This window comes from Sporosarcina sp. NCCP-2222 (assembly GCF_023168145.1).
GTDB lineage: Bacteria > Bacillota > Bacilli > Bacillales_A > Planococcaceae > Sporosarcina.
This window is the reverse complement of record NZ_BQYK01000001.1, coordinates 115,534-163,797: the sequence shown is the minus strand read 5'-3', so window position 1 is coordinate 163,797 and position 48,264 is coordinate 115,534. Positions and strand designations below refer to the sequence as shown.

Below are 48,264 nucleotides of genomic sequence, written 5' to 3'. Positions count from 1 at the left end.
AAAATAAATTCTGGCACCATTAATGGTGATTGTATTGTAGAAAGTGTGTCTAGAAATACACAGACACGAATGATGACTTTGAAGTTAAGGGGGAGATAAGATGGCGAAATATTCATTTGTTACTGAACTGGCTGGGCTTATGGCAGGAACATCTGAAAAAGCCACGAATGAAGCCATCCGATATCCCGTACTCGGTACATTGGATAGTAATTTAAATTTGCATGTCGATGGATTTAGCAGACCAATACCGGAAACGGAATATGAGGTATTGGAGCCAATCGTCAACATGTTTCAGCAACCAGACGAGGAATATGATACGTTCGTGGAGGACTATCGCTTGGAGCTCCTTTTACGTCCAGGAGATCGCGTCCTATGTATTCCGATTGAAGACGGTCATACATTTGTGGTTGTAGGGCAGGTGATGTAAATGGTAAATCAACTTTATCCATCGTTTGATGCACCGGATTTAATGGCAGACGAGGAAGTGGAAACACTTCAAGATGTGTATGCCTATAAATTTGATTACGACCAAGAACGTCTGGTTGTTACAGGAACCGGCAAGGCAGTGAAAGGCGGTCCTATTGATGCATACAGGTTTTGGGCGGTCAAATGTTGTCTGACAGAGCGTTACAAATATGTTTCGTATACAGATGATTTTGGGGTTGAATTCGAGCGAATCATGGCAGCTGATTATCCTAGGCCGATCGCTGAGAGCGAAATTAAACGAACCATCACAGAAGCGCTCATGGTTGATGAAAGAACAGTCTCGGTAGGTGGTTTCTCCTTTGAATGGGAAGGTGATTCCTGTTGGATTCATTTTGATTTAGAAAGCGTGTACGGTACTGATTACGTAGAAATTAGAAGGGGCGGTGAATTGAGTGGAAGAATTCGTGCTGCCTGAGTTTTTACAAGAAACAGAAGAGGAAACCCATCAGAAAATGATACGGTGGGCGCCAGAAAATATTGATACAGCAGAAGGAGGAATGTATTGGGATCACACTCGTCCGACTGCTCGTATTAAGGATAAACTGGTTGGGTATGAACTTTCTTTGACATTGATGATGAAATTCCCGCAGTTTGCCGTGGGGCCATTTCTTGATTTGCACGGTGATCCTGTTGGCGTTTATAGAAGGCCGGCCGTATCTGCTACAGGGGAAGTTACCTTTGAAGGAGCGATAGGAACCACCATTCCAATTGGAACGATCGTTACAACAATCGGTGATGATAACGAAGATAGTTTGTTGTTTGAAGTTGTTCAAAGTGGGGTCGTTAATGATACGGGCTCAATAACATTACAAGTCAAGGCTGTTGAGCCGGGTTCTTCTGGAAACATTCCGGCAGGATCAATTCAAGGAGTTGCAAAATCAATTTCTGGTCTTTCTGCCCTTACTAACGTCTTGCCCATAGAAGGAGGAGCGGATGAAGAAGATGATGATTCTTTCCGAGAAAGAATTTTGGATAGGCATCGAAACAAGCCTTTAAGTGGTGCGAAACGAGATTATGAGAAATGGGCAAAGGAAGTACCTGGTGTTGGGGATGTTATTGTCATACCTCTTTGGGCTGGGCCAAAGACAGTGAAAGTACTAATCACTGATAATAACCGTCAATTGGCAACGCCAGAACTTATTGCTGCAGTTCAAGAGCATATCGCACCCGATGGTGATCAAGGTGGTGGCCTTGCGCCAATCGGTGCATTAGTGACCGTTGATACTATAACAACTGTCCCAATTAATTTGAGCGTATCTGTAACCTTGTCAGAGGGATATGATTTGTTAGGTGTAATTGAAAACATCAAGACGGTTTTGAATAATTACTTCGCTGATAAGTCGGTTGTTAAATGGACCGAAGTTGTCGCTGTTCTTGTAGGAACGGAAGGAATAACGGATCATAGTGGACTTCTTTTAAACGGCTCGGTTCAAAACATCGAATTAGGCATAGGAGAGCGTGCGGTTGTTGGGGAGGTCATTGCAACATGAATATAACTACGGAAACAGGACGGGCCATGTTGGAGTCTGTGACCCCGGTTTATGATAAAGACGAGCTTGCTCTTGCTGTATTTGAAGCGAATGGGCGTGTGATGGATGAGATAACAAAAGTTATAAAAAATCTCAAACATGAAATGTATCCTCAGCATGCTACTTGGACAGTTGGCTATTGGGAAAGCATGTTGGGAATAAAGACAAATAAGAACCTTTCAGATGCTGAGCGTATCCAGAAGGTTCTTTTTGAACTCAATAAATATTTCCCGATAACCAGAAACCGGATGGAGCAGATTGTTAATGTCCATGTGCAAAATCGAAATGCCAAGGTAATTGAAGACCGGGGCGAATATTCATTCACAATAGAAATTCCTTCAGAGAATGTCATCATAACTGCAGATATCCATCGAGACGTGGAAGAGGCTAAGCCTGCCCATCTTGCTTATATGATATCTATTTTGGCTGAAAGAGTAACAGGGATAATCAAGACCAAACAATACACCTTCAACGTCCCATACCCAGTCACCGGCACATTCCGCACGGCCCCAATCAACGGCATCGCATCCAAAGCAACAGCGGCAGCCGAATCCAAAACCTACGCCAATCCCGTCCCTTATCCGGTGACGGGGACGTTTGTGGCACGGGATGAGCCGTTTGTGCGGTTGGAGGGCAAAGCGGAGGATTTGAGGCTTGAGCGGGTGGATTTGTGGGAGAATCGGAATTTGTTGCTTAATAGCGGCTTTCACTCAGATTTGGTTTACTGGGCTAACTGGGGAGGGGATACAGTCAACCGTGGAGTTGTGGACGGGAAGCTAGGTAAAAAGTGGGTAAGATTGACGTCAAGTGGAGTAGGGTCTTTTAGGGGTGTCTCACAAGTAATAAACTCATTCGAGCCAAATACTGAGTATACTATTAGTTTTCTGGCATATGCAGTCACGGGTCCATCGGTGAATTTTTTGATACACCAAGCGGGCGGTGGAAACAACAATCCACAGATAGGGACAATCATAACCCCCATATCAACGGAGCCGAAAGAAATTTCATATACGTTTCGTAGTGTCGATGACACATCAAAAGGGCGATTCAACTTTATGATTGGTGGCTCATATACATCACCATTCGATATATATATAGCAGACATAAAATTCGAAAAGGGTAGTAGTTCAACGCAATGGCAACCAGCCCCCCAAGACGGCATTGTCTGGTACCATCCAGAAACCATCAAGCTCTTGGAAATCGATCTATATAAATCCGGCACCTACCTCAACAGCAAATTCACCTGGACGGAAGAAACGCCCCCAGGAACATCAGCCATCGTTGAATATAGCTTTGACAAAGTGAACTGGTCGAAGCTAACAAACGGTGGTTCTTTGCCGTTGAAAAAATACTCATCATTAGTCGGCAAGCAGCTATACATTCGGCAAGTACTCACGACTACCGATCAGCGGATCACGCCGGCCATCCGCAATTTTAAATATGTCATTAACGACAAGGAGGCGATTGTATGACACTGTCGCTACTCGAAGAAGAAACACTGAAATTTTGGGACCGGCTTATCGTCGGTGCCAAGGTCACGATAGATGGGGTTGAACGAGATTTTCCCATTCATGAATCATCCTACATCGAAGGGAATCAATTAAAAAAATTTGTCTATCTGGATACGGACAAAGGCAATGTGACGAAGGCGCGGCTGATTGATATGCATGGCCGGTCCATACAGGAAAAGAACATGGCGATTAATAAGGGGGAGCATGGCATCATGATTACCTTCTTCCTTGCCATTGAGATAAAGGAGGGTGTTGTCGGTGGCTGAACCATATGTATACGTGCCTCAGAAATGGCTAGATACAATCATCGAAATGGACGAGCAAGGAAACATCGTTTACGAGAAGGATGAGGACGGAAACATCAAGTATCTGAAGGATCACCTAGGACGTTACATTCTGGATCCATTCACGAACAAGCCGATTCCAAAACCGAAGTATTCCCAGGAGGGGACAACGCATTCAGCTGCTCGTGAAAATTACCAAGAGCAGGGAATCGAAATGGCCCATAAGCGACTGGACAGTCATGAAAATCGCATGCTACGTCTGGAAATTAATGCAGAGATTGACGGTAAGGCCCCGGGCAACTCCGGTACGTTTGCGGATCCGTTTGATGGCGATCCGGTTAAGCTGCAGCGTATAAATACATCAGCTACTATCACGACAGCCGTTTCAATCGGAGCTACTTCCTTGCCAGTCGATAACGTGACCGGGTTATTACCGTTTACACAGGTAACGGTATTCGACGGCACAAACAGCGAGGACGTTATGATTACAGCAGTTGGTTCCAATTCTATTACAGTCGAAGCTCTGAAAAAAGCATATGTAAAAGGGGCGAAGGTTGCCCGAAGCACGACACAAATTATTGATGGAAAGGTTAGCTCCGGTAAGTGGGGTACTTCTTCTATCGGTCCGGTGGAGGTGATATAACATGGCATATGAATATATAGGTAAGTGGACGGTTGGGGAGGCAAGACAGTATACGAGTGTAACCGTAACGAAATATGATATCTACAATTTCCAGATAAGTTTCGGTGGTATGTATCCTAGCATATATAATATCGGGTCTGTTCGTAACCTGGACACGCATCGTATTAGAATCACAATAAAAGCTTATGGCGTAACATTAGCCACAATTTATGCGCTAGGTGGTGGGGCGCTACCTATATCATCAGCGGGACCGTTCGAGGTAACTGTTGAGCAGGAGGCGATAAATACCGCACCATCCAAGCCAGGAGCATTCACACAACCGACTGGTGATTTAGAAATCGGTGATTCCAAAGTATTCGCGGTTGGCGCATCATCCGATGCAGAGGGCAACCTTTCAAAATACATTTGGGAGGCATCTATTAACGGTGGAGCATTCGCGAAGGTCGGAGAGTCTACAGTTCCTAGTTTCACCTATGTAATTCCGACAGCAACCTCGCTAAAAATGCGTGTTAAGGCAGTGGATGCCGGGGCGTTGGAATCGCCATATACAGAGAGTGTGGCTTATACGGTTGCGAAACCTAAGTATTATTACAACAAGTACACTACAAAAGTTACTAATACTTACAGCGAACCATCGTGGGTGGTACAAGACAGAGATATATATTATTGGCACGACTACTGGTCTTCGTATACTTTTGATAAAGCAACAGGACAATACGCCAACGCGGGCACATCATGGTATGGCAAAGTTATTGCATCCGGAAACATCGGGTACATGGTAAATGGGTCTACGTTGAATAGAATTGTTGCAACTAAAAACGGTAAACTCCACGAATCGGAGGCTGATCGATCCACTAAGTCCGGTGCGACATTAAACCAAAGTTTTTCAGCCGGTACTTTAGTTCAATCAGGCATTGTAGCTGATGATGGGGCTTATCCGGGCAATGGAAGATACTCAGATGGATATTGGTATGTGCGCGGTAGCCGTGTAAACGCATCAATTGCGCCACCGGCACCCTTTACAGTACCAGAAGCCGGCGCCATCTTGGAGCCGAAGCAAGCCCTAACCCTTACATTTGGCGCATCGACTGCTCCATCAATCAGCACATATGAAGTCCAATATCGTTACAACGAAAATCCATGGGCAGACGTAGGAACGCATACCAACGGTTTAACACGTGCCTTTACAGTGACAGAGGACAAGAGCCTCAAAACAGTCGAATTCAGGGTCCGGGCCAAGAATACGAGCAGCGTCTATTCGGATTACATTTACTCCGATGTGTATACTGTTCAGCACAATAAAATCCCGACAATTACTCTTTATACTGATAACAACAAAACGCTCTATGAAAACGATTCATTTATCATTGATGGATCTGCTCTGGAGCCTGACATTGGGGATGTGCTCATTGTCTATTACAAGTTAATAGGCGGAGTTGCAAGGGGGATTGAAACGAAGCTATCTGACGGAACGGCCATCCCATACAAGGAAACGCTAACCTTCAAATCTGGTAAATTGCATCGAGGCGACACGGCCATCACAGAAACTCTCAAAGAGGGCACGCCGTATACTTTGGAAGTGTGGGCGGAAGACAACCAAGGTGGAAAATCAGCGGTCGAGACTCGAACGTTTTTTGTCGTTCCTAACCGACCCCCTGTAGTGTCCATCGACCCGATCACAGAAGCATCCGGCCTCATTGATAGCGACAAGGTTACTATTAAAGGAATGTCAGCGGATCCGGATGGAAACGATGTGAGAGTTCAATACCGTATCAATGAAGGTACTGCCGTTCAAATTCATAGCGGCCCAGCTGGACCTTTCACATTTGACGTACCGTTGTCGAAACTCAAATTTGGCATGAACACTATTGTTGTTGAAGCTATTGATACACATGATTTTAAAGTGTCGAGAACTATACAGATTCCAAGAATCGCAAATCTAACGCCATTGGCTAAGACCACGCAGCGGTATAAAATTTACCCTCCTGCCGGTACAGCTCATGGCGTTTTAATGTGGATTTTGCGGGACTTGGCACAAGAAGTCACCGTGGAGATCAGCATGACAAATGGGGCCGAACAAGAGAAGTTTGTTCCACTTACTCTTGATACAACGGCACCGGACGGCACCGGATTAACGGAAGACTTCTTCACGTTCCGAAACGCCATGCCTGCTGAAAACATCGTCATCAAACTGACGTGGACAGGCGACAAGCCAATCATCAAATTGACGGGAGCGTTGACACAATGAGCGGACAATTAGTAAGACGTAGATTGACAGATGGGACGCATGGCCCTTTGGAGCCGGCTTTCCCCGATGTGGTGGAGGTTGAACCAGAAACGCTGATGTTTTCGGAAGCCATTGCAGGCCAGCAGGAGCAAATCGAGCAGTTGGCCACGGAAATCGAAGCATTGAAAGGGGGTGCTAAGTAATGGTATATCCTTACATGATTCCTGTTTACGCATTGTTGGTTAAGGCTGGATCACGGGAGATTGAGAGCTTGCCTGAGAGATATCAGGTTCCTGTTGCCGAGTACATGGCGGAACAGGTCGAAGCGGAGAAGTAAAACATCGTACGACATCGTTAAACCAATTATCAGTTGTTTTCTCTTAATTATTATCTAATATAAAGGGAGAAAAGGAGGTGATTATTGGTATGTCATACGATGTATTAGCCGACGATGAAGTACTTGCAACTTACAATGAAATAACGGCTCGCATTTCTGAGCATAAAACTCTATTGTATTCAGGAATAGGAGAATTTCAGAGAAATCAAGTGAAGGATAATCTGGAACAACTAAGAAACAACCGAGACAAATTAGTATCCCAAATTACAAAGCGAGATTTGGTCCATCAGGTAATTAACCCGTAGAAGAACGTCCAGCTAATAGCTGGGCGTTTTCTTGATGCGGAGTTTAAAATGTTCAGATAAACAAAAGGTTTTCCTACTTCTATGTCGAATGATGGAGATAGAGGAGGAGGAGAACTGTGGACAAAAAAGATTTAGCGACAACGAAGTCACAATTATCGATTCAGGTGATTAGAGATATATTAATTGATAATGGCTTGGTCACATACCATGAGTTTCAAGAGAGGCTACTAAAGAAGGTACAAACGAGTCCTCTATCTGAGAAAGATAAACAGACATTACGAGAAAATATTTAATTATGCAGACGTCCTTCGGGGCGTTCTTTTTATTTACCAAATTAGATGAAGGGTGAGATATATGCAAATGATTGAATGGCTATCGAGGTTTTTGGAGACGGATAATACAAAGTTGATTTACATTCTAGCACTGATCATGGGAGCGAATATCATTGATTTTACAATTGGCTGGCTCAATGCCAAGCTGAATCCGAAAATGAAGTTTTCAAGCGCAAAAGCGATTTACGGTATTGCCCGTAAGTTGCTTTTATTTATTTTGCTTGTTTATTCAATCCCTGTTGCTCTGCTAATGCCAGACCCATTGGGTATTAGTGCATTGTATGTCCTGTACATTGGATATTTGGCCAGTGAGATCAATTCGATTCTAAACCATTTTAAACTGGCCGAAGATGACAAGACGATGGATCCGTTTATTGATTTCTTTAAGGCTTTCTTAGCCAAGAAAGGTGGGAAGTGAGGTGGTTGCCCTTAACTATGAAACGAAGCATATTGCTAAGAATAAATTTAGCCGGCCAGGCTATAAGCTGCTTCCCGTTAAAGCATTCGTTCTGCATTACACGGCAAATCATGGAGGTTCAGCAGAAAATCATTTTTCCTATTTTAACAATCTGAAAGGGCGTTATGCATCAGCTCATATTTTTGTGGATCGAACCAAGTCACTAGAAATCATTCCGCTCACAGAAGTCGCTTTCCATGCCAATGAGCGTAAAGAAGGTCCATTAATTCCTTCACTGAAAGCGACAGCTGGGTATTATCCAGGAGGTAATGCTAACCTCAACACGATTGGCATTGAGATGTGTATGGAGAAAGACGGTACGATTCATCCAGATACGATAGCACGGACAATCCTGGTCATTCAAAAGCTGCAGAAGCAATTCGGCGTGCTGCCGATCTATCGTCATTACGATATTACTGGCAAGAGATGCCCGGCACCTTTTGTATCGGATGAAAAGCTATGGAAGAAGTTTTTGGTTGATGTGAAAAAGGAGGATAACGAATTGAAATTCTCTAGTGGTACACTAAAAAAGGAATGGGAAACTTTTCTCGGTAGCAAGGCGCAGCGCGAAATTGCAGTGAAAGCCGCAGTCGAAGCAGGGTACTCTGCAAATTGGATTAAAAATTTCGAAGAGGGTAAAGCAGAAAATGGGGATGTAGCTGCCCTTGCTATTGGCGCCCTAATTAGAGCTAATAAGTAATAATTTGATGCACTGCATTTAATTTAATAAGATGAACCCACATCGAAAGATGACTGTAAAAGGCGCTATGTCTTTGGTGTAGCGCCTTTTTTAACTAATTATTTTTACTAATTCACTTTTCTAGCATTGATAAAACACAATCAACATCACACCATTCGTAAGTCAACTCATTTAATACCACTCCACCAATTTTTATTTGTTTTGTTCTATGCAACGTAGCTCCATAATGCTCATAAAAATAACGTGTGTTATTCTCTTCAAGAACATCTACATATGCATTTTTTATCCCCAATTGCTTGAAATGAATAAAAAGCTGTTTTAGTAATCTCTTACCAATACCTTTTCCTTGATAGTGATCAAGTAAGTAAATAGACGTTATGTCGCTAGAAAAAGGAACAGAATTGGTCTCTCTTTTCCAACAATCTGCAAAACCAACAATCTCCCCATCAGCATTTTCTGCTACAGTAATATAATTATCTTTCCTTATCACATTTTGAGTCCACAATTTTGTCCTTTGTTCATATGAAAGCTTGTTCAAAAAGTCATCTGGGATAATGTCTTTGTATGTTGTTTTCCAACTATCGACATGAACTTTTGCTATGCCCTTCACATCACTTATAACTGCTTTTCTTATTCTCATAAAATCCGTATCCTCCTTATTGCTTTAAATATAAGTTCAACAAATAGTTCGGTTACACCTTTAATAATTGTGTTTATTTTTAATTATCTTTGATGCAACAGCGGTTAAGTCATCAGCTACATATAACGGAACAGTCTGTCCTTCAACAGATTGGGTATTATTTCCATTTACATACGAACAAACATTCCCTATAATGGTTGCAAGGAGGGAACAAGTGTGCGTAAAACATTAGATAAATCGGTAAGATATGGCGAGGAACTGTATATGATGTATATGGCAGCGGATGGAACGATCAGCAGGCGGCGAATAAAAGTACTACAAGTAGGAGAGGTGTCGTTTCGAGCGTATTGTTATTTGAGAAAATCTAAGCGAACGTTCTCCATAGAGAGTGTTCTTGCACTGGTTCCTGTAATCGACAGAGAGAGAAGGGCAATTTAATGAAGATAAAAGGAGATATTAGGGACCGCGGAAACATAAAATGGACTGCTATGATGTTGCCGGAACACATTGCTCAATTGCGTGACTGGCAGGCAGAGGACGGTCGTAAAGAACGGCCGGAGTTGAATGAATGGGATCTAGCAGCTTTGCAAGAGGAACTCGAACTGGCATTCAAACGTAAGTGCCAAGCGCGAATCCATACTTGGAAAGACGGCCGAATTATTCCTCACCGTGGTATAGTAGAGCAAATTGACATACATAATCAAGCAATCATTCTGGCTGATCCATTTGGGGATGTGAATATTTCCATTGAAGAGATTATATCAGTCCAGTCAGTGGATTAACTATTTCATATATCTTAATCTTGTGGACATCCAATCCTTTCCATACTATGATTGTAGTCAAATAGGTATAGGAGGTAAGGATTTGAAAAGACTTTTTTTATATTTACTAGCCATTGCATTGGTAGTCGGATTGGTTCCAGTATCAACAGATGCTGCTCCCAAGGAAATGAAAGTTCATTTTATTAATGTCGGCCAAGGAGATTCTATACTAATCCAAGCACCTGACGGCAAAAATATTCTTGTAGATGGTGGTCCTAAATCGGCAGGTAAACATGTTGTAGACTTCCTGAAATCAAAAGGTGTTAAAAAAATTGATTATGTAGTAGCGACACATCCGGATGCTGATCACATCGGCGGCCTGATAGAAGTCTTAAACAAGTTAACTGTTACAAACTTTGTTAACAGCGGTAGAGAGCATACTACTCAAACATATTTTGAATTGTTAACGTTAGTCGACAATAAAAATATTAACTATGTCGAACCGGAAAAAGCCGAAATCTTATTAGGAGACTTCACTTCTGATTTTTATCTGCAAGTACTATATGTAGATCCATTAGCGAAAGATAGCAATGATGCTTCTATTGTTATTAGAACCGGATATAAAAAAGTGGATTTCATGTTAATGGCTGATGCAAGCGTAGAAATCGAGAATTATCTTATGGATTCGTATGATAATATCACTGCAGACGTTTTGAAAATGGGGCATCATGGTTCAAATACAAGTAGTTCAGCAAGGTTTATAAGCAATGTTAAACCAAGTATTGGGATCTTGTCCTACGGCAGAAATAACAGTTATGGTCATCCCCACGCTGCAATTGAAGCTCGTTTGAAAAAAGTTGGTGCAAAAACATATAAAACCGCAGTTGACTGTGATATTACTGTAACTACTGATGGAGTGAAAAAATCTGTCTCCAATAGTTGTACAAAGCCAGCTGCTAAGCCTGTATCTCCTAAGCCGGCAAAGCCAGCACCTAAACCTGTGACAAAACCTTCACCAGCTCCGGTGCTTCAAACAAACTTTAAAAATTGTACGGAACTTAGAAAGGTGTATCCAGGTGGAGTTGAAATTGGACATCCAGCATATCAGTCTAAAATGGATCGCGATAAAGACGGGTGGGCGTGCGAGTAATGACAAAAAAATATACGCTTGATCGTATTGAAGAATCGGTTTATGTGTTTGTAGAATCCCCGGAAGAAGAGAAACAACTATTAATTCCTGTTAATAAATATAATGGCTCTCTAACAGAAGGGGACATCGTATTGATTGAAGACGATATAATTATTGAAGTGCTAGATCAGGAAACGAAAGAAATGAAAACTAAAGTCAATAGTCTTATGGAGAAGCTCAGAAATAAAAACAAATAACAAACAGCCGCAGACTCGAGTGAGTAGGCGGCTGTTTTCTTATCTACAATACACGGTTATATTATAGAAAGTTTTTTTGCAATGTGGTTTTTTATTCAGGAATCACAATTTTAATGAATCAGTCGTGATTTTTTTAGAGGTCAACCACATAGAAAATCACAGAAACGGAATTCCACTGAAAGGCACAGCAAATAAATCAATCTTCAAACCGCGTAAGTCAGCTCTTTGGAAATGAAATTTGATGGTCTGAAAATGACGGAAAAAGGTGTTTTAAATGATGATCGTTCTATTAATCATCTCTGTTTTAGTGCTTATCGCCCTTCCAAACGTTACGAAACACTCGCGTTCCATCGATGAAAAAGGATGCGATGCGTATGTCAAAATGGTACAGGGACAAGTACAAGCCTATAAGATGGACAAGAAGGAGTTTCCAACCTTGGACTCCTTGAAGGAACAAGGGTATGTAACCGGAGACCTCCAATGCCCGGACGGCAGGAAATTGAACATTTCTTCTGAAGGCGAAGTAAAGCCAGATCCTCTGCCCGGACACGCAGGGGATGCAGATGCAGAGTAAGGAAGCGGGCTTCACTTTTTTGGAACTTCTGCTGGTGCTGAGCATCGTCGGTATTCTGACGGTGCTCGCCCTTCCTTTTAGTGAAAAGTGGTTGTCTGGCCGGGCCGAGGAAGAGGCTCTGCAGGCGTTCATTGCCTCGGTTTATAAGATGCAGGCGCATTCCTTGGCGAGTGGATATCCGACTGAATTGACTTTGAAAAATAATGGTGCCACTTACATTATCTCATCCAACATCGAAGGGGAGATGGATCGGATCGATTTTCCCCCTGGCATGCGCATTAGCAGTACGGGGGCCATGCGGCGTCTTGAATTCAATGGGAATGGGCAAATTCGGGAGACGGGAACGATAACATTGAATTTGTCGAAGCGAACGGTTGAGCTGCGCTTCCAATTACAGTATGGGAGGATCATATTATATGAACGATAAAGGATATTCTTGGCCGGAAGCGTTGCTTGTTCTGCTTCTAACAACAATCATCTTCGGGTCACTGCTGCCGTTCGCAACGAACATGACGGTGGAATTAGGGGAGAAGAAGAAATCCATGCTGGCGGCCAGGACGGCATTCCAGGGAGCAATCATCCATTCTGCCTATGGCACATTGTCGGGAGTTGAGGAAGTAGAAAAAACGCCTTTTGAGTGGAGCATCCATGGCACGTCTATATGTGTCAGCTATTTGAGTAAGGGTGAGGATATCATCTCATGTTACGGCTCCTAAAGAGGGAATCGGGTTATACCTTATTGGATTCTTTATTTCAATTGATCATAGCATTCACTTTTTTGCATTTGCTCGTCCTGTTCTTTTATTGGAAGCAGACGATTGAGCAGCATTATGGGACTGCTGCGTCGACGGAATGGGAACTTTTCACAGCGGAACTGCAAACATCGCTCGCTCACGTTGAATCAATCAGTTTGTCTGCTGACGGTCAGGCTTTGATGTATGTAAACGAAAGAGGCGTGCAAACGATTAGCCTAAGCGGGACGGTCATCCGTAGAACAGTAGACTTCCAAGGCCATATCCCGCTTTTCACCAACATTCGTTCCCTCCAATTTAGCCTTGAAGAGGAGATGGTCCGGTTGACGATTGTTACGTTGGATGAAAAAATAAAGGAAAGGAGATTTGCGATTGGGCTATTTCCGGAATGAGAAAGGCTCCCTGTTCGCGGCTGCATTAATTTTATTATTTTTTGTCAGCCTCTTTCTTTTTACCCTCGTTTCGTGGCATAGTAATTTATATAAAACTTACGATTCTCTTGAACAATACTACGAAAAGGAATTGATCAAGACATTAAATAGGGTGGATGAATATGAAGAAAGTCTACTTGGTCGGATACATGGGTAGTGGTAAAAGTGCCATTGGCAAACGATTAAGCAATATGGTTGATATGCCTTTTTTCGACATGGATGCGGAAATCGTCAACGATACAGGGATGACGATTCCGCAAATATTTGAGACTTATGGTGAAGAGCGATTCCGAGAGATGGAGACAGACTTCTTGCGGCGCTTTCCGGATCAGTATTGCATTATTGCAACAGGCGGAGGTGTAGCGATGAGAGAGGAGAACCGGCGTATTATGAGGGACACAGGACTGGTCTTCTTCCTAAATGCGCCGTTCTATGAAATATGGCGACGTATCTCAACGGATAAAAATCGTCCCATCGTCCAGCGCTCAACCCGTCAAGAACTGGAAAGCCTGTATTTCAAGCGCAAGCCGCATTATTTAAAGAGCGCTCATTTTAGAGTGGAGACAGCGGGCCGCTCCATTTATGAAATAGCCGACTACATAGCGTTTCAGATTGGCAGACTGAAGGAACACGAGGAATGAGCGGGAAATATTGATAGGCAATTTAAATTCTTTTTTGTGTTGGTTTCGATGGGGAGTCTTTAAAACACGAACGTTTATAAAAGAAATATATTAAACGTTCGTGAAAAATACGTGATGCTAAAAATGATTGCGTATGCAGATGTGAAATGTTAAGATATAAGGCAATAGGGTACTGATTCGTCGGAATCTTACACATTTTGTGCAAGCAATTGAATATCGCGGATGACTGAGCGGGGAGAGCACGTATTAGGCGTCGCCGAAGGAGCAAATAACGAAAGTTATGAATCTCTCAGGTAAAAAGACCCGTTCATGACGCATCTCTGGAGAGCGCCGATTCGATCGGCCACCAACGAGGAAAGCCGCAAGGTCAAACTTTCAGGTACACGGACAGAGGTTCCTTTTCCATAGGGGACTTCTGTCTTTTTTCGTGGGCAGCGGGCTGGCAATTGTCAGCGCGATCGCCTTGCTGCATATTGCTTGCACAACCGAACATCGGGAGAACCGATTTGTTCGGAGCTCTACTTTACTATTAGACTAGGGGGAAATTGGCATGGTTGAATCGTTGAAACGCACGGCCCTTTTCGATGCGTATTCGGAATATGGAGGCAAAACGATTGATTTTGGAGGCTGGGAGCTGCCAGTTCAATTCTCTGGAATCAAAGCCGAACATGAAGCGGTGCGAACGCAAGCCGGTCTGTTTGATGTGTCCCATATGGGAGAGGTTTTTGTCTCGGGAGAAGGGGCGCTTGCATTTCTGCAGAAACTTGTAACAAATGATGTCTCCAAGTTGAAGGACGGGCAAGCCCAGTATACAGCGATGTGTTATGAAAATGGCGGTACAGTGGATGATCTCCTAATTTATAAAAGAGGAGAGAACGATTATCTTTTAGTCGTCAATGCGTCCAATATCGATAAAGATGTGGAATGGATGAAAAAGCATGCCACAGAGGATGTCCTAATAGAGGATAAATCAAATGAGTTTGGTTTGTTGGCTCTTCAAGGACCAAAAGCACAAGAGGTCCTTCAGAAGTTGACTGACCAGCCATTGGAAGAAATTAAGTTTTTCCGCTTCAAGGAAGGGGTAAACGTGGCGGGACATGAGGTGCTCGTCTCGAGAACCGGTTATACAGGGGAAGATGGATTTGAACTGTACGGTTCGCCAGACACAGTAGTCGCGTTATGGTCGGCTGTTCTTGAAGCAGGAAAAGAGGAAGGGGTTCTCCCGGCAGGTTTAGGAGCTCGTGATACATTGCGTTTTGAAGCCGGACTTCCTCTCTATGGACAAGAGTTATCCAAAGATATTTCTCCACTCGAAGCGGGACTTGGGTTTGTCGTCAAACTCAATAAAGAATCCGACTTCCTTGGCAAAGAGGCGTTAGCTTCCCAGAAGGAACAAGGTGTTCCTAGAAAACTAGTCGGCATTGAAATGATTGACAAAGGGATTCCGCGCACTGGTTACAAAGTGTTTGTTGGAGACGAGGAAATTGGAGAAGTGACGACTGGCACACAGTCACCGACTTTAAAAAAGAACATCGGGTTCGCCCTTGTTCAATCGTCACAGGCAGAAGTCGGAAATGAAGTCGAAGTCGAAATCCGTTCGAAACGTCTGAAAGCGGTTGTCATCGCAACACCATTTTATAAACGATAATGAAATGAAGAGGGGATTTGTGGATATGAAGCATCGTTATATTCCGATGACGGAAACGGACCGCGATGAAATGCTAGCGGCCATCGGCATCGCAACTGTGGATGAATTGTTTGAAGATATTCCAGAAAAAGTACGATTTAAAGGTGAATTAGACATTAAACCGGCAAAATCGGAAACGGCTCTGATGAAAGAACTGTCACATTTGGCAAGCAAAAATGCTGATTCCCGCCACTATACATCGTTTCTTGGTGCCGGTGTCTATGATCATTATAAACCGATCATTGTCGACCATGTAATTTCCCGTTCTGAGTTCTATACTGCCTATACGCCGTATCAGCCGGAGATTTCTCAAGGTGAGCTACAGGCGATCTTTGAATTCCAGACAATGATCTGTGAATTGACAGGCATGGATCTCGCTAACTCTTCTATGTATGACGGTGGAACTGCGCTTGCAGAAGCAGGAACGCTTGCGGCTGGCCATACCCGCCGTAAAAAGCTGCTTGTTTCCGAAACAGTCCATCCGGAGTCAAGGGATGTAGTGCAAGCTTATGCAGCTGGCCAATTCATTGAAGTCGTCACCATTCCACACAAAGATGGTGTTACGGACATGGAGAAGTTAGAACAGTTAATCGATGGTGATACTGCAGCGGTCCTAGTCCAATATCCAAACTTCTTCGGCCAAGTAGAAGATATCGAGAGTGTCGGAAAAATTATACATGATCAAGGCGGACTATTCATTGTGTCGTCCAACCCACTTGCGCTTGGCGTCTTGACGCCTCCTGGCAAACTTGGTGCGGATATTACAGTAGGCGATGCCCAGCCGTTCGGCATTCCAGAACAATTCGGCGGGCCGCACTGCGGATATTTTGCTACAACAACAAAGCTAATGAGAAAAGTGCCTGGACGTCTTGTTGGAGAGACGACAGATGAAGATGGAAGAAGAGGTTATGTTCTTACGCTTCAAGCGCGTGAGCAACATATCCGCCGCGATAAAGCGACGTCTAATATTTGCTCAAACCAAGCACTGAATGCTCTTGCAGCATCTGTTGCGATGACAGCACTTGGAAAAGTGGGCGTCAAGGAGATGGCATATCAAAACATTGCCAAAACAAGATATGCAAAAGAGGCATTCGAGAAAGCGGGCTTTGATGTTAAATTTGGCAACGTCCACTTTAACGAAATCGTAGTGGATGTGAAAAAGCCGGTAGCTGAAGTGAACGAGCAGTTATTCCATAAAGGAATGATTGGCGGCTATGACCTTAGTTCCACATATCCAGAACTCGCGAATCACACATTGATCGCTGTGACAGAACAACGGACAAAAGAAGAAATTGATGCGCTCGTGCAGGAAATGGAGGCCCTTCATGCGTAATGAAAATCAACCGCTGATTTTTGAAATATCAAAAGAGGGACGGATTGGCTATAGCCTCCCTGAATTGGATGTACCGGAAGTCGATTTGACAAACTTGTTGCCTGAAACTTATATCCGCTCTGAAGAGGCAGAACTGCCAGAAGTCTCCGAGCTTGATATTATGCGACACTATACTGCGCTCTCTAATCGGAATCACGGCGTGGATACTGGATTCTATCCGCTTGGATCTTGTACGATGAAGTACAATCCGAAAATTAACGAAGCGGTGGCGCGTTTATCTGGTTTTGCGAATATCCATCCGTTGCAGGATGAAGCTACTGTTCAAGGCGCTATGGAAATCATGTATGACTTGCAGGAACATCTTTCTGAAATTACAGGTATGGACGAAGTGACACTTCAGCCAGCTGCTGGTGCACATGGTGAATGGACTGCGCTCATGATGATCCGTGCATTCCACGAGTCAAATGGCGATTTCAACCGGACAAAAGTACTTGTGCCTGATTCTGCTCATGGCACAAACCCTGCTTCCGCAACGGTGGCAGGATTCGATACAATTACAGTGAAGTCAAATGACAACGGCCTGGTCGATATCGAGGATCTGAAATCCAAAGTCGGTCCTGACACAGCTGCCCTCATGCTGACGAATCCGAATACCCTTGGACTCTTTGAAGAGGATATTCTGAAAATGGCTGAAATCGTTCATGGTGTCGGCGGAAAACTGTACTACGATGGTGCAAACTTGAACGCCGTTATGGCGAAAGCACGCCCTGGAGATATGGGCTTTGACGCTGTTCATTTAAATTTGCATAAGACATTTACAGGCCCGCATGGCGGCGGTGGACCGGGCTCTGGCCCAGTCGGCGTGAAAGCGGATTTGGCTCCGTTCTTGCCGAAGCCAGTTCTCGTCAAAGAAGGGGACAGCTATACATTCGAGTATGACCGTCCGCAATCAATCGGCCGTGTGAAACCGTTCTACGGAAACTTCGGCATCTACTTGCGTGCCTACACTTATATCCGCTCTATGGGGCCGGATGGGTTGAAGGCAGTGACGGAATATGCGGTATTGAATGCGAACTATATGATGCGAAGATTGGAGCCGTATTTCGATCTGCCATATCCGCAGCATTGCAAGCATGAATTTGTTCTTTCGGGACGCCGTCAAAAGAAACTCGGTGTGCGTACACTTGATATGGCAAAACGCCTGCTTGATTTCGGTTTCCATCCGCCGACAATCTACTTCCCGCTTAATGTAGAGGAAGGCATGATGATTGAACCGACTGAGACTGAATCGAAAGAAACGCTTGATTCCTTCATCGATGCAATGATCCAAATTGCCAAGGAAGTAGAAGAAACGCCGGAAATTGTCCAAGAGGCGCCTCATACAACAGTCGTCAACCGTTTGGACGAAACAAAAGCAGCACGTCATCCGGTGCTTCGTTTTAAGAAAAAAGAAGAGGAACTGGTTAACGCCTAACCTGCTTCGCATGATAGCTGCACGTCAAATGTTTGTACCAAGCAAACATTTGACGTGCAGTTTTTTTGTGTTGCTTGTTCCTGAAGGTTTATTTAAAAATCTGCCGATAATGAAATATGGAACTGTCGGCTGTTTAGCTTTAGGTAGACTGGATGCCTGCTAGGAGGCGCGAGGAAGCTCGAACGCGGCTTGCAACCCGTCTGGACGGGTTATTGTCATGGATTCTAAGGAGGCTGTCAGGAGGGATACAGGCATGGGGGAATTTATTGCAATAGAAAAAGTTCCTCCCGAAGGAAGAACTTTGCCATCATTTACTTCTAACTTTGCCTGTCCACGTACGGAATCCGCCTTGGAGGTGGAAGAGCTGTGTATACTCTTTCTTTTTCAAGAAAAGAGCGGCTCTTGCACTTTTGCCGCCGTTTTGATCGTACAAGTAGACGGGCTTATCCGCACGGATTTCTTTATAACGCTGCCGGAACTGGGAGTATGGGATATTTCTCGCTCCGAGAATATGGCCCGCTTCAAACTCCTTCGGTTCCCGCACATCGATAAGCTGAGCTTTCCGGTATCCGTTGATAAAATCCTCTTGCGTCAAGTTTGTGACCGCTTTTCGCAGGCGTAACATCGTGATAACGATGTAGAGGATGAGGAGAAGGACGACCGCCCCTAAGATATATAAATCCACTTCGATTTTCCCCTTTCTTTCTATAAGTCCATTATAAAGATTAAGTAGCACATGTTCAATGAGAATGATAAAATGAAATTCGTTGTAATGAATCGGTAAGCATAAAAGAATAATTCGCCGACCTGGACAAGGGATGCCGCTGCGTATAAAGCATGGGCATTTTTCCACTTCTAGGTCGGCAACATTGTTGATTGGAAGGGGAATCGGTATGGAAAAAGAGGTTTGGCATTTCATTAATTCCGGAAAGTGTTCGCCATCTTTTAATATGGCGCTCGATGAAGCGCTTCTTGATTGGCATAGCAAAGGGGAGATTGGACCGGTTCTGCGTTTTTATGAATGGCAGCCTGCCACCTTGTCAATTGGATATTTTCAGCGCGTGGAAAAAGAAATTGATATGGAAGCCGTAGAGAGGCATAATCTTGGCTTCGTCAGACGGCCGACAGGCGGAAGGGGCGTCCTCCACGAACATGAACTGACCTACAGTGTCATCGTAAGGGAAGATTATGAAGACATGCCTGAGACAGTGACAGAAGCTTACCGGGTTATCTCGGGCGGCCTGTTGGAGGGATTCCGGAATCTTGGACTGCAAGCTGAGTTTTCTGTACCGGTTACTGAGGAGCAGAATGAACGGCTGCGTAAACCGAAAAGTGCAGTATGCTTTGACGCACCAAGCTGGTATGAGCTCGTTGTGGAAGGCAAGAAGGTGGCAGGAAGCGCCCAGACCCGTCAAAAAGGCGTCATTCTGCAACACGGCGCGATCTTACTCAGCTTGGATGAGGATAAGCTTGTCTCGCTATTTAAATTTGAGTCGGAAGAGGCGCGGGAGCGTATGCGAAAAGGATTGCCGGAAAAGGCGGTTGCCATTGACCGGCTGACAAATCGTCCGATCTCAGTAGAAGAGTGCATACCAGCCTTTGCAACAGGGTTTGAGAAGGCGCTTGATATGACGCTTATACCGCTAGAATTAACGGATGAACAACTGGAGTATGTCAAGGAGATCGAACGAACGAAATATTTGGCGGATTCCTGGACCTATCGAAAGTAAAAATCGGACTTTCGTTTCATTTTTTTTCGACGAATACCGACGTTATCGGTTTTCTAGTTGTGAGAATATTTTTCTCCGTTGAACGTAGTTTCAAGATGTAGTAGATTAGGTTATATACATAATACAACATGTTGTGTTTTTATGGATTAATTCGAAGGAGGACGCAAGCATGGTCATTGTTTCAAAGCACGACGAGCCGAAATTGGACAAGGCACAGTTGAACGCGGATATTGCGAAATTCCCGCAAGTCCACCCGATCACGGACGATATGAAAATCGAGCATAGCGGTGTTTCGCGGCTTGTCATGATAGATAGATATTCTTTCAAGGATACTGAAAAGAAAACGTTAAAAGTGGGTGACTTTGTTGTCCTCACAGTGAAGGAAGACCCGAAATTTCCAGCGCGGGGCTTAGGTTTTGTCGTGGGCTTGGATAAAAAATCGGGCAAGGCGGATATTTGGATTGAAAGTGAGTACCGTTCTTCAATCGATGACCCAGAAGAACAGGAGAAGGGCATTGTGACACGTCCATTGGATGTCATCGAGAAGCCTTTGGAAGTGTTTTATGAGCAGATTGCCAAACGAAATGCAACAGGACTGGCATCGGTTGAAAAAACGGAAGAACAGCGGAAGTCATCTTTCGATATGTTCTACAAACAATTGTCCAAGTTGAATTTTGTACCTGCTGGGCGTGTTCTTTATGGTGCGGGCTCCGATACAGAAGTTACCTTTTTCAATTGCTATGTTATGCCGTTTGTGGCAGATTCCCGTGAAGGAATCTCGGATCATCGGAAACAAGTAATGGAAATCATGAGCCGCGGCGGCGGGGTCGGGACGAATGGATCAACGCTTCGACCGCGCAATACACTAGCTCGGGGAGTGAACGGGAAATCTTCCGGTTCTGTCTCTTGGCTGGACGATATAGCAAAATTGACGCATTTGGTGGAGCAGGGCGGTTCAAGACGCGGTGCTCAAATGATCATGCTTGCTGATTGGCATCCGGATATTTGCGAGTTTATTATCTCGAAAATGCAAAATCCACGAATCCTCCGTTATCTTCTGGAAAATACGGAAGAAGAATTAATCAAAAAGCTGGCGAACGAGAAGTTGAAGTTTAAGCCGCTGACAGCACAAGAGGAAGCGATGTACCAAGGAATCTTGAACTATCGGACAATCCCTGGCATGGGCGGCTTCAATGAAGCGATCTTGCGTGATGCGGAGATGAAGCTTCGTGATGGCGGTACGTATACGGTTCATAATCCTGAATTTTTAACAGGTGCCAATATCTCCGTAACATTGACAGATGATTTCATGAAAGCTGTTGAGGAAGATGCAGATTTTGAACTGCGCTTCCCGGCTGTGGAAAATTATTCCGCTGAAGAAATGGAAATGTACAATGAGGAGTGGCACAAGGTCGGAGATGTCCGGGAATGGGAAAGGCTAGGCCATGAAGTGCGTGTCTACCGGACGATCAAAGCCCGTGCTCTCTGGGATTTAATCAATATTTGTGCGACATATTCCGCAGAACCTGGCATCTTCTTTATTGACAATGCCAACAAAGAAACGAACGCAAAAGCCTATGGCCAACAGGTTGTCGCAACAAACCCATGCGGGGAACAGCCTCTTGCACCATACTCTGTATGCAACTTGGCTGCGGTCAACTTGGCGGAAATGACAGATAAAGAAACAAAAACAGTTGACTATGAAAAATTAAAAGAGACAGTACGTGTCGGCGTCCGCATGCAGGACAACGTCATCGACTCCACTCCTTACTTCTTGGAAGAAAATAAAGTCCAAGCCTTAGGAGAGCGCCGTGTCGGCCTCGGTGTCATGGGTCTTGCTGATTTGTTAATTTATTGCGAAAAGGAATACGGTTCTCCTGAAGGCAATGAGCTGGTCGATAAAGTGTTTGAAACGATTGCGACGACTGCGTATCGTGAATCCATCGAATTGGCCAAAGAGAAGGGGAGCTTCCCATTCTTGATTGGGAAAGATGAGATGGAAACAAAAGCGTTGCGTGAAGCGTATATTTCAACTGGCTTTATGAAGAAGATGCCGGAAGATATTCGTCAATCCGTGCTGGAACATGGTATCCGGAACTCGCATTTGCTGACAGTGGCACCAACGGGATCTACGGGCACCATGGTCGGAGTATCGACCGGACTGGAGCCATATTTCTCCTTCACGTACTATCGCAGTGGGCGTCTCGGAAAATTCATCGAAGTGAAAGCGAACATAGTGGAAGAATATTTGAAAAAGAATCCGGAAGCAGATCCGGATCACTTGCCAAATTGGTTCGTTTCTTCCATGAGCCTTTCTCCAGAAGCGCATGCTGATGTTCAGTGCATCATCCAGCGCTGGATCGACAGCTCCATCTCCAAAACAGTGAATGCACCTAGAGGATACAGCGTGAAGCAAGTGGAGAGCGTTTATGAGCGTCTTTATAAAGGCGGAGCAAAGGGTGGTACGGTATACGTCGATGGCAGCCGGGATTCCCAGGTGCTCACGCTGAAAGCGGAAGAGAACGTTATGGAAACAACTCCGATGGAAGAGGAAATCGTTGAGCAGCGAAAAGTCGTCCTCATTAACACAATCCAAGATTTGCGTTCTACTAACGTCACGATCGGTTCAGAAGTCGGGGACACATGCCCGGTTTGCCGACAAGGGACAGTAGAAGAAATCGGTGGATGCAACACATGCACAAATTGTAACGCACAATTGAAATGCGGTTTGTAAAATAGCATAAATCAGGTGGAGAAAAACGAATGGTTTTTCTTCACCTGATTTTTTTATTTGATCAAAAGGTTACGAGCGGTTCCCCAGAGGATACGCGGGGGTTGAGGAGAGAATTGAGCGGTTCGCGAGATATATGAGCGGTAGAAGGGGAGATTCGAGAGAATGAAAAATTATACGAGCGGTTGTGGGAGATAAACGAGCGGTTGGCGGAAGTATGCAAAAGAAAGTATAAGAGAAATAAGCAACACAATCCCAGCGCTCGCAGCCAGCACTACCTTTCTGCTGAATCAAGAAATTCCCTCGTATTCATCAACAAAAAAACTGCAGGTTCCCTTTTCGGGTAAACCTGCAGCTTCATTAATTTGCTTGAATTACGGAAGATGAAGAAGAATCTGCAACCGGCTGGACGACTTCCACGTTTTCGATGCCATGTTCTTCAATATCGAGCAGTCTGTTGAAAGAAGCGATGGCGACTTCTACTTGGTCGTCTTCCGGTTCTTTCGTTGTTAGCAATTGCAGCCATAATCCCGGATAGCCTAAATATTTTAGGACCGGAATATTCCGTAATGAGTTGGTGAACTGCAATACTTCAAACGACACGCCAAGGACAACGGGGATCAATAAAATTCGATTGACAATCCGTAGCCATAATGGATCGGTTGGGACAAGGAAGTAAATAAACATACCGACGATAACGGTGAATAATAAAAAGCTGCTGCCGCATCGGTAATGGAGCCGCGACTGGGCTTGTACGTTTTCAACCGTTAATGGCAGCCCGTTTTCATATGCATTGATGACTTTGTGCTCCGCTCCGTGGTATTTGAACACACGTTTAATGAGAGGAGTCATGGAAATTAACGAAACGTAACCGAGAAGCAGGACTAATTTAAAGAAACTCTCCAGCAATATTTGGGCAGTCTTGCCTGATGCTATGGATTCGAACAACTGCGCCAAGAAGACCGGTACGAGTGTGAATGCAAATTTCCCGAATAAGAACGATAGGACACCAACTGCGGCGACCCCAAGGATCATTGTAAGTTTGGATGTTTCCTCCGGTGCTTGTTCGACTTCCTCGCCAGGCATCACATCATACCGTTCACTGGCGAAAGTCAAATGTCGTGAACCGATTCCCGCTGACTCAATCAAAGCGACGATGCCGCGGATAAAAGGAATTTTTTTTAGTTTTTGCGCGAGTGGCTTCTGTTTTTTCGGCAGATAAAAATAATCAAGGGAACTATCTTTCCTGCGAATTGCTGTTACAGTATGATCACGGCTGCCGAACATGACACCCTCTATCAAGGCTTGGCCACCGTACGCAGGTGCTTGCTTTTTGCTCATAGGACTCCCCACACCTTCTTCTTAATTGACAGGTACACTGATTTAGAACTTGTCCCGCCTTTAATTATTTCTCTATTGTACTAAAAATGCGTCAAGGACTCCACAGAATAGGTTTAAAATTTCTTGATTGTCCCGACACTTTCTATTAGGAGGGATGCTTAATGAAAACAAAAACAATGATTTGGACAGCTTTTGTCGCTTCAGTAGGCATGTTAGTCGCATTGCGTGGCCTGCGCTTTTTTCATTTTATCGAGTGGTCGCCTATCGGGTGGGCAGACCGTTGGGAACTGTTTGGTTCCTCTAGCGCCATTTGGAAGTGGACGCTGTTATTTATTTTGTTATTTATCGTTACAATCATTTTCTATTACTTGATTTCCTTAACAAGTTCGATTCCGCCCACCCTTACTTCGCTTATTGTCAGCATCATCCTAGCACTTGCTATTGAATGGAGCATTCTCGTACCTACGACATTGATGGAAGGGTTCCGTTCCATTTCTTATCCTTTTTTGGCGATTGTGGCAGTGGCCATCCGTTTTATCACAGGGACTGCGGTCTTTATGAAGAAACTTCCGAAAGAAGCAACGAAATAGGTTGCGACAATGGAACGATATGATAAAATGGGAAAGAAAAAGATGAGGGGAATGGTGCGTCGGTGAAAGTACTAGTTCTGAATGGACCGAATCTGAATCGGCTGGGAAAAAGAGAGCCGGGGATCTATGGGGCGGAAACCCTAGAGGATGTGGAACGCAAGCTGCGGGATGTTGCGGGCGATTCTCTAGTGGAAGTCCAGTTTTTTCAGTCGAATTCAGAAGGCGCTTTGATTGACCGTATTCATGATGCGGAGGATGAAAGCGTCGATGGCATCATATTCAATCCGGGTGCATTTACCCATTATAGTATCGCGCTGCGTGACGCTGTGGCATCGGTTACTGTACCGGTCATCGAGGTCCATATTTCAAACATACATAGCCGGGAAGCATTTCGACAAACGTCCGTCATCGCCCCTGTTTGCATTGGCCAATTATCGGGCTTTGGCACAGATGGCTACGAACTTGCCCTCCAGGCGTTCCTTCTCCGAGGAAAAGGGGTCAAACTATGAAACTGGCGAAATTGAGAGATTTGCTGAAAGAAAAAGAGTTGGACGCATTACTCGTTACCAATCCATACAACCGTCGTTATATCACCGGATTTACCGGGACTGCAGGTGTTGCAGTCATTTCAAAAGAGGATGCTGTGTTTATTACCGATTTCCGTTATACGGAACAGGCAGCCAAGCAAGTATCAGGCTTCCGCATCGTTAAACATGAGAAAACGATCATTGAAGAAGTTGCAGAGCAAGTGAAATCAATGAATATCCATACGCTTGGATTCGAGAAAGACGATGTTTCATTCGGCATGTATGAGTTGTATAAAGAGAAAGTGAATACGGACCTACGTCCGGTTTCTGGCATCATTGAGACACTTCGGATGGTGAAAACCCCTGAGGAGATCGAAATCCTCAAGCAGGCTGCGAAAATTGCAGATGATGCTTTCGCTCACATTTGCACATTCATTAAGCCGGGCGTGACGGAACTGGAAGTGTCCAATGAACTGGAAATGTTCATGCGGAAGCAAGGGGCGGAATCTTCTTCTTTCTCAACTATCGTCGCTTCTGGTGTTCGAGGGGCATTGCCACATGGCGTTGCTTCGGACAAAGTGATTGAGTCGGGTGACTTAGTGACACTTGACTATGGTGCATTGTATAATGGCTATATTTCTGATATCACACGGACGGTGGCAGTTGGTGAACCGTCTGCGCAATTGAAGGAAATCTATGAAGTGACACGTGTTGCCCAGCAGTTGGCTTTGGAACAGATCAAACCGGGTATGACAGGTATTGAAGCGGATGCCGTGGCTCGCGACTATATCAAGTCAAAAGGGTATGGCGATGCATTCGGCCATTCCACAGGACACGGTATTGGTCTTGAAGTGCATGAAGGGCCTGCGTTGTCCTTCCGTTCGGAAACGGTGCTCGTACCAAATATGGCTGTAACGGTTGAACCGGGCATTTATCTGCCAGGCATTGGAGGCGTCCGTATTGAGGATGATATCATCATGACGGAAACCGGAAATGAACGCTTGACGCATTCAACGAAAGAATTAATTATCCTATAATGTTCAAAATGGAGGAAACAGCATGATTTCAGTAAACGAATTTAAAACAGGTTTGACAATTGAAGTGGACGGCGACATTTGGCGCGTTATTGATTTCCAACACGTTAAGCCAGGTAAAGGAGCTGCTTTCGTCCGTTCCAAATTGCGTAATCTGCGTTCTGGAAACGTGAACGAAAAGACGTTCCGTGCGGGTGAGAAAGTTGGAAAAGCACAAATCGACAACCGCCGTATGCAATATTTGTATGCAAACGGAGATGACCATGTATTCATGGATAACGAATCGTATGAACAAATTGAGTTGCCATCCAACCAAATCGAAGAAGAATTGAAGTATTTGAAAGAAAACATGGAAGTGCATATCATCTCATACAAAGATGAAGTGCTTGGTGTTGAACTTCCATCAACGGTTACATTAGAAGTTGCTGAAACAGAACCAGGCATTAAAGGCGACACGGCAAGCGGTGGATCAAAACCTGCAAAAATGGAAACGGGCCTCGTTGTTCAAGTTCCATTCTTCGTTAACACAGGTGATAAATTGATCATTAATACTGAAGAAGGCGAATACGTTTCAAGAGCATAATTTGTACTAAAACACTTTGCATTCCTGACACATGGAGTGTGAAGTGTTTTTTTTGTTCGAAGAGGAACCTCCTTAGTGAAAGACGGTCTCATATTTCCTGCCCATGCCTCATACGTTAAAACAGGAGGGGGAAACCGTTTGGAATTGAGCGATTTATTAAGGATTGCGGGCATTGGTCTCGTCATCGGTTTTCTACATGTATTTTTTGAGCAAACAGGAAAAAAGGAATTCTCGTTTTTCCTTTTCTTTCTTGCTTACATATACATTGCGGTTGAAATGCTCCGTTTCCTGCGAATCTTTTTTGCGGAAATCGCTGAGTTTTTCCAATGGCTTTCGTTGGCGATGTAAATGTTCACATTATTCCAGATGATTGTCGTTTATGTTGTTCTGCTCATTATTGCGTATGTTGCGCCAGGATTGAAACCGATTTTGTATGCAGCCATTTTTTTTATCCTGTTGCTCTATATTTTCAGCATGTTCCTATTGCCGTTTGGTCAAACCATCATTGGATTATTCGGTATTATGCCGGGTCCTTATGTCAAATTGCTCGTGGGCAGTGCCTTACTCTTTATTCTGTCTGAATTGGTAGCGATGCATATAAGAGAGGAAGGTTACGGATCGATCGCCTCTTTGTCGCAGCTGGCAATGAAAATTGTCATTTTGACGTTATGGATCCCTCATTTGAAAGCAATGATCGATACACTCTCATCACTCATTACTAAATGAACGGAAGAAAATTCTATGCTGTCATTTTTCTTATCTGTTGTTAGCACTGTACTTTCCTCATTCATTATCGTATTGCTCGTTACCTTCATCGTCCTGTTGCTTAATTTTCTATTTCCCGCCTTTTCCAAGTGGACGAGGCTGCTACTATTCTTAGTCGTAATTGCCGTCGTGCTACGGCCTGCATTTGACCAGTTTATCGCCATCCGAGAGATTACCCATACAGTCGCAATGACATTCATTTCTGTTTATCCACTTCTTACAGCAAGTATCGTCGCATCTGGCGGAACATTCGGTTTACTTAATTTTCAACCGGCCATGTTGCTGTTTGCGAACGGCATAGTCGTTCTTTCGGAAAAGATTCTGATTCCGGTACTTGCCGCAGCACTCTTGTTTGATATCCTTTCCCGCCTTCAGCCGTCCATGCCTTTTACCAAGATGTCGGACTTGCTGAGAACAGGCCTGCTCGGTGCTGTCTCCGCGATTGTTGCAGCCTATGCCATTTTCATTACGACAGGCGGGACGATGTCCTGGGCACTATCCGGCGTCACCAGTGAGCCGATCAAAGAATTGATTAAACAAAATATCCCTCTCATTGGATCACTGATGACCGACAGTCTCGGGGCGATGGGGCGGTATACATCGGGAGCCAGCGTCTTCATCGGAGGTTGGCTGATTATGACCGTCTGGACGGTCGCTCTCCTACCGACTTTGAAAACGTTGGTGACAGGCTTCCTCTACCGATGGACAGCAGCTTTAATTGAACCGTTTGCCAATGAAGATATTACAGGGACGCTTGATGATATCGGGAAGACGCTGTTTGTGCTATGTGCGATTTCCTTTTTGGTCGCATTTGCGTTTATCTATACAGCAATCTTTTCGATAATCATTATCAAATTAATGACAAGCGTGAAATGAGTGGTTGCTATCGTACAGTTTATGAGTGGAATATTGCTGTTGTCGGTTCTATCTGTCGTGCTGCCTTTATTGCTCCCAGATGAACTGGAAGACGATTTTCTAGATATCATGAAAATTGCAATGGGCATTTGGATAATTCATTCGTTCTCCACAATTTTTGGTCATAGCCTGTGGTGACCAAGCATACTGTTAAACATAGATGACTACCCATATCCGGCTCAAAGAAATGAAATGGTGATGAAATGCAGAAAACAAAAAGAAAAACATTTCCTTTATTGCTAGGTTCCATTGTTGTTCTTGTCATCATATTCATCAACACGACACTAGGATCGTTTGGGGGGGAGAAAGGAAAGGGGGAGGAGAGCCGGGAATATGCAGAACTTGAAAAGGCGTTGATGAGTATTGAAGGGATTGGGGAAGTGATCATCTATCCTCATTATGAAAAAGGCGTAAAGCCTGCCGACCCGCTCTCGGACTATTTTTCACTGTCCGGCCGTTCCAATAAGACAGGCAATCCGCTGCAAGGGATTTTAGTTGTGGCGGAGGGGGCAGATGATATGAGGATGAAAAGCAGAATGAAGCAAATCCTTTCATCGGTACTGCAGCTGCCTGAACATCGAATTGTCATCGAAGAAATGAAGAAAAGGGGGACTCAACTTGAAAGCGAATAAACGAACAGTATGGTTTTTAACATTACTCAGCCTGGTAGCGGTCATCTCCATCTATTATTTAAACAGAGAAGCGCCGATGCAGTTTGATGGGCTCGCGATTTTTGGAGATAAAGATTCTGATGCCATCACATTGACCAACACGAAAGACGAAACGAAGCCAGTCTTTGCCGAGTCTGTCCTATTTGAAGAAATGCGGATGCAAGTCCTGGACGAGCGAAGCAAGTTGAAGGAACAATTAGAGGCAAAGACACTTTCTTCAGATTACACGGTCGAGGAGAAAAATGAAGCCTTTAATGCGCTGGAGGATCTGACGAAACAAACGTCAGCAGAAGCATTAATGGAAATGCAAATCAAAGCGCTGGGCTATCCGGAAGTGTTCGTCCGTAAAGATAACGGCAAGGTCGATGTGACTGTGCTCGCCCAAGAAGGCCATTCGAAAGAACTGGCAGATGAAATCACAAAGTACATTATGGCGAGCTGGGATGATACTCGCCAAGTAAAAGTAGACTTCACTGGAAACTGAGCATTTTAGGATTCAAAATATAAAAAGGCTGTATATGACAGCTGTTTATACAAAAGAAGTATGCTCCAATTCTCAAACTTTGCCAAGAATGAATGGCAATACTTTATTAAAAGGCCCATTATTAGGGTCTTTTTTTGTTTCTGTCGTACATAATAACCTTTATCTATTTCATTCTTTCGTAAAAACGTCTAAAATAAAGGGGAAGGGATTCTAAATATATCGTAGTCAGGAGAATCGAGTCATGTTAAAAATCCAAGAAATTCGTGAAATAATTAAATTGATCGATCAATCATCTATTGAAAAATTTACATTTGAATCTGAAGGAACAAAAATCAAACTTGAAAAGGCTGGCGTCCAACAAGTGACTGTCGCCCCACAAGTCCAAAAAACTGAGTATGCGCCAATTCAGCAGCCAGTAGTGGAACAGCCCGCTGCAGCACCTGTTGCTGCGCCGCAATCAGAAAGCCAAGAGCAACAGCCCGCTGCAGCTCCAGTTGAGAAAGTGCAAGAGGATGCTTCCTTGCACAAAATTACTTCGCCAATGGTAGGAACCTTTTACAAAGCCTCTTCGCCTGACGCACCTCCGTATGCTCAAAAAGGCGATCAAGTGAAACCGGATACTGTCGTTTGCATCGTTGAAGCGATGAAACTGTTTAATGAAATTGAAGCAGAAGTTTCCGGAGAAATCGTGGAGGTTCTTGTGGAAGATGGGCAGCTCGTCGAATACGGACAACCTCTCTTCCTCGTCAAAGAGAATTGAGGAGGAGTTTCAAATGAAAAAAGTGCTAATTGCAAATCGTGGTGAAATCGCAGTACGGATCATTCGGGCATGCAGGGAAATGGGAATTAAAACAGTGGCAGTCTTTTCGGAAGCAGATGAGGAAGCCCTTCACGTTGAACTTGCAGACGAAGCGTATTGCATCGGACCAAAGCTTTCCAAAGACAGCTACTTAAACTTTTCCAATATCATCAGCGTTGCGAAATTAACGGGATGTGACGGCATTCACCCAGGCTACGGCTTTCTCGCGGAGAATGCGAGCTTTGCGGAGCTTTGCGAAGAAGTGAATATCGAATTTATTGGACCGACTGCTGCGGCCATCTCAAAAATGGGTACAAAAGACGTTGCCAGAGAAACGATGCGCCAAGCGGGAGTTCCGATTGTACCTGGATCGGACGGTATTGTTGCTGATGAAGTCGAAGGTTTAGAAGTCGCGAAACAAATTGGTTTTCCGGTCATTATTAAAGCGACAGCTGGTGGCGGCGGTAAAGGGATCCGCGTCGCAAGAAATGAAGAGGAACTTGTAAAAGGTATCAAGATCACTCAAAAAGAGGCAGCTGCCGCATTTGGCAATCCAGGTGTCTACTTGGAGAAGTTCATTGAGGAGTTCCGACATGTTGAAGTGCAGGTGCTAGCCGACAAGCATGGTAACACGATCCATTTGGGTGAGCGGGACTGTTCCATTCAACGTCGCATGCAGAAACTTCTGGAAGAAGCTCCGTCACCGGCCCTTACACCTGAATTGCGCCAAGAGATGGGAGAAGCTGCAGTAAAAGCGGCTGAAGCTGTTAATTATCGCGGGGCAGGAACAGTGGAATTCATTTTCGATCATATTAATAAAAAGTTCTATTTCATGGAAATGAATACGAGAATTCAAGTAGAGCACCCTGTCACGGAAATGATCACTGGCATTGATTTAATTAAACAACAATTGCTCGTGGCGGCAGGTGAACAGCTGGCATACAAGCAAGAAGATATTAAAATTAACGGTTGGGCAATTGAATGCCGGATCAACGCGGAGAATCCAGAGAAAAACTTCATGCCATCGCCGGGGAAAGTGACGATGTATATGGCTCCTGGAGGCTTCGGAGTCCGCGTGGACAGTGCGATGTACCCTGGCTACTCCATTCCCCCGTATTATGATTCGATGGTTGCTAAGTTGATCGTCCATGGTGATACGAGGGAAGAAGCGGTTGCCCGGATGAAACGTGCGCTTGGAGAATTTATTATTGAAGGCGTTAATACGACGATTCCATTCCACTCGAACTTAATGGACCACGAGGTCTTTAAGTCAGGAGATTTTGATACGAAGTTTCTTGAAAAATATGATGTGATGAAATAAGGGAGATGCCGATTTCTTCGGCATTCCTTGGCATAGCATGATATCCGAGGAGGAGATTTGGTATGGCAGAAAAGACAAACCCATCATTTGTCGGAAAAGATCCGGACGGACATGCGGCGCTTGGCCGTGTGCAACTAGCGCCTGAAGTGCTGGAAGTCATCGTCGGTATCGCGACAAATGAAGTGGATGGCGTAGCAAAGACAAAAGGCAATTTTGCCACAGGCGTTGCTGAAAAATTTGGCAAGGTGATCCATGGCAAAGGCGTTAAAACGGATTGGTCGGACGAAGAATTGAAGGTTGATATTTATTGTGTCGTCGAATACGGCCATTCCATACCGGAAGTCGCAACAAACATTCAAAAACAAGTTCGTCATGCCATTTACCATATGACTTCGCTCGAAACGAAAGAAGTGAATGTCCACATTACTGGCATCGACTTCGACGTGGCATCGGACACAAAATAGTGCATGCCGGACGATGGGATGCACTCATCGCATCCATGACTGCGCTTCGAACAGTCCTATGGAAATCCGGGCAAAGAAAAGCATCGTCTTCGGATGATGCTTTTCAACTTGTTATGCTATATAAATACTCGTAGGATATGCTATGATTAAGCCCGAGATATACAGTAGTGGAGGAGAAGACTGAATGAAACGAAGAGAAGCCAGGGAAAAAGCGGTACAGACGCTTTTTCAGTTGGATAATACCGAATTGACCGCGGATGAGGCGATTGCTTATGTAGTAGAACGGCCGATTGATCCATTTTATGAAAAGTTGGTGCGCGGCACTGTAGAGCATTTGTCGGAAATTGACGAACAGTTGATTGGTAAATTGGAAAAATGGTCGTTGGACCGGTTGCCGAAAATTGAGAGGACTGTATTGCGCTTGGCAGCTTTTGAATTGCTGTTTGGCGGAGATGTGCCGCATAAAGTCGTATTAAACGAAGCAATCGAGCTTTGTAAGCTGTACGGAGATGAAAAATCAGGACGATTTGTAAACGGTGTTCTTTCGAAATTCGAAGAACAAGAATAATTATTGTCTGGAGGAATCAGTGATGACTGGCAAAGTGATTGATGGACGTGTAATCGGCAAGGCTATTAGGGAAGAGGTAAAGCAGAGTGTCGGCAAACTGGTGCATAAAGGGTGCCAGCCAGGACTTGCGGTCATTTTGGTAGGTGATAATCCTGCCTCGCAAACCTATGTGAAAAACAAGGAAAAGTCGAGCATTGAAGTCGGAATGAAGTCAGTCCTCATCGAACTTCCTGAAACAGTCTCGACGGACGAGCTGTTAGGCAAAGTGGAAGAATTGAATCAGGACGAAACCATTCATGGAATTCTTGTGCAGTTACCGTTGCCGAAACATATAGATGAAGATTTGATCATCGGTTCAATTACACCGGCGAAGGATGTGGATGGATTTCACCCTGTAAATGTTGGAAAGATGATGATTGGACAAGAGACATTCCTGCCCTGCACTCCACATGGCATCATGGCTCTGCTGGAACGATCCGGCGTCGATCTCGAGGGGAAACATGCCGTAGTCATCGGACGAAGCAATATTGTTGGCAAACCAATGGGTCAATTGCTGCTCCAAAAAAATGCTACTGTCACCTATTGTCATTCCAGAACAAAAGATTTACCCAGTTATACAAAACAAGCCGATATTCTAGTTGTCGCCATCGGGATTCCAAAATTCATTACGGCTGAGCATGTAAAAAAAGACGCGGTCGTTATCGATGTCGGTATGAATCGTGATGAAAACGGCAAGCTTTGTGGGGATGTCGATTATGAAAAAGTGAAAAATGTTGCATCAGCTATTACGCCCGTCCCTGGCGGAGTAGGTCCTATGACCATTACAATGCTATTGAAAAATACATTGTTAAGCGCTGAGAAGGCTTGCAAAAGCCAATCCTGATGCAGCAAAAGCAAGCGGAAGGCGGATGCTTTCCGCTCGAAATGCGGAAGCCATTACCTTGTCCATTCTTTTTTGGAGGTGAAAACTGATATGACCGGTCTTCCATACTTATCTGTCAACGCATTAACCAAATACATAAAAAGAAAATTTGACGCCGATCCGCATTTGCGGAATGTTTTCGTTAAAGGCGAGTTATCGAATGTCAAAGTCCATCCGAGCGGTCATATCTATTTCACTTTGAAAGATGACAAGAGCCGGATTCAATCCGCAATGTTCCGATCCAATGCTTCCCAATTAAAATTCAAACCTGAAGAAGGAATGAATGTCCTGTTGACAGGTGATGTCAATGTCTATGAAGCGAGTGGCCAATACCAATTGTATGTCCAGACGATGCAGCCGGACGGTATTGGTGCTCTTTATTTGGCATTTGAACAGCTGAAAGAAAGTCTAGGGAAAGAAGGATTATTTGATCCTCGCTGGAAACAGCCATTGCCTCCTTTACCCAATAAGGTCGGTGTCGTCACTGCCCAGTCCGGTGCAGCTATCCGGGATATTTGTTCAACGATAGCCCGTCGGTACCCGTTGGCTGAAATAATTCTGTTCCCAGCAATTGTGCAAGGACCTCAAGCAGCTCCTTCTGTTGTTAAAGCAATTGCTCAAGCTGAATCTTTCGGTTCCATTGATGTCTTAATCGTTGGCCGCGGTGGCGGGTCCATTGAGGATTTATGGGCTTTTAATGAAGAAATTGTGGCTCGAGCTATATTCTCCTCTAAAATTCCAATTATTAGTGCGGTCGGTCATGAAACCGATACGACAATAGCTGATTTCGTGGCTGATCGCCGAGCTCCCACACCTACCGCGGCAGCAGAAATGGCTGTCCCTTCCAAAGAGGAGCTATTTGAACGGATTTTAGAGAGAAAACGGTCCCTATATCTATCGCTTTCAAATCAGATTAAACATGAGAGAAGACGCCTGTCTGTCTGTGAAACTTCTTATCCATTCCAGTTTCCAGAGAGGCTCTATCGGCCGTTTACTGAGAAATTGAGTGTCTTAGAGGACAGGCTCTATCGAAGCGGGAGAGAAATCACAACGAAACGGAAGATGGAACATCAACGATTGGACAGAATCCTTGCATTTTATTCACCTGCCCAAAAGATCGGCGAGGAACGGCGAAATATCGACCGGCATACGGAAAGAATGAATCTGGCTGCGAATCGCTTTCTTCAAACTCGACAGGAGCGTTTCACCTCGTCCATCCGGATGTTAAAAGCGTTAAATCCACTCCAGGTCATGGAACGGGGTTTTTCGGTCACTTATCAGGAAGGACAGGTCGTGAACAAAGCGGCTCAGCTTCAAGCAGGAGATTCGGTACAGATCCGGCTCCAAGATGGCATGGTGGAAGCAGATGTAAAATCGGTACGATTGAACGAAGAGGGGGAGAAATAAATGGAAAACGAAAATCTTCGTTTTGAGGAAGCGATGCTCAAATTGGAAGAGATCGTCCAGCGGTTGGAAACTGGTGATGTGCCCTTGGAGGATGCGATATCTCTATATAAAAAAGGAATGGAGCTTTCGCAATACTGCCATGGCAAATTGCAAGATGCGGAAAAGCAATTGATTTCGGTCATTGATCCTGAAGGGCAGCAAAGACCGTTCAATCCGGAAAAAGGGGCCGAAGCCAATGAATGAGAGACTAAAACGGTTCATAGATGAAAAGATGCCAATAATTGATCAAGCGATGGAAGGTATGTTGGAGGAAGCAGAAATCCCTTCCTCACTGAAAGAGTCCATGGCCTATTCCATCCAAGCGGGGGGCAAACGGATCCGGCCAATGCTCGTTCTAGCCACACTGGAAGATCTGCAGGCAACTTCTGAAGATGCAGTAGCCGTAGCCTGTGCTGTTGAAATGATCCATACCTATTCGCTTATCCACGATGATTTGCCGAGTATGGACGATGATGACTTTAGACGAGGTAAGCCGACGAACCATAAAGTATACGGCGAAGCAGTCGCAGTGTTGGCGGGCGATGCGTTGCAGACATTGGCATTTAAACAATTATCAACATTGAAAGATACCCATCCGCAAGATGCTCTTCGAATCATTGCCTTGCTGGCGGATGCCTCCGGACCAAGTGGGATGGTCGGCGGACAAGTGCTTGATATTGAAGGGGAACATCGCTCCCTATCACTTGACCAATTAGAGACGGTGCATTTGCACAAGACTGGCGCGCTTCTTTCATTTTGCATAGAAGCCGGTGCCATCTTGGCTAAAGCAAACGAGGAGCAAATTGAAAAACTGAAGGATTATGCGAAAAATATCGGTCTCGCATTTCAAATAAAAGACGACATTCTGGATATCACCGCTACTACCGAACAGCTTGGAAAGACTGCCGGCAGCGATGCTGAAAGAGAGAAATCGACGTATCCTGCGTTGCTGGGGCTCGAAGGAGCAGAAGATCGTTTGCGTAAGCATCATCATTCGGCTTTGGAATCAATAAAATTCCTTACTGATGATCAGCCGCTTTTAGGCCTTTTCGCTGATTATATTGTCGATCGCAATGCCTGAAGCGGAAAACGTTTGAATTTATCTCATCCCTTCGGACCAATATGTTGTATTGGGAACCCTTCTTGGTATAATGAAGAAAGCGCTGTTGGAATCGTGGCAATCAATTAATGAAGGTGCGTGATAATGATGGATCTCACTCAGATTAAAAATCCATCTTTCGTTAAAAATCTCGATAAGGACCAATTGACGGAGCTTGCAGCTTCCATCAGAAAATTCCTCATTGAGAATTTATCTGTAACCGGTGGTCATATCGGACCGAATCTTGGCGTAGTCGAGTTGACAATCGCGCTTCATAAGATGTTCGATAGCCCGGAAGATAAAATCATATGGGACGTAGGGCATCAGGCATATGTCCACAAAATTTTGACTGGCAGAGCCGGTGATTTTAATACCTTGCGTCAGTTCAAAGGGCTCAGCGGTTTTCCAAAGATGCTGGAGAGCGAGCATGATGTTTGGGAGACTGGGCATAGCTCGACATCCCTTTCCGCCGCAATGGGTATGGCGGCCGCTAGGGATATTCAAAAAGGAAAGAATTATGTCATCCCTATTATTGGGGATGGTGCTTTAACTGGCGGAATGGCACTTGAGGCATTAAATCATATCGGCCATACACAGACGAATATGACTGTTATTTTAAACGATAATGAAATGTCCATTGCACCGAATGTCGGAGCCCTTCATGCTGTGTTAGGAAAGCTCCGTACAGCTGGGAAGTATAATTCAGTAAAAGACGAGTTGGAATATATCTTGAAAAAGATTCCGGCCGTTGGAGGAAAAGTCGCATCAGCTGCGGAACGTGTCAAAGATAGTTTGAAATATCTTCTCGTTTCCGGTGTATTTTTCGAGGAACTCGGCTTTACTTATTTAGGTCCTGTCGATGGTCATGATTTCAATGATTTGGAACGGAATCTGCAATATGCGAAAAAGATGGAAGGTCCAGTCCTTCTTCATATCATTACGAAGAAAGGAAAAGGCTACCGTCCGGCAGAGGATGATAAAATCGGCACATGGCATGGCACAGGCCCATACAAAATTGAAACGGGTGATTTTGTAAAATCGGTGTCGGCTGGCCCTGCATGGAGCAGTCTTGTTTCTGAAACCGTTAGGAAAATTGCCCGGAAAGATGAGCGTGTCGTTGCCATTACTCCGGCTATGCCGGTTGGCTCGAAATTGGAAGGGTTCGCAGCTGAGTTTCCAGATCGCTTCTTTGATGTTGGCATTGCCGAACAACATGCCGCCACGATGGCAGCAGGCCTTGCGACACAGGGAATGAAGCCGTTTCTCGCGATCTATTCGACTTTCTTGCAGCGGGCGTATGACCAAATGCTGCATGATATAACAAGACAGAACTTGAATGTATTTATTGGAATCGACCGGGCCGGCCTAGTGGGCGCGGATGGCGAAACGCATCAAGGTGTATTCGATATCGCATTTTTACGCCATATGCCGAATTTAGTGCTCATGATGCCTAAAGATGAGAATGAAGGACAGCATATGGTTAAAACTGCATTGGAATACGACCAGGGTCCAATCGCTATGAGATATCCACGAGGCAATGGAATTGGCATTCAAATGGATGAAGAACTTAAAACAATTCCAATCGGTACGTGGGAAGTTTTGCGTGTCGGGACAGATGGAACGATTCTGACATTCGGTACGACAATCCCGATGGCTTTGGATGCAGCGGAGCAACTGGCTGCTAAAGGCATAAATGTGCAAGTGGTGAATGCAAGGTTTATCAAACCGTTGGATACGGCAATGCTTGATTATTTATTCGCGGCAGGCAAACCGATCATCACCTTGGAGGAAGCTGTATTGGCAGGTGGGTTCGGAAGCGCTGTCATCGAATATGCACATGATACGCTAAAGGGTCCCACGCCAATTAGACGAATGGGTATACCTGACCAATTTATCGAGCATGGCAATGTAGATAAACTTCTTGAGGAAATCGGCATGACATCCGAAAACCTGGCCCGTATGATGGAAGATTTCATACTTGAACAGAAGACGGAAAGGGAAATCGTATGACAGGCCCACGAAAGGAACGGGTCGATATCCTGCTAGTCGAACGTGAGTTAGCGGAAACCCGTGAGAAAGCAAAGAGATCCATCATGGCAGGTCTCGTCTTTTCAGGCGAGACCAGGATGGATAAACCGGGAGAAAAGATTTCGGTTGACGCTCCCTTGATCGTAAAAGGGTCTGCTTTGAAATATGTCAGCCGGGGCGGATTGAAGCTGGAGAAAGCATTAGAGGAGTTCGACGTATCTGTCGAGGGAAAAATCATTTTGGATATTGGTTCTTCAACCGGAGGTTTCACGGATTGTGCACTGCAAAATGGTGCTGCGCATTGCTATGCTCTTGATGTCGGGACGAATCAGTTGGCGTGGAAAATCAGGCAGGATTCCCGTGTGACGGTTATGGAACGGACAAATTTCAGGCATGCAACCCTGGATCAATTCCAGATGGGACGTCCACAGTTCGCGACCATTGATGTGTCGTTTATTTCCCTCGGATTAATCTTTCCTCCTCTTAAGCAAATTTTGGAACAGGATGGCGATGTCATCGCCCTCGTGAAACCACAGTTTGAGGCTGGAAAAGAAAACGTCGGGAAAAAGGGAATTGTCAAAGACCGAAACATCCATTTGGATGTATTAAGAAAAGTTGCCGATCTTGCGATACAAGAAGGGTTCTCTCTTTGCGGAATGTCATATTCACCGGTAACGGGCGGGGAAGGGAATATAGAATTTCTTTTTCACTTGCGTTCAGAAGAACACCCGGCAACCCGTTTTGAAGAAGAAAATTTCAGAGCGTTGATCGCAACCGCACATGATGAATTGACGTAACGCGCAAACTTGCGCGTTTTTCGTCTTATGGAATAAAAGCCGCACTACTATGGTTATCGGAGTGATGAGTATGAACAAAGGACAACGGCATATCCGCATTCGAGATATTATTACAAACAATGAAGTGGAAACACAGGACCAACTGGTCGATAAACTGAAAAGTGCAGGCGTAGATGTCACGCAGGCGACAGTGTCGCGCGACATTAAGGAGCTGCATCTCATTAAAGTGCCTTTGCCGGATGGCCGTTATAAATACAGTTTGCCGCAGGTCCATAAATTCAATACTGAAGATAAGCTCCGCCGGATGATGGCGGATGCTTTCATTAGTATCGACAGTGCAGGGTATTTCATCGTTTTGAAGACCTTGCCGGGCAACGCGCATGCTGTAGGATCGCTGGTTGACAATTTATCGTGGGATGAAATGCTTGGCACCATTTGCGGCGATGATACGTGCATGATCATTTGCAGGGATGAAACAGTAACGCAGGAAGTGAAGGAAAGATTACTGTCCATGATCTGAACAAACTTTCCTCTTTTTTAGGAAGAGGGGACATGACGGCTTTCGCGTTAAGGACGAGAACTGCGTTCGTTTATGCGTTGTTCGGCTGAGCTTGTATGGAGAAACGGTAAAGGCTCAGCTTCACGAAAGTGTTCAGTACTGTTAGGGTCAGTATTACTTAGCTGCAAAAGGGGGGACAAGTGGTGTTACGGGAATTATCGATCCGGAATTTTGCCATCATCGAACATCTTGAAGTGACATTTGATGGAGGCCTCACTGTATTGACAGGTGAAACGGGTGCCGGCAAATCGATCATAATCGATGCTGTTCAATTGCTTGCAGGAGGAAGGGGCTCTTCAGAATTCATTCGCCATGGGGCACCAAAAGCCGAGCTCGAAGGATTATTTGTGCTGGATGACCCGAATCATCCTGTTTTTTATAAATTGCAGGAGGCTGGTATCGAATCTGACGAGGGTATGATTATTTTACGCCGCGACTTGAATGCCAATGGGAAATCAACTTGCCGAGTTAATGGCAAGCTGGTCACAATCGGCATACTTCGGGAAATCGGTGCCCAGCTAATTGATATTCATGGCCAGCACGACAATCAGGAATTGATGATGGAAAAGCGCCATATCTATTTGCTAGACCATTTTGCGGGGGATGCGTTGAAAAGGGCGCATGTCAATTATTTGGAGTTATATTCAGCTTATATGAAGCTGAAGAAGAAGCTGGAGGCAGCCACAGAGAACGAACAACAGGTGGCCCAGCGAATTGACCTCTATTCCTTCCAATTAAAGGAGATTGATTCAGCTGGTCTTGTCATTGGAGAAGAAGAGGAGTTAGAGGCTGAACAAAACAAATTACAGCACTTTCACCGTCTTTTTGAACGGTTAAATACTGCTTATGAATCGATTAGCGGAGACATGCATGCATTGGACTGGGTAGGATCTGCGATGAGCGATTTGGAAGATGCCGCCTCGGTTGATACATCGCTAGCTGCACATGCCGAATCGGTAGCGACCAGCTTCTATACTTTACAGGATACAGCCCATGATCTAAAGAATTTGATTGACCAAATGGAATTTGATCCAGGACGTTTGGATTTTGTGGAAAGCCGGCTGGCGCAGCTTCTTACGCTGAAACGTAAATATGGCAGCACTGTAGAAGATATCTTGCTGTATCGTGAGAAAATTGCTGATGAATTGGATCAATTGATAAATCGGGATGAACGGCTGGAAAAAGGAAAGGAAAAGCTGGAGCAGCTAGTCCAAGATCTTGAAGTGGAAGCTATGGAACTTTCCTTAATCAGGAAAGATGCGGCAAAGCAGTTGGAAACCGCAATTTTGCAACAGTTGAAAGAGCTTCATATGGAAAAAGCTACTTTTGACGTAAGGGTGACCCAACAGCCGGGCGTTTTTGATATGAACGGTTTTGATGATGTTGCTTTCTTTATCTCAACGAACGTCGGCGAACCGATGAAACCGCTCGTTAAAGTTGCATCCGGTGGAGAATTGTCCAGGATCATGCTGGCTCTTAAGACAATCTTCTCAAAACATCAGGGAATTACGTCGATTATTTTTGATGAAGTGGATACAGGTGTAAGCGGACGGGTCGCACAAGCCATTGCCGAAAAGATCGCCATGATTGCGACGCATTCGCAAGTCCTGTGCATTTCACACTTACCGCAAGTCGCTGCAATGGCGGATCACCATTATCTTATTAAAAAAGAAGTGAAGGATGACCGTACGACAACAGCCATTTCTGAAATTACAGGAATGGACCGGACAAAAGAGTTGTCCAGAATGTTATCTGGTGCGGAAATTACTGAATTGACCTTGCAGCATGCTGATGAATTGCTGTCCCTGGCAGACAATCGTAAAAAAGCATTTCGTCCTTAAATTGGCTGGTACCCGTGAGAAAACGTGCATACTCAAATGTACGTTTTTTCTTTTGCCTGCAAATCGTTTACCTGGCTACGTTTTATGGCTTCGATGAATAAATCATATGGATAGTGTATGTACTTTTACCGCATCCTATTATGGATAATTACATTGGCCGTACGTAAATCATGTCGTTTTGCTTGAATTACCCTCTTATAACATCCCGGCGAACGGACATACCATAAGTATCTTAAATGAGGAGGTGAACTATGGGATGGAATAGACGACTCAAGCTGACTGTTTCGTTTGCCGCACTGTTATATTTATTGCCATATCATTATGACAAAGCTGCTGCGGAAAGCGGTTCAGTCATTCCGATGGGAGAGTCCATCGGCATCCAAATGGATTTGTCCGGCGTGTTTATAACGGGTGACGTGCTGATAAATGACGAAATTTGGTTGAAAGCCGGCGACTCCATCCGCCAGCTAGGCGATAAAGAAATTAAAACAGTTCAAGATGTTGAAGGCATCTTACCAAAGGTTAAACAGGAACAGATCCGCTTGCTCATTGTTCGCGAAGGCGAAGAGAGCGAATTGAATGCCGACTCAAATGCCCTTAAACGCCTTTTCCCGTTTTTGAAAGACCGTACGGAAGGGACAGGTACTTTAACGTATGTTGACCCTCAAAAAGGGACCTACGGGGCCTTAGGCCATCAAATCGTCGATAGCTCATTGAAATCTCCACCTTCCTTTACAGATGGAGCGATCTATCTTTCGGAAATCGAACAAATAAAGAAAAGCGTGCCGGGAGTACCGGGTTATAAAATATCTTCCATCGTTAAAGATGGGGATTATTTAGGGAAAATCAAGACCAATGGAATTTACGGCATATTCGGAACGTGGAATGATGCCTCAAAGAAAGTGTTAGCCGCTCCTTTAAAAATTATGCAACCGTCTGAGCTTCAACTCGGGGAAGCTGAAATCTATACTACCGTCAAAGGAACAGAAGTAGGTAAATTCAGCATCAAAATCACTAAAATCGAGGAAGAGCAGTTCCATTTCATATTGACTGATTCAAAATTGCTTGCGGAAACAGGAGGCATTTTGCAGGGAATGAGCGGAAGCCCTGTCATTCAAAATGGAAAATTTGTCGGGGCCGTTACCCATATGTTTGTGGACGAACCCAAAAAAGGAGCAGGTCTTTTCCTTGTCACAATGCGGAATGGTGAAAAGTAATCGCGGCTTGAGGCGAATTCAGCTATCCAGTTGGTTGCAATTTAGCTGTAAGGTGACAGGCGCAGGAAGGAAAATGCTTTTTCCTTCCTGCCGCTTTACATAATGACAGCATTTTCTTGCGTTCGGAAAAACGGTGAAGTTAGTCGAATTTTAGGGAAATCATAATACATAAGATGCATTTTTTAGTTCATGAGAGGATTCTTCAAGCTTTTGTCGAAAATTTCCTAAGCACAGGACGATAAAATCAATATGGACATTATTTAGGGGGATTGGAATGGAGAAAGTAAAAATTGCAATTGCGGATGACAATAAGGAACTGGTTCGGACGATGAAGACTTTTCTTGAAAACCAGGCTGAATTTGAAATTATTTGGACTGCGCACAACGGCAAAGTCTGTTTATCAATGTTACAAGAGGAAGTCCCGGATATATTATTACTCGATATTATCATGCCCCATCTGGATGGCATCGCTGTGCTTGAAACGTTGAAAGCTGATGCAGAATACAGTGATATGCATGTCATCATGCTGACGGCGTTTGGCCAAGAAGATGTCATGTCACACGCAGCCAGTTTGGGAGCCTCCTATTTCATGTTAAAACCATTTGAACTCGATCGGCTTGTGAATCAAATATTTCAAGTGGCAGGCACGCAAAAACCTGCAAAACAAACGAGTCAGGAAAATTCTGGTTCAGATGAAGGCCCAATTAATCAGAAAATGCTTGATACGACAATCACTTCCATCATCAAGGAAATTGGCGTCCCAGCCCATATTAAAGGTTATGCATTCCTTCGAGAAGCGATCCAAATGGTATATATGGATGTGGATTTGCTTGGATCTGTTACTAAAGTCCTTTATCCGGATATTGCTGAGAAATATAAAACAACTCCATCACGAGTGGAACGCGCGATTCGGCATGCAATTGAAGTTGCATGGAATCGAGGTAATTACGATGTTATTTCGAAAACCTTTGGATATACAGTTCACCATTTAAAAAGTAAACCTACAAACAGTGAATTCATTGCGATGATTGCAGATAAGATTCGTATTGAGCATATGGCCAGCTAACAGCAATTATGAATATATTTATTAATCTTTTTCTAAGCCGACGAGTGTGCGTTTTCGTTGGTTTTATTTTTTTGTTATAAATATCGTAGTCAATGATTGAAAAACACAAAGAATTTCCTTTTATTGCTTTGTATCCTTTTAACTATCCAAATAGTCGGGTAAATCGATTATAATGAATATAAACATTGGAGGTGAGGAATGTTGCTGCAAGAGAACGATTACTTCGACTTGTATGTTGTAGATGAAGTAAATGTATTTTTACGCCTGAAAAAAGGAGGATTCCCAATAAAATCCTTCGATCGGATCATCCAACAACATCCAAGAATCAAGATCCAATCATTCCCTATCCTGAAGAAAGCGCTTACAGAAGTGGAAAAAGAACACGTAATCGGAACTTATCTTCCGTTGATGGAAATAGAGGTCCAGTCCGATCGAATGAAGGCGCAACTCTTTTTAAATGTGACAATGGAGGAATTTGAAAGTAAACGCGAGGAACTGCTACGTCAGGCAGAGGAGAAAATAGATGATCTCGGAATACGATTTGGCAGGGTATCACTAAATTCAGTGCCATTCATTCCGGGTGCGCCAATTACCATTGCCATCGGCAAAGAGCCTGTCCAAGGGGCGGACGCAAAAATCACTTATTTGGATCGTCCGGAGCGGAAGCCAGTTATTCGAGAAGATGGGTCAGCAGACTATTATGAGATGAATTTTGTCACACATATTCATCAAGGTGATTGGCTCGGAGAAAAAATCCTGCCGCAAGAAGGATCGCCTGGAACGGATATCCTCGGCAACGAGATTCCAGCTCCTAGAGGAAGTGATGCCAGACTGGAATACGATAATAAATCAGTCTTTGAAGTGGAGGAAGGAAATAAAATCGTCCTGCGCGCATCTCATAGCGGTGCGTTGGAGTTTCAACATGGAATTATTAGCGTAGGAGCCCAGCTAGTGATCAATGGAGATGTTGGACCTGAAACGGGTTCCATTACATTCGATGGAGCAGTCCGTATACTTGGTACGGTCCTGGCAGGATATTCAGTCAATGCCACAGGGGATATTTCGATCGAAGGCAAAGAAGGTGTGACGAACTCAAAAGAAATTTGTTCTTCCGAGGGAGATCTCTACATTAAGGGCGGCGTCTTCGGCGGCGGCATGTCTGTCATTGAGGCGAAGGGAGATATCTTTCTTAAACATGCAAACAATTGCAAAATATTCGCTTCTAATGTCCATGTCGGTCTCTATATGCTCGGGTGTGAAGTGGTGGCGGAGCGGGTACATGTGGATATGAACCGGGGTAAAATAATCGGCGGCCATATCGAAGCCATGTATACGATTGGTTGTGCATACGCTGGAAACCAGCATGAACGTACGACTCATCTCCATGCCAGAGGAGTGGATAAAGACTTGATTTATAAGGAAATTCAGCACTTGGCTCAAGAGTTGAAGGAAATTCAGGCGACCACACGCAAGCTCGAGGAGCATTCCGGAAAGTTCGAAGCAATGGCTGACCAGCTGGCTGGTCAACAAGCCGATGCGCTTGAGAAGGTGCAGCAGTCAATCGAGTCAGGGCACGAAAAAATGTTGGAGCTCGATAAAGAAATTCAACTAGGTATGAGGAAAATTAGAAATGCGATTCCTCCTAAGATTGAAGTATCCAAAGAGGCTTATCCGGGGGTAGTGATTCATATTGGAACTAAATCGACGACGCTGACAAAGACGGCAAAGGGTGTCTTTGAAGTCTTTGATAATGTGCTCAATGTCTAGACCACTCGTTTTCGCTCATCGTGGTGCATCCGCGCATCGGTTTGAAAACACCGTGGCGGCGTTCAAGGAAGCTGTTCACCTTGGTGCGGATGGTCTGGAAATTGATGTCCAAATCACGAGTGATGGTTTGCCGGTCGTCCTCCATGATCCAGGTTTACAGCGAGTGGCCGGACGGCGGCAGTCTATAGCGTCGATGACTTCGAATGAACTTCGGCAGATCCGGGTCGGAAAAAGGTTTTGGCGGTTGTTCTTCGGCAGTCAAATCCCTACATTAAGAGAAACAGTGTCATTCTGTTTATTGCATCAACTCGCATTGAACATTGAATTGAAGGAAACAGTTGTAGAGAATCCAGAATCACTCCCGGGTATTCTGGAAATGGCTTCTTTGCTGGATCATGTGCATTTTTCCTCTTTTGATTACGGAATACTTCAACAAGTTAAAGTGTTGGAGCCGAAGATGGAAACGGCTTTGTTGCTGAAGAAACGTCAACTTACGCCTGAACTCCTGAATGGCTTTGAAGTCGATAGTTTTCATTTTCATAAAAGGCTGTGGAAGCATCCTTTCCAAGAGATGCTGACTGACTCAGGGAAAATTCTTAGAATGTATGGAGTCACAGGGAAGGAGCCATCCCTTCAAGAAGATGGACGAATTTCAGGTTGGATCACAGATTATCCTGAACGTTTTGTCGTCCAAAAAGGGAATAACGCGTAAAAAAGCAGTCGGATTGATATCCGACTGCTTTTTTAAATTTCACAGCAGAGCCTATGTAATACCTTTTAACCGGTCAACGCTTTTCCTGAAACTTCTCCTGAACCCGTCCTTTTCTTCGATCGCGCCTTAGCAGAAAGCCGGCGAAGAAGCCGAGACCAGCAGCGAACAAGAGAAACCCGATCAAAAACTGCAACCAGATAAACGGGAACGGACTGAATAAGATCCCGAACAAAGAATCCCTCATCAGCTTGATGCCAAAAGCTGCCATCAGACCTGGTATGAGAAGGACGATAAACGCCGCCAAACGGGCCATTGTTAACAACTCCTTATCGATTTTAATTTTACCGTGTCATCAATTATTGTCAAGAAAGGAGTTATGGTGTATGATAAAAATGGATTTGCAAAAGATTGCATTCTTGTTAAAGGAGATTGAATATCCTTGCAAAAAGTTCTTATTATTGGAGCAGGGAATGGCGGCTCCGCATTATTGCATCTCATTAGCAAATTAGATTTCATGCAAGTGTTCGCAATTGTGGATCAGGATGAAAATGCTCCTAGCTTACAACTTGCCAAGAAGCTTGGTGTGCGAACAGGGAAACAATGGGAACCGTTTTTAAAGGAACCAGTCAACATCGTTTTTGATGTTACAGGTGACCCTGCCGTTTTTCCGGCATTAATGGAACGCAAACCGCCGGGAACTATGCTTGTGCCTGGTTCGGTGGCTAATTTAATCGTTCATTTATTGAACGAGAAGAATCATTTTATACAACAAGTCCAAACTGAGATTCATAAGCAGCAGCTCATCTTCAATTCAGTTGAAGAAGGGATGATCGGCATTAATGCAAAAGGGAAAATTGATTTTATCAATGAAAGCGCTTGCAGGATGCTTGGCGTCCAGAGCAGGCGGATTATTGGCACGCCAATTGAAGAGATAATTCCCGAAAGCAAACTTGTAAGGGTTTTCAAATCGGGGAAAGTCGAATTGAATGAGGAACTCCAACTGCCAAATGGGTTGAAAATAGTCAGCTCTAGATTCCCTCTTTTCACTTCGGAAGGAGAAAAAATCGGGGCGTTCGCTGTGTTTAAAGATGTGTCTGAAGTCTTGAAGCTGGCTGAAGAAATTACTGACTTAAAACAAGTGAAAACTATGTTGGAAGCTATTATTCATTCGAGCGATGATGCCATTTCAGTAGTAGACGACAAAGGCAATGGCATCTTGGTAAATCCTGCTTATACCAGGATTACCGGACTATCTGAAGATGAAGTGGTCGGAAAGCCGGCTACCGTCGATATCAATGAGGGCGAAAGCATCCATATGAAAGTGCTGAAGACAAAAAAGCCTGTGCGTGGTGTCAACATGCGTATTGGAGAATCCAATCGGGATGTCATTGTTAACGTGGCTCCGATTATAGTCGACCAGCATGTTATGGGCAGTGTGGGAGTCATTCATGATATAACAGAAATGAGAAGTCTTATGCGTGAGCTCGATTGGGCTCGCTCTATTATCAGGAAGCTTGAATCTACATATACCTTTTCAGACATCAATGGAAGTTCTCCGGATATTGAGCTTGCGATTGAACAAGCTAAAGTTGCCGCAGCAAAATCCTCGGTCCCAGTTCTGCTCCGAGGCGAATCGGGGACAGGCAAGGAACTTTTTGCACACGCTATCCATTCGGGCAGCGATCGCAAAATCTATAATTTTATCCGGGTGAATTGCAGCATCATCGACCCGGCCATCATTGAAAAGGAATTGTTCGGTGAGGATGAGGACGATGAAGGAGGAAGGGCTGGACTGCT

The 48,264-nt window shown here is 44.5% G+C and carries 56 protein-coding genes and 1 riboswitch; of the genes, 52 read left to right on the top strand and 4 right to left on the bottom strand.

The window, feature by feature from the left end:
* The first annotated feature begins 100 nt into the window (after window positions 1-100).
* The 12 genes from NCCP2222_RS00915 to NCCP2222_RS00865 all read left to right on the top strand — a co-directional run bounded on the left by NCCP2222_RS00915 (window position 101) and on the right by NCCP2222_RS00865 (window position 8,811).
* Complete coding sequence (locus tag NCCP2222_RS00915; protein ID WP_248508745.1) at window positions 101-427, top strand: hypothetical protein; 327 nt, start codon at window positions 101-103, stop codon at window positions 425-427.
* Window positions 428-901 (top strand): DUF2634 domain-containing protein, encoded by a 474-nt coding sequence (locus tag NCCP2222_RS00910; protein ID WP_248508744.1) that lies wholly within the window; start codon window positions 428-430, stop codon window positions 899-901.
* Window positions 879-1,976 carry a baseplate J/gp47 family protein gene (locus tag NCCP2222_RS00905; RefSeq protein WP_248508743.1) on the top strand — a complete coding sequence of 366 codons (1,098 nt, stop codon included), beginning with the start codon at window positions 879-881 and terminating at the stop codon, window positions 1,974-1,976. The genes NCCP2222_RS00910 and NCCP2222_RS00905 overlap by 23 nt, the downstream gene beginning before the upstream one ends.
* A gap of 29 nt (window positions 1,977-2,005) precedes the next feature.
* Window positions 2,006-3,487, top strand: coding sequence for a putative phage tail protein (locus NCCP2222_RS00900; RefSeq protein ID WP_282570623.1), 1,482 nt, complete (start codon window positions 2,006-2,008; stop codon window positions 3,485-3,487).
* Entirely contained in the window at window positions 3,484-3,792 is a 309-nt protein-coding gene (locus NCCP2222_RS00895; RefSeq protein ID WP_248508742.1) for a hypothetical protein, read from the top strand. Before NCCP2222_RS00900 ends, NCCP2222_RS00895 begins: the two co-directional genes overlap by 4 nt.
* Window positions 3,785-4,453 (top strand): hypothetical protein, encoded by a 669-nt coding sequence (locus NCCP2222_RS00890; protein WP_248508741.1) that lies wholly within the window; start codon window positions 3,785-3,787, stop codon window positions 4,451-4,453. Before NCCP2222_RS00895 ends, NCCP2222_RS00890 begins: the two co-directional genes overlap by 8 nt.
* Before the next feature lies 1 nt (window position 4,454).
* Window positions 4,455-6,701: a hypothetical protein gene (locus NCCP2222_RS00885; protein ID WP_248508740.1), complete on the top strand. Its 2,247-nt coding sequence runs from the start codon at window positions 4,455-4,457 to the stop codon at window positions 6,699-6,701.
* Complete coding sequence (locus NCCP2222_RS00880; RefSeq protein ID WP_248508739.1) at window positions 6,698-6,883, top strand: hypothetical protein; 186 nt, start codon at window positions 6,698-6,700, stop codon at window positions 6,881-6,883. The genes NCCP2222_RS00885 and NCCP2222_RS00880 overlap by 4 nt, the downstream gene beginning before the upstream one ends.
* Entirely contained in the window at window positions 6,883-7,017 is a 135-nt protein-coding gene (locus tag NCCP2222_RS20695) for a CD1375 family protein (RefSeq protein WP_282570622.1), read from the top strand. The genes NCCP2222_RS00880 and NCCP2222_RS20695 overlap by 1 nt, the downstream gene beginning before the upstream one ends.
* 421 nt (window positions 7,018-7,438) lie before the next feature.
* A complete protein-coding gene (locus tag NCCP2222_RS00875; protein ID WP_248508738.1) occupies window positions 7,439-7,615 on the top strand; it encodes a hypothetical protein in 177 nt (58 codons plus the stop codon).
* 61 nt (window positions 7,616-7,676) lie between these two features.
* Window positions 7,677-8,072: a phage holin family protein gene (locus NCCP2222_RS00870; protein ID WP_248508734.1), complete on the top strand. Its 396-nt coding sequence runs from the start codon at window positions 7,677-7,679 to the stop codon at window positions 8,070-8,072.
* 1 nt (window position 8,073) lies between these two features.
* Window positions 8,074-8,811, top strand: a complete 738-nt coding sequence (locus NCCP2222_RS00865; protein ID WP_248508733.1) for a peptidoglycan recognition protein family protein — start codon at window positions 8,074-8,076, stop codon at window positions 8,809-8,811.
* Window positions 8,812-8,923: 112 nt separating this feature from the next.
* Here the strand turns inward: NCCP2222_RS00865 and NCCP2222_RS00860 are convergent, their stop codons facing one another.
* A complete protein-coding gene (locus NCCP2222_RS00860; protein ID WP_248508732.1) occupies window positions 8,924-9,451 on the bottom strand; it encodes a GNAT family N-acetyltransferase in 528 nt (175 codons plus the stop codon).
* A gap of 216 nt (window positions 9,452-9,667) precedes the next feature.
* Here NCCP2222_RS00860 and NCCP2222_RS00855 point away from each other — a divergent pair, with 216 nt between their 5' ends.
* The 12 genes from NCCP2222_RS00855 (at window position 9,668) to gcvPB (ending at window position 18,490) form a co-directional block, all read left to right on the top strand.
* On the top strand, window positions 9,668-9,889 hold the full coding sequence (locus NCCP2222_RS00855) for a transcriptional regulator (RefSeq protein WP_248508731.1): 222 nt from the start codon (window positions 9,668-9,670) through the stop codon (window positions 9,887-9,889).
* Window positions 9,889-10,233 (top strand): YolD-like family protein, encoded by a 345-nt coding sequence (locus NCCP2222_RS00850; RefSeq protein WP_248508730.1) that lies wholly within the window; start codon window positions 9,889-9,891, stop codon window positions 10,231-10,233. The genes NCCP2222_RS00855 and NCCP2222_RS00850 overlap by 1 nt, the downstream gene beginning before the upstream one ends.
* A gap of 82 nt (window positions 10,234-10,315) precedes the next feature.
* The gene (locus tag NCCP2222_RS00845; RefSeq protein WP_248508729.1) at window positions 10,316-11,362 is read left to right on the top strand and encodes an MBL fold metallo-hydrolase; all 1,047 of its coding nucleotides are present in this window, start codon (window positions 10,316-10,318) and stop codon (window positions 11,360-11,362) included.
* Window positions 11,362-11,598 carry a DUF3006 domain-containing protein gene (locus NCCP2222_RS00840; protein WP_248508727.1) on the top strand — a complete coding sequence of 79 codons (237 nt, stop codon included), beginning with the start codon at window positions 11,362-11,364 and terminating at the stop codon, window positions 11,596-11,598. Before NCCP2222_RS00845 ends, NCCP2222_RS00840 begins: the two co-directional genes overlap by 1 nt.
* Window positions 11,599-11,872: 274 nt before the next feature.
* A complete protein-coding gene (comGC, locus tag NCCP2222_RS00835) occupies window positions 11,873-12,172 on the top strand; it encodes a competence type IV pilus major pilin ComGC (RefSeq protein WP_248508725.1) in 300 nt (99 codons plus the stop codon).
* Complete coding sequence (locus NCCP2222_RS00830) at window positions 12,162-12,599, top strand: type II secretion system protein (protein ID WP_248508723.1); 438 nt, start codon at window positions 12,162-12,164, stop codon at window positions 12,597-12,599. Before comGC ends, NCCP2222_RS00830 begins: the two co-directional genes overlap by 11 nt.
* Entirely contained in the window at window positions 12,589-12,888 is a 300-nt protein-coding gene (locus NCCP2222_RS00825; RefSeq protein WP_248508721.1) for a hypothetical protein, read from the top strand. The genes NCCP2222_RS00830 and NCCP2222_RS00825 overlap by 11 nt, the downstream gene beginning before the upstream one ends.
* A complete protein-coding gene (comGF, locus tag NCCP2222_RS00820; protein ID WP_248508719.1) occupies window positions 12,873-13,316 on the top strand; it encodes a competence type IV pilus minor pilin ComGF in 444 nt (147 codons plus the stop codon). Before NCCP2222_RS00825 ends, comGF begins: the two co-directional genes overlap by 16 nt.
* 161 nt (window positions 13,317-13,477) lie before the next feature.
* Window positions 13,478-13,996 (top strand): shikimate kinase, encoded by a 519-nt coding sequence (locus tag NCCP2222_RS00815; RefSeq protein WP_248508717.1) that lies wholly within the window; start codon window positions 13,478-13,480, stop codon window positions 13,994-13,996.
* Window positions 13,997-14,218: 222 nt separating this feature from the next.
* Window positions 14,219-14,311, top strand: a riboswitch (glycine riboswitch).
* 235 nt (window positions 14,312-14,546) lie between these two features.
* Entirely contained in the window at window positions 14,547-15,644 is a 1,098-nt protein-coding gene (gene gcvT, locus NCCP2222_RS00810; protein ID WP_248508715.1) for a glycine cleavage system aminomethyltransferase GcvT, read from the top strand.
* A gap of 25 nt (window positions 15,645-15,669) precedes the next feature.
* Complete coding sequence (gene gcvPA, locus NCCP2222_RS00805) at window positions 15,670-17,016, top strand: aminomethyl-transferring glycine dehydrogenase subunit GcvPA (RefSeq protein ID WP_248508713.1); 1,347 nt, start codon at window positions 15,670-15,672, stop codon at window positions 17,014-17,016.
* Window positions 17,009-18,490 carry an aminomethyl-transferring glycine dehydrogenase subunit GcvPB gene (gene gcvPB, locus NCCP2222_RS00800; protein WP_248508711.1) on the top strand — a complete coding sequence of 494 codons (1,482 nt, stop codon included), beginning with the start codon at window positions 17,009-17,011 and terminating at the stop codon, window positions 18,488-18,490. Before gcvPA ends, gcvPB begins: the two co-directional genes overlap by 8 nt.
* A gap of 307 nt (window positions 18,491-18,797) precedes the next feature.
* Here the strand turns inward: gcvPB and NCCP2222_RS00795 are convergent, their stop codons facing one another.
* On the bottom strand, window positions 18,798-19,115 hold the full coding sequence (locus NCCP2222_RS00795; RefSeq protein ID WP_375709153.1) for a rhodanese-like domain-containing protein: 318 nt from the start codon (window positions 19,113-19,115) through the stop codon (window positions 18,798-18,800).
* Window positions 19,116-19,383: 268 nt separating this feature from the next.
* Between NCCP2222_RS00795 and NCCP2222_RS00790 the strand changes: the two genes are divergently transcribed.
* Together NCCP2222_RS00790 and NCCP2222_RS00785 are read left to right on the top strand one after the other, a co-directional pair.
* Window positions 19,384-20,220 (top strand): lipoate--protein ligase family protein, encoded by an 837-nt coding sequence (locus NCCP2222_RS00790; RefSeq protein ID WP_248508709.1) that lies wholly within the window; start codon window positions 19,384-19,386, stop codon window positions 20,218-20,220.
* 169 nt (window positions 20,221-20,389) lie between these two features.
* Window positions 20,390-22,954 carry a vitamin B12-dependent ribonucleotide reductase gene (locus NCCP2222_RS00785; protein ID WP_248508707.1) on the top strand — a complete coding sequence of 855 codons (2,565 nt, stop codon included), beginning with the start codon at window positions 20,390-20,392 and terminating at the stop codon, window positions 22,952-22,954.
* A gap of 357 nt (window positions 22,955-23,311) precedes the next feature.
* Here the strand turns inward: NCCP2222_RS00785 and NCCP2222_RS00780 are convergent, their stop codons facing one another.
* Window positions 23,312-24,292, bottom strand: a complete 981-nt coding sequence (locus tag NCCP2222_RS00780; protein WP_248508705.1) for a DUF1385 domain-containing protein — start codon at window positions 24,290-24,292, stop codon at window positions 23,312-23,314.
* A 161-nt stretch (window positions 24,293-24,453) separates the two neighbouring features.
* Between NCCP2222_RS00780 and NCCP2222_RS00775 the strand changes: the two genes are divergently transcribed.
* From NCCP2222_RS00775 to NCCP2222_RS00655, 25 genes are all read left to right on the top strand, one after another.
* Window positions 24,454-24,882: a hypothetical protein gene (locus NCCP2222_RS00775; RefSeq protein WP_248508703.1), complete on the top strand. Its 429-nt coding sequence runs from the start codon at window positions 24,454-24,456 to the stop codon at window positions 24,880-24,882.
* Between the two features lie 62 nt (window positions 24,883-24,944).
* On the top strand, window positions 24,945-25,391 hold the full coding sequence (aroQ, locus tag NCCP2222_RS00770) for a type II 3-dehydroquinate dehydratase (RefSeq protein WP_248508701.1): 447 nt from the start codon (window positions 24,945-24,947) through the stop codon (window positions 25,389-25,391).
* A complete protein-coding gene (locus NCCP2222_RS00765) occupies window positions 25,388-26,446 on the top strand; it encodes a M24 family metallopeptidase (protein ID WP_248508699.1) in 1,059 nt (352 codons plus the stop codon). The genes aroQ and NCCP2222_RS00765 overlap by 4 nt, the downstream gene beginning before the upstream one ends.
* A gap of 22 nt (window positions 26,447-26,468) precedes the next feature.
* On the top strand, window positions 26,469-27,026 hold the full coding sequence (gene efp / locus NCCP2222_RS00760) for an elongation factor P (RefSeq protein WP_248508697.1): 558 nt from the start codon (window positions 26,469-26,471) through the stop codon (window positions 27,024-27,026).
* Between the two features lie 138 nt (window positions 27,027-27,164).
* The gene (locus NCCP2222_RS00755; RefSeq protein WP_184210116.1) at window positions 27,165-27,374 is read left to right on the top strand and encodes a SpoIIIAC/SpoIIIAD family protein; all 210 of its coding nucleotides are present in this window, start codon (window positions 27,165-27,167) and stop codon (window positions 27,372-27,374) included.
* Window positions 27,375-27,752, top strand: coding sequence for a SpoIIIAC/SpoIIIAD family protein (locus tag NCCP2222_RS00750; protein ID WP_248508695.1), 378 nt, complete (start codon window positions 27,375-27,377; stop codon window positions 27,750-27,752).
* Window positions 27,753-27,767: 15 nt separating this feature from the next.
* Complete coding sequence (locus NCCP2222_RS00745; protein ID WP_248508693.1) at window positions 27,768-28,667, top strand: stage III sporulation protein AE; 900 nt, start codon at window positions 27,768-27,770, stop codon at window positions 28,665-28,667.
* Window positions 28,668-28,909: 242 nt separating this feature from the next.
* A complete protein-coding gene (locus tag NCCP2222_RS00740; RefSeq protein ID WP_248508691.1) occupies window positions 28,910-29,338 on the top strand; it encodes a hypothetical protein in 429 nt (142 codons plus the stop codon).
* The gene (locus NCCP2222_RS00735; RefSeq protein WP_248508689.1) at window positions 29,325-29,861 is read left to right on the top strand and encodes a SpoIIIAH-like family protein; all 537 of its coding nucleotides are present in this window, start codon (window positions 29,325-29,327) and stop codon (window positions 29,859-29,861) included. Before NCCP2222_RS00740 ends, NCCP2222_RS00735 begins: the two co-directional genes overlap by 14 nt.
* Window positions 29,862-30,102: 241 nt before the next feature.
* On the top strand, window positions 30,103-30,621 hold the full coding sequence (gene accB, locus NCCP2222_RS00730; RefSeq protein WP_248508686.1) for an acetyl-CoA carboxylase biotin carboxyl carrier protein: 519 nt from the start codon (window positions 30,103-30,105) through the stop codon (window positions 30,619-30,621).
* Window positions 30,622-30,634: 13 nt separating this feature from the next.
* Window positions 30,635-31,981 (top strand): acetyl-CoA carboxylase biotin carboxylase subunit, encoded by a 1,347-nt coding sequence (gene accC, locus NCCP2222_RS00725; RefSeq protein ID WP_248508684.1) that lies wholly within the window; start codon window positions 30,635-30,637, stop codon window positions 31,979-31,981.
* Window positions 31,982-32,043: 62 nt separating this feature from the next.
* Window positions 32,044-32,445, top strand: a complete 402-nt coding sequence (locus NCCP2222_RS00720; protein WP_248508683.1) for an Asp23/Gls24 family envelope stress response protein — start codon at window positions 32,044-32,046, stop codon at window positions 32,443-32,445.
* 184 nt (window positions 32,446-32,629) lie between these two features.
* Complete coding sequence (gene nusB / locus NCCP2222_RS00715; RefSeq protein WP_238081908.1) at window positions 32,630-33,013, top strand: transcription antitermination factor NusB; 384 nt, start codon at window positions 32,630-32,632, stop codon at window positions 33,011-33,013.
* A gap of 22 nt (window positions 33,014-33,035) precedes the next feature.
* Complete coding sequence (gene folD / locus NCCP2222_RS00710; RefSeq protein WP_248508681.1) at window positions 33,036-33,896, top strand: bifunctional methylenetetrahydrofolate dehydrogenase/methenyltetrahydrofolate cyclohydrolase FolD; 861 nt, start codon at window positions 33,036-33,038, stop codon at window positions 33,894-33,896.
* Window positions 33,897-33,986: 90 nt separating this feature from the next.
* On the top strand, window positions 33,987-35,342 hold the full coding sequence (gene xseA, locus NCCP2222_RS00705; RefSeq protein WP_248508679.1) for an exodeoxyribonuclease VII large subunit: 1,356 nt from the start codon (window positions 33,987-33,989) through the stop codon (window positions 35,340-35,342).
* Window positions 35,343-35,585: an exodeoxyribonuclease VII small subunit gene (xseB, locus tag NCCP2222_RS00700; protein WP_248508677.1), complete on the top strand. Its 243-nt coding sequence runs from the start codon at window positions 35,343-35,345 to the stop codon at window positions 35,583-35,585.
* Window positions 35,578-36,462 (top strand): polyprenyl synthetase family protein, encoded by an 885-nt coding sequence (locus NCCP2222_RS00695; protein ID WP_248508675.1) that lies wholly within the window; start codon window positions 35,578-35,580, stop codon window positions 36,460-36,462. Before xseB ends, NCCP2222_RS00695 begins: the two co-directional genes overlap by 8 nt.
* A gap of 126 nt (window positions 36,463-36,588) precedes the next feature.
* On the top strand, window positions 36,589-38,490 hold the full coding sequence (gene dxs, locus NCCP2222_RS00690; protein WP_248509752.1) for a 1-deoxy-D-xylulose-5-phosphate synthase: 1,902 nt from the start codon (window positions 36,589-36,591) through the stop codon (window positions 38,488-38,490).
* Window positions 38,487-39,305, top strand: a complete 819-nt coding sequence (locus tag NCCP2222_RS00685; protein ID WP_248508673.1) for a TlyA family RNA methyltransferase — start codon at window positions 38,487-38,489, stop codon at window positions 39,303-39,305. The genes dxs and NCCP2222_RS00685 overlap by 4 nt, the downstream gene beginning before the upstream one ends.
* A gap of 70 nt (window positions 39,306-39,375) precedes the next feature.
* On the top strand, window positions 39,376-39,825 hold the full coding sequence (gene ahrC, locus NCCP2222_RS00680; protein WP_248508671.1) for a transcriptional regulator AhrC/ArgR: 450 nt from the start codon (window positions 39,376-39,378) through the stop codon (window positions 39,823-39,825).
* 182 nt (window positions 39,826-40,007) lie between these two features.
* Entirely contained in the window at window positions 40,008-41,705 is a 1,698-nt protein-coding gene (gene recN, locus NCCP2222_RS00675) for a DNA repair protein RecN (RefSeq protein ID WP_248508669.1), read from the top strand.
* Between the two features lie 251 nt (window positions 41,706-41,956).
* Entirely contained in the window at window positions 41,957-42,922 is a 966-nt protein-coding gene (locus NCCP2222_RS00670; RefSeq protein WP_248508667.1) for a SpoIVB peptidase S55 domain-containing protein, read from the top strand.
* 274 nt (window positions 42,923-43,196) lie between these two features.
* Window positions 43,197-43,988: a sporulation transcription factor Spo0A gene (gene spo0A / locus NCCP2222_RS00665; protein WP_248508665.1), complete on the top strand. Its 792-nt coding sequence runs from the start codon at window positions 43,197-43,199 to the stop codon at window positions 43,986-43,988.
* Window positions 43,989-44,186: 198 nt separating this feature from the next.
* Window positions 44,187-45,755 carry a flagellar assembly protein A gene (locus tag NCCP2222_RS00660; protein WP_248508664.1) on the top strand — a complete coding sequence of 523 codons (1,569 nt, stop codon included), beginning with the start codon at window positions 44,187-44,189 and terminating at the stop codon, window positions 45,753-45,755.
* A complete protein-coding gene (locus tag NCCP2222_RS00655; protein WP_248508662.1) occupies window positions 45,748-46,467 on the top strand; it encodes a glycerophosphodiester phosphodiesterase in 720 nt (239 codons plus the stop codon). The genes NCCP2222_RS00660 and NCCP2222_RS00655 overlap by 8 nt, the downstream gene beginning before the upstream one ends.
* 73 nt (window positions 46,468-46,540) lie before the next feature.
* Here the strand turns inward: NCCP2222_RS00655 and NCCP2222_RS00650 are convergent, their stop codons facing one another.
* Window positions 46,541-46,780 (bottom strand): DUF2627 domain-containing protein, encoded by a 240-nt coding sequence (locus NCCP2222_RS00650; RefSeq protein WP_238081879.1) that lies wholly within the window; start codon window positions 46,778-46,780, stop codon window positions 46,541-46,543.
* A gap of 126 nt (window positions 46,781-46,906) precedes the next feature.
* On the opposite strand from NCCP2222_RS00650, the gene NCCP2222_RS00645 reads away from it, so the two are divergent.
* The coding region (locus NCCP2222_RS00645) for a PAS domain S-box protein (protein ID WP_248508660.1) at window positions 46,907-48,264 on the top strand (1,358 nt) is incomplete at its 3' end.

Coding starts and splice junctions, on each gene's coding strand:
- NCCP2222_RS00825 (WP_248508721.1), top strand. CDS start 12,589: ATGAACGATAAAGGATATTCTTGGCCGGAAGCGTTGCTTGTTCTGCTT.
- NCCP2222_RS00650 (WP_238081879.1), bottom strand. CDS start 46,780: ATGGCCCGTTTGGCGGCGTTTATCGTCCTTCTCATACCAGGTCTGATG.
- NCCP2222_RS00915 (WP_248508745.1), top strand. CDS start 101: ATGGCGAAATATTCATTTGTTACTGAACTGGCTGGGCTTATGGCAGGA.
- NCCP2222_RS00655 (WP_248508662.1), top strand. CDS start 45,748: ATGTCTAGACCACTCGTTTTCGCTCATCGTGGTGCATCCGCGCATCGG.
- NCCP2222_RS00695 (WP_248508675.1), top strand. CDS start 35,578: ATGAATGAGAGACTAAAACGGTTCATAGATGAAAAGATGCCAATAATT.
- accB (WP_248508686.1), top strand. CDS start 30,103: ATGTTAAAAATCCAAGAAATTCGTGAAATAATTAAATTGATCGATCAA.
- NCCP2222_RS00830 (WP_248508723.1), top strand. CDS start 12,162: ATGCAGAGTAAGGAAGCGGGCTTCACTTTTTTGGAACTTCTGCTGGTG.
- NCCP2222_RS00840 (WP_248508727.1), top strand. CDS start 11,362: ATGACAAAAAAATATACGCTTGATCGTATTGAAGAATCGGTTTATGTG.
- xseB (WP_248508677.1), top strand. CDS start 35,343: ATGGAAAACGAAAATCTTCGTTTTGAGGAAGCGATGCTCAAATTGGAA.
- NCCP2222_RS00910 (WP_248508744.1), top strand. CDS start 428: ATGGTAAATCAACTTTATCCATCGTTTGATGCACCGGATTTAATGGCA.
- NCCP2222_RS00670 (WP_248508667.1), top strand. CDS start 41,957: ATGGGATGGAATAGACGACTCAAGCTGACTGTTTCGTTTGCCGCACTG.
- NCCP2222_RS00660 (WP_248508664.1), top strand. CDS start 44,187: ATGTTGCTGCAAGAGAACGATTACTTCGACTTGTATGTTGTAGATGAA.
- NCCP2222_RS00775 (WP_248508703.1), top strand. CDS start 24,454: ATGAAAACAAAAACAATGATTTGGACAGCTTTTGTCGCTTCAGTAGGC.
- NCCP2222_RS00895 (WP_248508742.1), top strand. CDS start 3,484: ATGACACTGTCGCTACTCGAAGAAGAAACACTGAAATTTTGGGACCGG.
- comGC (WP_248508725.1), top strand. CDS start 11,873: ATGATGATCGTTCTATTAATCATCTCTGTTTTAGTGCTTATCGCCCTT.
- NCCP2222_RS00745 (WP_248508693.1), top strand. CDS start 27,768: ATGCTGTCATTTTTCTTATCTGTTGTTAGCACTGTACTTTCCTCATTC.
- NCCP2222_RS00740 (WP_248508691.1), top strand. CDS start 28,910: ATGCAGAAAACAAAAAGAAAAACATTTCCTTTATTGCTAGGTTCCATT.
- accC (WP_248508684.1), top strand. CDS start 30,635: ATGAAAAAAGTGCTAATTGCAAATCGTGGTGAAATCGCAGTACGGATC.
- NCCP2222_RS00860 (WP_248508732.1), bottom strand. CDS start 9,451: ATGAGAATAAGAAAAGCAGTTATAAGTGATGTGAAGGGCATAGCAAAA.
- folD (WP_248508681.1), top strand. CDS start 33,036: ATGACTGGCAAAGTGATTGATGGACGTGTAATCGGCAAGGCTATTAGG.
- NCCP2222_RS00720 (WP_248508683.1), top strand. CDS start 32,044: ATGGCAGAAAAGACAAACCCATCATTTGTCGGAAAAGATCCGGACGGA.
- xseA (WP_248508679.1), top strand. CDS start 33,987: ATGACCGGTCTTCCATACTTATCTGTCAACGCATTAACCAAATACATA.
- NCCP2222_RS20695 (WP_282570622.1), top strand. CDS start 6,883: ATGGTATATCCTTACATGATTCCTGTTTACGCATTGTTGGTTAAGGCT.
- NCCP2222_RS00880 (WP_248508739.1), top strand. CDS start 6,698: ATGAGCGGACAATTAGTAAGACGTAGATTGACAGATGGGACGCATGGC.
- comGF (WP_248508719.1), top strand. CDS start 12,873: ATGTTACGGCTCCTAAAGAGGGAATCGGGTTATACCTTATTGGATTCT.
- NCCP2222_RS00790 (WP_248508709.1), top strand. CDS start 19,384: ATGGAAAAAGAGGTTTGGCATTTCATTAATTCCGGAAAGTGTTCGCCA.
- ahrC (WP_248508671.1), top strand. CDS start 39,376: ATGAACAAAGGACAACGGCATATCCGCATTCGAGATATTATTACAAAC.
- gcvPB (WP_248508711.1), top strand. CDS start 17,009: ATGCGTAATGAAAATCAACCGCTGATTTTTGAAATATCAAAAGAGGGA.
- dxs (WP_248509752.1), top strand. CDS start 36,589: ATGGATCTCACTCAGATTAAAAATCCATCTTTCGTTAAAAATCTCGAT.
- NCCP2222_RS00765 (WP_248508699.1), top strand. CDS start 25,388: ATGAAACTGGCGAAATTGAGAGATTTGCTGAAAGAAAAAGAGTTGGAC.
- NCCP2222_RS00685 (WP_248508673.1), top strand. CDS start 38,487: ATGACAGGCCCACGAAAGGAACGGGTCGATATCCTGCTAGTCGAACGT.
- NCCP2222_RS00850 (WP_248508730.1), top strand. CDS start 9,889: ATGAAGATAAAAGGAGATATTAGGGACCGCGGAAACATAAAATGGACT.
- NCCP2222_RS00750 (WP_248508695.1), top strand. CDS start 27,375: ATGTTCACATTATTCCAGATGATTGTCGTTTATGTTGTTCTGCTCATT.
- spo0A (WP_248508665.1), top strand. CDS start 43,197: ATGGAGAAAGTAAAAATTGCAATTGCGGATGACAATAAGGAACTGGTT.
- NCCP2222_RS00780 (WP_248508705.1), bottom strand. CDS start 24,292: ATGAGCAAAAAGCAAGCACCTGCGTACGGTGGCCAAGCCTTGATAGAG.
- gcvT (WP_248508715.1), top strand. CDS start 14,547: ATGGTTGAATCGTTGAAACGCACGGCCCTTTTCGATGCGTATTCGGAA.
- NCCP2222_RS00885 (WP_248508740.1), top strand. CDS start 4,455: ATGGCATATGAATATATAGGTAAGTGGACGGTTGGGGAGGCAAGACAG.
- NCCP2222_RS00785 (WP_248508707.1), top strand. CDS start 20,390: ATGGTCATTGTTTCAAAGCACGACGAGCCGAAATTGGACAAGGCACAG.
- NCCP2222_RS00870 (WP_248508734.1), top strand. CDS start 7,677: ATGCAAATGATTGAATGGCTATCGAGGTTTTTGGAGACGGATAATACA.
- gcvPA (WP_248508713.1), top strand. CDS start 15,670: ATGAAGCATCGTTATATTCCGATGACGGAAACGGACCGCGATGAAATG.
- efp (WP_248508697.1), top strand. CDS start 26,469: ATGATTTCAGTAAACGAATTTAAAACAGGTTTGACAATTGAAGTGGAC.
- NCCP2222_RS00815 (WP_248508717.1), top strand. CDS start 13,478: ATGAAGAAAGTCTACTTGGTCGGATACATGGGTAGTGGTAAAAGTGCC.
- nusB (WP_238081908.1), top strand. CDS start 32,630: ATGAAACGAAGAGAAGCCAGGGAAAAAGCGGTACAGACGCTTTTTCAG.
- NCCP2222_RS00795 (WP_375709153.1), bottom strand. CDS start 19,115: ATGTTACGCCTGCGAAAAGCGGTCACAAACTTGACGCAAGAGGATTTT.